Raw genomic sequence first — 57,538 nt, 5'->3', positions numbered from 1 at the left:
ATCTGGGCCAGGACGACCGCGCCGACGCCGACCAGGACGGCCCGGGTGCCCAGGACGCCCTGCCAGGTCAGGGACGGCGCGTGCAGGAAGCGCACGCTGAACAGGTAGAAGATCTCCATCACCACGAGCGTGTTCACCACGATCGTGCGGGCCTCCTCGATCGGCAGGCCGCGCCGGATCGCCCACTCGAACATGCCGAAGACGGCGACGACGAACAGCACCGATACGAACACGATCCGCCACACCAGAAACCTGGACAGGACGGGCTCGTCGAGCCGCCGAGGCGGACGGCGCATCACGTCCGGTTCCGGCGGCTCGAAGGCGAGCGTCAGCCCCAGGGTCGCGGCCGTGACCATGTTGACCCACAGGATCTGGACCGGCGTTATCGGCAGCGTCAGGCCGAGCATCATGGCGGCGATGATGGCAAGCGCCTCGCCGCCGTTGGTCGGCAAGGTCCAGGCAAGCACCTTCTTGAGGTTGTCGTAGACCGTCCGCCCCTCGTGCACGGCGGCGGCGATGGAGGCGAAGTTGTCGTCCGCCAGCACCATCTCGGCCGCTTCCTTCGAGGCCTCGGTTCCCTTTCGTCCCATGGCCACCCCGACGTCGGCCTGCTTGAGAGATGGCGCATCGTTCACGCCGTCGCCGGTCATCACCACCACCTCGCGATCGGCCTGCAACGCCTGCACGATGCGCAGCTTGTGCTCAGGGCTGGTGCGCGCGAACACGCTCACGTCGCGAACCGCGGACCGGAACTCGCCTTCGCTCATCCGGTCGAGGTCGGCGCCTGTCACGGCCATCCCGTTGCTCCCCCGGATCCCGAGCGCCCCCGCGATGGCCGCGGCCGTGGCGGCATGGTCGCCGGTGATCATCTTGACCCTGATGCCTGCCGCCTGGCATTCCCGCACGGCCGCAAGCGCCTCGTCGCGCGGCGGATCGATGAGGCCGAGCAGGCCCAGCATGGTCAGTCCGCCCTCCACATCGGCGAAGGTCAGCGGCTCCGACGGCACCCGCGGCAGTCGTCTTGCCGCAATGCCGAGCACCCGCTGCCCCTGGCGGGCCGCAGCGTCGGCCTGCGCCATCCACCGATCGACATCCAGGGGCAGTTCCCCCGACGAGGACTGCTCCCCGCCACACATGGCGATCACCCGCTCGGGGGCGCCCTTTACGTAGATGACGGCACCGCCCTCGGGCAGGCGATGCAGCGAGGCCATGAAGCGGTGCTGGGCGTCGAACGGGATCTCGTCGAGGCGGCCGAGCCGGTGCCTGAGCTCCTGTGGGTCCATGCCGGCCTTCATGGCAAGGGAGACCAAGGCTCCTTCCATCGGGTCGCCGTCCACGGCCCATCCCGCCTCCGTGCGGCGCAGGCCTGCGTCGTTGCATAGGCATGAGCCCCGTACCGCCTCAAGCAGGACAGGCTGGTCGTCGACCGATACCCGAATCCCGTCCAGCCGGAACTCGCCTTCGGGAGAGTACCCGCTGCCGGTCACCCCGAAGTGCCCCTCCGCAGCAATGACGGCCTGCACCATCATCTCGTTGCGGGTGAGGGTTCCGGTTTTGTCAGAGCAGATCACGGACACGGAGCCCAGCGTCTCCACGGCCGGCAGGCGCCGGATGATGGCGTTGCGCACCGCCATGCGCTGGACGCCGATCGCCAGCGTGATCGTCATCACGGCGGGCAGCCCCTCGGGGATGGCCGCGACGGCCAGGCCGACGACGGCCATGAAGGCCTCGCCCCACGGGGTTCCGTGGACGGCGACTGCGATCCCGAAGACAACCGCCGATACGGCCAGGATCACGCCCGTGAGCATCCGCGCGAACTGGTTCATCTGCCGGACGAGCGGCGTGGTGAGCGTCTCCACGTCGTGCAGCAGGGTCGTGATCCGGCCGATCTCCGTGCCGGCCCCGGTGCCGGTGACGATCCCCATCCCCTGCCCGGCCACGACCAGGCTGCCCGAGAAGGCCATGCAGCTCCGGTCGCCGAGCGCCGCATCCGGCGCGACCGGACCTGTTCCCTTCTCCACCGGGACCGACTCGCCCGTGAGGATGGCCTCGTCGATGCGCAGGCTGCGTGCCCGCAGGAACCGCAGGTCCGCCGGCACCCGGTCCCCGGCCTCGAGAAGCACGATGTCGCCGGGGACGAGCTCCTCGGCCTTGACGGTCTGACGCTCACCGTCCCGCATCACCGAGGCCTGGGCCGAGATCATGGCGCGGATTGCCTCCAGGGCGCGCTCGGCGCGACCTTCCTGGATGAAGCCGATCACCGCGTTGGCCAGGACGACCAGGAGGATCACGGCCGTGTCGACCCAGTGACCCAGGAGTGCTGTCACAGCGGCGGCTGCGAGCAGGACGTGGATCAGGACATTGTTGAACTGCACGAGCAAGCGAGCAACGGCGCTTCGCCGCTCCCCCTCCGGCATCCGGTTGTATCCATGAAGCTCCAGTCGCCGCCGGACCTCGGCAGGGTCCAGTCCCTCGGAGCGAGAGGCGAAGGCGGCCAGCGTGGCCTCGGCGGTCTCCGCATGCCACGGGATCGATCCAAGCTGCCTCCGCCCGTCAGCGTGGTTGAGCCTGTTGACCTGATCCATGAACGCCTCGCTCCGATCACATGTTCACCGGATCAACCCGCAACCGGACCGAAGCCGTTGGGCCGGCTCAAGCAATGGGTAAGCATGAGCACAACCCGCGTCAGGATTGCGAGCTGCTGCTCCTGATCTCAGTACGCCATGAACAAGGGCACGGGGCTCTGCTTAAGCAGGGATTGGGTGACGCCGCCGAACATCAGTTCTCGCAGCCGTGAATGCACGTAGCCGCCCATCACGATCATGTCGGCGCGGGTCAGGGTGGCGTGACTGCGCAGCGTCTCGGCGACGTCGCCTTCCAAAGCCGGCAGCGTCTGGACAACGGCGTTGACGCCGTGCCGGGTCAGGTGCGGCGCGATGCCGGCGCCCAGAACCGTATCGGGCAGGTCCTTCTCTCCGGTCACCGAGACAACCTCCACGGTCTCGGCGGCACGCAGGAATGGCAGGGCGTCGGCCGCCGCGCGGGCTGCACGGCCGCTGCCGTCCCAGGCCACGATGATGCGCCCGGCGCGGAACCCTTCCTGCGTTGGCGGGACGATGAGGAGCGGGCGGCCGCTGTCCATCAACAGGGTGTCGATCAGACCCCGATCGAGGGCGAGGGATTCGGATTCAGCGTCAACGATGGTGAGGTCATGCAGACGGGCCTGCGTTCTGAACGCGGCCAGTAACGCCGGATAGCTGAGATGCGGTGTCTCGACCGAGCAGACCACTCCCGCCATGGCGGCATCGGCCTGCACACCGCAGGCGGCCGCCTGGGCAAGCGCGTGAAGGCGCTGGTTCTCCTCCTCGACGAGGCCGGCCACGACCTTGCTGATCCCGGCACTCGACATGTCCAGCTTGACGGATGCGGCCTGAACGGTGACGTGCGCTTCTGCCTGCTGCGCCAGCGAGAGGCCGTAGCCCAGGGCGGAGGAGGTCTCGTCCGGACCGAATTCCTTCGTCAGGCCGATCAATACGCTCTTGATATTCTGGATCATGTACGATTCCCTCCCGACTGCGGTTCTGATCAGGTCCTTTCAGAGATGTCATAAGCACAGTCAGGAAGATCGCATTGATCTGGCGCAAAGTCACAGGAGGGGATTGCCTCCCAAACCGAAGCACGAGGATCCCAGCGTGCTTTCATGGTTGCTCCACCTCGACATGGACGGTGGGATTTCGTTCGCCCGAGTGCTCGGTGCCGCTCACGACAGGTATACGAAGCCGTTGGCGGATTTAATTCGATCGCCGTTGCAATACTCCGGCTTCGGGTTACCGAGTGCCGGTTCATCGAGAATTTGGCCGATCACGGGCGATGCGTGAACGATCAGCATGAGGTAGGTTGATTTAGCCTCGGCAGAAGAACGAAGGTCCGGAAAGGGTCACGAGCTGTAGATCCGGCCGTCCTATTGAAGGTCGGGTCTGAACACGAAAGCGGACTTTAGCAGTCGATATCGAACCCCGGAGACTCACTCACGCGGCATCTTAGTACGCCCACTCGAGAGCTAACCGAAGCTTGACGCTACCGAGCGTTCGCAGAATAAGACCTCGCCTCTGGCCAGTTCCTGTGGAACAGCCATTCAGGAGTGTAGCTCAATCGGCTAGAGCACCGGTCTCCAAAACCGGGGGCTGGGGGTTCGAGTCCCTCCACTCCTGCCAGCGCGTCGTTACCCTAATCACTTCCCACCATCTGTGGCTATGGGCTCAACAACGTTTGCTGCCTGCAAGGACGTGGTTCAAAGACATCTGGCCGGCACCTCATCGCAGCTCTCACGTCCAGGGCGTCATTGCTTTCGCGTGATCAATGCGCGCCCACTGGTGACATCGGTGATCATCCGGATGATGTGCTCGGCGTTCGCCTCAGGAAGATGCGCGGTGATGGTCACGCCTGCTCCGGTGAAGCTCTCGTTGCGGATCTGAACACCTGAAGCACTGGAAAGCCGTGCCTTCACCAGCGCAAGATCAGAGAACACGACGAAGATGCTTGCTTCCTGAACCGGTATGATCTCAACGCGGGGAGCAGCGCGCAGACAGGCCGCTGCGGTCCCGCCATAGGCCCGAGCCAGACCGCCGCTGCCCAGTAGCACGCCGCCAAACCAACGCGTCACGACCACCGCGACATGGTCGAGTTCGAGCCGATCGATGGCTTGGAGAATCGGCTTGCCGGCAGTGCCGCTGGGTTCGCCGTCATCACTGAACCGGTAGGTCTGACCAGACCGCCAGGCCCAGCAGTTGTGGTTGGCATTCAGATCAGAATGGGCCGAGACGAACTCCTTGGCCTCCTGCTCGTTCGCAAGCGGGCCGGCCACGGCGATGAACCGGCTCTTCTTGATCACCTGCTCGAGCGATGTGGTTTGGTCCAGCGTAAACATGAGCCCCGCCTTACACCCATCGTGCTGGCGAGGTAAGCCGCATCTCAGATCGACACGTCGGGCTCGATCCAGACCTGACGGGGCTCTTCGATGGGTGTTGTCGCATTAACTGCCGCCAAGCGCATTGTTGCCGATTTGGTCGCTAGACAAGCTCAAGCAGCAATGTTGGCCGCAGATTTCCATTCCGCCATGGCGGTGAGGCGGTGAGGCGGTGAGGCGTGTGGCGGGGGCGGAGCGGCTGGAGCGAGGTGGAACGAAGCTATTGCGGACAGCAGAGAACACGCTGACGAACCGCTGCAGGTACCTGGGCGATCGAAAGCCTTGCATCACCCGCTCACGTAGCCGGAACGGCAAATGCGAGTTCTCCGCCCGATTGTTGAGACCCTTGTGCGAGCGGTGTTCGACTTCTGGCATGACCTGACGCCGAGCCGCGGCGTAGGAGCCGAGCTTGTCAGTGATCATCCGCCGGGGTGGACAGCCTTGCTTCCTCAACAGACGCTTCAGCAAGCGTTTGGCCGCTTTGGTATCACGCCGCGTCTGGACGACTTCGTCGAGCACATAGCCGTCCTGATCAACCGCCCGCCAGAGCCAATGTTTCTGGCCAGAGATCGTGACCGCGACCTCGTCGAGATGCCAGATATCGCGTCGGCTCGGCGTCTTGCGCCTGAGGCGGCGCGCATACTCTGGTCCAAACTTTAGCGCCCAGCGGCGGACCGTCTCGTAGGAGACGATGATGCCGCGCTCGAGCAGCATCTCCTCGATCAGCCGAAGGCTCAATGGGAACCTGAAATAGAGCCAGACCACATGGGCGATGATCTCGGGTGGAAAGCGATGGCGTTTGTAGCTGACGGACTCGATCATGCTGGCCTATCTACACCACTCGATCTCAGGTTCGGGTTAACGTGACAACGCCGGCGAAACACGGGATCGTCGGCCTCACCAAGGTGGTCGCGCTCGAGACGGCGGAACAGAACATCACCTGCAACGCCATCTGCCCCGGCTATGTCTCCACCCGGCTGGTCGAGGCGCAGATCGATGATCAGGCCAAGTCACATGGCATCCCGCGCGAGCAGGTCATCCGGAACGTGCTGTTGGCGCAGCAACCCAACAAGCGCTTCGCGACCGTCGAGGAGATCGGCGCTTTCGCCACTTTCCTGGCCAGCGATGCGGCCGCATCCATTACAGGCCCCGCTCTGCCGGTCGACGGTGGCTGGACCGCCCACTGAGGAGGACGCCATGCTCAAACACGTCACACCCGATACCTTCAGAACGGACAAGAGCTCCGACGAAGCGGTGATCAGCGAACTCGAGCGGACGGGAACCGCGCCTGAAGCAATCACCGAACAACGGCTCCCGGACATCGTGCCGGCCCGCCGGCGCCGGATCCCAAAGGAACTCGGCCAGATTGTGCTTGTTCTGCAGGGCGGCGGCGCGCTCGGGGCCTATCAGGTTGGAGCCTATCAGGCCCTGCAAGAGGCCGGTGTCGAGCCCGACTGGGTCATCGGCACCTCCATTGGCGCCATCAACGCCAGCCTGATCGCCGGCAACGCTCCGGAGGACCGGCTGGAGCGGCTCCGGGAGTTCTGGAGCCGCATGCAGCACGAACCGTGGATGGAACTTCTGGGCGCTTGGTCTCCTATGGGAATGTTGGCAACGAACCTGACAACGATCGCCCATGGCATTCCGGCCTTCTTCAGGCCGAACCCTCTTGCTTTTCTCGGCCTCCAGGTGCCTCTCGGATCAGAGGCCGCCGGCTACTACGACACCTCGCCTCTCGCGCGGACCTTGTCCGAGCTCGTCGACTTCGACCGGATCAACGGACGGGAGACGCGCCTGACGGTGGGAGCGGCCAATGTGCGCACCAGTGAGATGCGCTACTTCGACAACCGCGACATGGATCTCGACGTGCGCCATGTCATGGCGTCCGGTGCCCTGCCCCCGGCCTTTCCGGCGGTGCGCATCGACGGCGATCTCTACTGGGACGGCGGCATCCTGTCGAACACGCCGGTCGAGGCGGTGTTCGACGACAACCCGCGGAAAAACTCGGTGATCTTTGCGGTCCACATCTGGAACCCGCAGGGACCCGAGCCGGACACGATCTGGCAGGTGATGAGCCGGCAGAAGGACATCCAGTATTCCAGCCGTGCGGTGAGCCATATCGCCCGGCAGAAGCAGATCCATCGGCTGCGCCATGTGATTGCCGAGCTTGTGCGCCGGCTGCCGGAGAAGGAACAGAAAAGTGAGGCTGTGCGGGAACTGGCGGCTTATGGCTGCCTGACCCGCATGCACGTGGTCCGGTTGCTGGCGCCGCCCTTCGAGGGCGACGACCACACCAAGGACATCGACTTCAGCCCGCGGGGCATCCGCCGCCGCTGGGAGGCGGGCTATGCCGACACGAGCCGGGTTATGGAGCTGGCGCCCTGGTCGGGCGACTTCGATCCGGTGGAGGGCTTCATCCTGCACGAGGCCCGGCCCGGTGTGATGATGACAGCCGCCTGAACGCAGGCACAAATAGCTCATGGTCGGAAGCCGGATCGGTCCCGACCGTCCCGTATGAAGGCACGTGGCCATGAAGGCTGAGCCTCCCCTGTGGAACCCGTGGCTGTGGCCAGTCGTTGCGACCGCCTGCGCGGGCGAGGCTGCCCTGCATGCTCTCAGGCAGGTGTTCATCAGCGCGAGCCCACCCGGACCCATTGGCCCCGAGCCGGCCTGGACAACGCCACACAGCATCCGCCTGGACTTGCCCACCGTCCGGGTCCGGGAGTTCTCGCACGGTCCGGGAGGCTTGCCCACGCTGGTCGTGACGCCCTTTGCGCTGCATGGCGCCACTCTGGCCGACCTCGCGCCCGGGCACAGCCTGGTCGAACGTTTGCTGGCCGAGAGGCTGACAGGCATATGTGTCGTGGAGAGCAAATCGGCGACGGCATCGATGCGCTTCCTCTCGATCGACAGCTATCTGGCCGATCTGGCGGTGGTCGTGCAGGACCTCGGGGGACAGGTGAACCTGATCGGGCTGTGTCAGGGGGGATGGCTGTCACTGATGCTCGCAGCACGGTTCCCCGAGATGATCTGCAGTCTCGTGCTGGCGGGCTCGCCCATCGACCTCGACGCCGCGCCATCGCGTCTTGTTGCTGGCACGCGCGCCACAGCGCCGGCAATCTTCGAGGGTCTGGTTCATTCTGGCGACGGGCTGATCCTTGGGTCCCGTATGCTGGACTTGTGGGGCTCCGCCCCACCCGATCTTTCGACAACTCAACAGGTTCTGCAGGTTAGGGAGGACATCTGCGACGACCTGGTCGAGCGCTACCGGCAGTGGCATCAATGGACCATCAATCTTCCGGGACCTTTCTACCTTCAGGTCGTGGAGCAGCTGTTCCGGCGTAACGAACTGGCGCGAGGCGAGTTCCGGGCACTTGGCCGGGTGGTTGATCTCTCCGCTATCAAAGCGCCGCTGTTTCTCCTGGCCGGACGGGATGACGACGTTACGCCTCCGCCCCAGCTGCTTTCGGTTCATGACCGGGTTGGCACTCCCCCGCGGCAGATCCGGACGGCCGTCGCCCCATGCGGCCACCTCTCGTTGTTCCTGGGCGCCCGGACGTTGCGGCACGAATGGCGCCAAATCGCAGGGCATATGCGGACGCTCAGTTCATAGCTGGTGGGGAACCCAGGCTTTCATAATCCCAGCGATCGAGACGAAAGCCAGACGGCCTTTCAGTGCGAGGCGGCTCCTGCTCATCATAAGCCTGAAAAAGTCGGGTCCGATCAAGCTGCCGCAGGAGAATGATCATGAACATGGAAGTCCCCCCTCCCGTCGCGGCCATGGGGGAATGCCGGTCGGCAAAGTGACTCTTGTCACGGGATCGCCAGCGGAATTGGTTTCGGCACTGCTCACGCCTTCGCCTCTGCGGGAACCTCGGTCGTCAACGGCTTCGGCAAGCCCAACGGAATCCGTCGCAAACTTTTCGTTTCAGAGTTTCAGCTACGGTGACCATAGTCACAGGAGCGGAGACAGGGATGTTCAAAGGCAGGCATTTTGACCGGTCGGTGATCCTGCTCTGCGTCCGGTGGTATCTGGCTTACAACTTCAGCCTCCGAAATCTAGAGGAGATGATGGCCGAGCGGGGGATCTCCGTCGATCACGCGACCATTCACAGATGGATTGTGCGCTACTCGCCCGAATTGCTGAAGCGCTTCAATGCACGCAAGCGAGCCGTCACTGCCAAGTGGCACGTTGACGAAACTTACGTCAAAATCCGAGGTGAGTGGAAATACCTCTATCGAGCCATCGACAGCAATGGCGACACGGTCGAGTTCTGGTTCAGCGAACGACGGAACCTCATTGCTGCCAAACGGTTTCTGCGCAAGGCGCTCAAGCGGCACGGCCGACCCGAGCGGATCGTCATCGACGGCAGCCAGACCAATCGGGAAGCCATCCTGTCGTGTGATGCCGAGAGCCGGCTGCAGGACAGATCGGGGTGCAAGCTGCAGCCGATCAGGATCCGGCAGAGTGCCTACCTGAATAATCGCACCGAACAGGATTATCGCGCCATCAAACGCCGTGTGCGCCCCATGCTCGGCTTCAAATCCATTGCCTGCGCCCGCGTGATTCTGGGTGGCATCGAGCTGATCCATATGATGCGCAAACAGCAGGCGAAATATGCCTGCAATCAGCGGCTGTCACTCGCCGAGCAATTCGAGCGGCTCGCTGCATGAGCGCGTAACGAAGACCTGCCATTGTCGCGTCCCTACTCCGGATATGCGACGGAACCGCTTGGTACCGGCTCTGATCGGGAACTCAGGAAAATGCCGGAAAAGGCCTTGGGCCTATGGTAGCGGAGGTCCGATACCGCCTTTCCCCCATGACGCGAATCCCTTGATTTCCTTCAGATCGAACTGAAGCCCCACGATCCCGTTCTCTATACGTTCTATTTTCGTCGCTTCCTGTGGGGCTCCATGGTCGAACGGCTGAGCGATTTTCCATGGGTGATCGTCCGGATTGATTGTCCCCTTTGTCCTCACCGCAAGGGGCATTATCGGCTGGCTCGGCTTGCCGAGAAGTTCGGAGCGGACATCCAGCTATGTGATCTGATCGACCAGATCGCCTTCGACTGCCTAGAAAGTCCCTCCCGTGGGAGCGACCTCCAGGCGAGTATGATCCCAGGTGCAAGGCTCGGTTCACAGATCTGGATGCGATCAGCCGTCCTCCCCCGGACCTCCCGCCGATGATGCGGAGGTTCAAGGTTATCCCAGGCGGGAGGCGCTGAGGGAACAGCGGGAACCCAAGCCCTGTACCTTTGTTGGCCAAACACAACCTACGCCAGCAGAGAGGCCAAGCCGATGATCTGCCAGTTCTGCCAGCAGGACGTACAAGACCCCTGTCACGATGTACAGGAGATGCGCCAACGAGCCATGAGCCACGTGGACCGCTGCGAGGTGGCCCTGAAGGGTGACCTCAGTGATGAGATCAATCCAAGTGATGGCCAGAGTGCTGGGAGCATCTGAGCAGGGGGCATTCAGATGGCGAAGAACCCGTGGCTGAGCCTCTGGCTGAGTGCAGCAAACACCTGGGCCGGTGCCGCCCGTGGCCTTTGGACGGCGGAAATGCACCGTCAGCAGAGGGCGATGCTGAACGAGATGACGAAACCCGCAGCGCGCCCTACCGGTAAGTCTCGGTTAGCGAAGAAAGCATCGACTGGCTCGCGGAAGAAGTCTAAAGGCTGATGCAGGACTGTTGCATTCTCACTCCCTCCCAGGCTCAGCCCCTGCCCTGTCCAATCTCACCTGGGTGGAGGCAATGATCCGTTATGAAAATACCCCCACGGTCGTGGTGGTGCTGGTCCCCCTCAGGAGCGGTTTGCTAATGATCCGACGCGCTCTATCCGGCGAGGGGTACGGCAAGCTTGCTCTCCCTGGTGGCTACCAGATGCTTGGTCAGACGTGGCAGGAAGCTGGTGCGCAGGAGGTACTGGAGGAGACGGGCGTTTTGATCGTCCCTGACGCGCTCCGGGTCGTAGAAGTGGAAACCACGCCAGATCGGCGGCAGAATCTGCTCTTCTGCAAGAGCCCTCCTGTCGAGCACGAGGGTTCATTCACCCACGATGCCGAGGTCTCGGAAGTGCTGGTCATCCACGAGCCTGTTGAGACTGCCTTCCCGCTGCATACACGAATGGTGGAAGCATTCTTTCAGCAAGTGCTGTGAGCATCCGGTAGGCGCTCAGGCTCTATCGCTTCAAAGTTGTATGCGCTTGCCGCATAGCAGCAGCTATAAAAAAGGGCAGCCGCGCTGCCCTTTTGTGCTTGCCGTTTGAACAGGCAGATCCTATTTTTGCAGTGCGATATGACGATTGGCGTCGTCCTATCGCTGCCCTTCTTGGGCGTTTCCTCCCTAAACTTCGGGCCGCTCGCAAGAGTGGCCTTTTTTCTTGGGTGTTCTGCTTTTGCAACATAGGTTAAGAATTTGCAAGTAGATCGCGCGGCTTTAACTGGCCTACTGCGACTAAAGTATACCCTCCCCTCATTCGCATGCTCGAGCGCCAAGCATCCACCTTCACGGCTGACAGCGGTCGGTTCAACTTCTAAAGCTGAGAATGACTTCAGGTCGGGTGACCTTCGGTGTCGTCGATCTCAGGCGACTGCTCGACGGGGATTTGCTGATCCGGCACCTTGGCACTCTCCGTTGGATCGTGTTTTTCGTCCTTGTGCGCCGGGTTGCCGGTCCCATCCTCCTGCACACCGCTGCGGCGACTGCTGTTAACACTCATGTTTTCCAAGCCTGTGTCTTGGTTGGGCTGCTTGTTTCCTGTCATGGCCACTTCCTCGGGACATCACATCCTGCGGGAGAACGGTGGTCGCGGTGCTCGGTTGCCGAACTTATCCTGTCACCGCATGTCTGATCCGAGCCGCAGCTTCCATGGGTTCGATGCCATCGGTGTACCAGTCCAAGAGCGCCAGATAGAGGCCATTCCGCAGAAGGGGGTGGTGCTCGGAGGGAAGGTGTTCCTCGACAGCCGTAAGGTATCGCGAGAAGGGCTTTAGCATCGAACCGACCTCCGCTGATGTTCCTCACTCTGGGACAGTGCTCTCCCAGGTAGAGCACCAATGGAGCAGCATTTTGGCTTTCACCCTCTGCCCAAACTTCCGCCTTCTACTCCTGCAACTCCACTCAACTCCGTCTGTCCTTCTTCTTGGGTAGGGCACGGATCGGAACCTCCCCTGCCCTTGAGCGATGACTTGGATTCCGTGCTCTACCGGCTGCGGGACCAGCCATGCCCGCCGATCCTGAAACGACCTTACAGGAGTTGCGTCACCGGATAGCCACCGAGGGTCTGTCCAAGCTCACTGGCGAGGAATTGCGCTCGTACAAGCGGGAGGATCGGCGTGGCCCCAAGCTCATGCAGCCGCCTCTTCCTAGAAATGTACTCAGCTTGTCGGGGGAGGCACGGCGTCTGTTTCGTCGGAAGAGTGACCCAGAGTGGCCGTGGGGGCGGTGATCGTACCTGGAAGTCCAGCGCAAAATTGTTTTAGCCGATCATCGTTCGGGGATCTGAAGGTACTCGGAATGAGCCAAACGGCGGCTGCGCTTCGAGAAGGTGGTGGCGCATTGGAACGACACTTTAGCTTCGAAGGAGCCCTATCGTGGCGCGTCCTCTCACAATGGTTGATCTGTTAGGCTCGGCTTTGTGAACGGCATCGCCACTGGCGAGTTTACCCTCCATAGGTCGGAGGGGTGCACCCATGGCCGTGAAGTACGTTTTGATCCTCATCCTCAGCAGCGCAAACCCTACGGAACAACATACCGCCCAGGCTTGGGATAGGCTGTTTCCAAGCTATGATGATTGCCTGGAACAGGCGTCGAACCTCGACATGCAGAACGCAGTTCTGAAGGACTGTAAGATTGTTGAGGTTCCGGGCGAGGGACTACGAAAGGAGGACGTTGTGCTCACGCCTGAAGCAAGTGTGCTTGAGGAACCTGACCAAACCGGCACCTCGACACAGCCGCCTAAAGAATGACAAGGCCACCGGAACACCGGGGCAACTCGATGGGCCTATGGCTCTTCTGATGCAGAGAGCACCCCTTAGGATTACTATCCTTATGCACTGCTTACTCTGCGCTATTCCCCGCCCATCCTTGATGTTCCGAAGAACAAGGTTTTGTTCTGCGTACAGGGATAGACCGGTAAATGTCTGGCGACGCTACTAAAGATCGCAAAGAGTTTGTCACCATTCTGATCTGCAACAACCGGTTGCTTTCTACAGGACTCGAAGCTCTCCTAGCCAATACCCGCTTCGCCATATCCGAGGGCGGGTTTGATCAGCCATCACCTCGGCAACCCCGCCTTCATACGCAACCTGATCTGTTCATCGTCGATGCCAGCAACTCTTCGGAGAACACGCTTGAGATCATCAAGCGATTGAAGATGCAGCAGCCCAATGCTCGGGTGGTCATGGTTGCTAGTCACTTCGATGTTAGCTTCGTTCGACTCGGGTTCGGCGCGGGGGTTGATGGCTTCTGTCTATCCACGATTGATCGTGAGGTTCTGATCAAATCACTTGAGTTGATCATGATGGGCGAAAAGCTGTTGCCGGGGGCGTTGCTTCGTCCGATGCTCAGCCAGATTACTTCGGGCGCTAAGCCGGATCAAGACAGCCCTATGGCAGAGCCATTGCCGGTTGATCCGGGGATGCACAAGCTTTCAAACCGAGAGGCCGAGATACTGCGCTGCCTGATGCGGGGTGAGCCCAACAAGGTCATCGCGAAGAAGCTTGATGTTACTGAGGCAACGATCAAGGTTCACGTCAAAGCCATCCTGCGCAAGATAGGCGCTGCTAATCGTACCCAAGCTGCAATGTGGGCTGCGGAGCGTTTCACAACGCGGGACGGCAAACCTTGATGCGGAGCGCAAATGGCTCCCTATTCAGCCTCTAGCTCAATGGTGTTCGTTGCCCGAGCTTTCGTCCGCGAGCCGCTTGATCTCGAATACCGCAGCACTGATGAACGCGGAGAACACGAGGAACATTGTCACGGTTCCGAGCATCCCCTCCTCGATGGCAGGGTTCGCCCCAATCAGCGCAATTAGCGCTAGGGCCGGGATGCCAAGCGTGATCGCGGCAAGAAGGTAAATTGGATTGGCTGGCTCCTTAGACGAGCGAGCCTTATGAACCTGACGCACCGGGGCTTCCTGGGTCAAAGCCTTGATTGTGGTAGAGGCATCCAGCAGACCCAGATCCGATACGTTCATCGCTTGCTGCTTCATGGCGATCCTCCGGTGATTTGTGCTTTACAGAAGTGTGTCGGGCAATCTGAGGCTTCGCAAGTACCTCAACGAACCAGAGCCGAACCAAAGGGGGTATTCCCCCGAGCCTTGAGCCCCTTTGGCTTCAGCCATTGTCCACAGCCCCAGATTGCGTCAGGATCTGTGATCCGGAAAAGCTCTTCCATACTGATCCCCATAGAGATGACGTACTGGAGCATCTTCGCCCAATCGGCTTGGAAGGTGTCCTGATCAGCCCATTTACGACAGCGCCTATGCGGAGGTGGTGCTCAGAGAGCGGACGCCTCCTCTCAGAAGCAGAGGTGATCCATCCTGTAGAGATTACCGGTAATACTCGGACCAGCACCGCCCTGCCGCAACAGTTCGGAGCGGTCTTCAGCCACCGCAGCCTCGTCATAGCCTTCGACGACCAGCACCCAGTCGGCCACTGCATCTTGACCGCCCCGAAGGGCCGTTTCGCGGGTTGGTGCCCTGCTCCGATCCCGATCCGCAATCAGGAGATGCGCGGCACAGAGGCCCTGTTGGTGCGCAAGAGACTGCGCCTCGCTCGTCAATACACCGCGCAGATGTGCCTCGCGTCCGAGTTCAGGAGAGAACCGGATGGTCTGAAGACAACGGCCTGCACCCGATCCGCTCGATGCAGCAACTCGGCATAGGCTCCGGTTCATGTTCCGCAGCGCAGGCATAACTTGCTGGGTCCAGTTCGTGGGATGGTTTAGGTGCTCCAGGTATGTTTGGGAGGTAAAAACATCGGGGGCTGTGACGGTGTACAAGACCAGAAACTGAGGCCCAGAGCCTACAACGGAGTACCGGCGACCCTGGAGGAAACCAGGGATCGCGAGGCGCTCCCTCATGTGCTCATGGGAGTGCCAGTCGAGGTACACGGCCTCGCGGCCCTCCTCAACATCATGCCATGCGATCAGCGCTCCGGACCCCGCCCAGCCCATTAGCACCTCCCTGGAAAGTCATCTCCACACCGTCCGTCTGATCAGTGCCCTACTCCAAGCCCTGCTTGCGACGCTTGAACCATGCCCGACAAAGGGGCGCTTCTTGACGCCTCACTGATCACGGTCATTCCGGTTCCAGACGTGCACGAGCATCTTCCAGTCACTCCCGGCCTTCTGGACCAGAGCCGTGCCTTTGCCCTGGAACTCCTGGGGTGATTGCCCCTTGGTTCGCCCGATTGTGGTGAAGATCACGTGTGCCCTGTCGTTGCCAAGCGGCTGGGCATCGACGACGGTGACCTGTTTGAGTTCGGCTCGCTGCGCCTCGCCTTTCCAGAACTCCGCGATGCTGCCCTGTCCTTTCGCCATAGGTGCTTGAGGCGGGAGGATAGAGGCATCCTCTGCATAGAGTTTCAGAACCGCGTTGAGGTCACCCTTGGCGTAAGCCTCCACGAAGTGATCAGCAATCTTCTGGAACTCGGCTTTATCCTGGGCGGATGCAGGCAGCACAAACAAACAGAACGCAACAATCAGCGAATTCATACGCATTGTCGCCTCCCGATGCAGGAAGCAAGCATTATGCCTCAAACAGCATTAGTCGGGAAAGTGTTCAGCCAACTATTCTGAGCTTTTGAAAGGCAAAGCTTAACAGCTAAGCTTTCTTGTATGTCGTGGCCGACTGGACACCTCACCCGGCTCACAAAGATAGGAAGCCGACGGATGTACTCCATGAAGTGCTCGCAATCCTCAGTATCACCGCGCAGCGTCGGAGCCAGCCGTTCACGTGCGTCTGCTTCCGGCGCCGGATGCTCACGCCGCCGATCTTCTCGAGGCGGACGGATATCTCTTCGGCACGCCAGAGAACCTGGCGGCCATAGCCAGCCTGATGAAGGATTTCTTCGACCGCACCTACTATCCGGCTCTGGATCGCATCAGTGGGCGCCCCTACGCAACGCTGATCTGCGCCGGCAGCGACGGTCACAATGCAGCTCGTCAGGTTGAACGGATTGCGACTGGATGGCGGCTCAAAGCCATGGCTGATCCGCTGATCGTCTGCACTCACGCGCAGACGCCAGAGGCGATCATTGCCCCAAAGGCTGTCGGCCCAGACGATCTGAACCGCTGTGAGGAGCTTGGGGCCGCTCTCGCAACAGGGATGAGTATGGGGGTGTTCTAAGAGGCCCGGAGTAGGTGCCAATCGGAGCAAACAGGCCCTGTTGTGAGGAGCCGTCCTTGGGGTAGACGAAAGAGTAGACGATAGGCTGACCCTCAATGTGTGGCGTTGGAGCTGCCCTCGATCGCGCCGCCCTTCTCCAGGACGATCTGCCCTAAGGCGGAGAGCGCGTGCGCCATCAGATTGGACCGGTCGCTTTCAGGCGCGAGCAGGATCAGGTCTGCGAGGCTCTCGACGATCATGGATGCCATCTCGACCAAGTCAGTTTCGCCGCGCTCGAAGCGCTCCTGCACCAGTTGATTGATCTCGCAGTGCAAACAGTCGGACATCTCATCCCCCCTCTATGGCAGCGGGTTGCATCCGGCCTGCGCACGGCACCCCTTAGCAAGGTTTCTGGGAACAACCTAACAGGGTCAGGTGCGCACGAGCGGCCGTGACAAGCAGAGGGCAGCGTACGCCAGGCCTAACGGAAGTGGCACAATCATCTGCCGCGCCGCGGTTGCAGCGACCGCGCCAGCTCGCGAATGACGTCATCCTCGATGCCGAGTGCATCGCCTGCTGATTTGTCTGAGCGAGTGCTCACCAATCAGGCAACGCCGGCGAACTCGAAGAAGTCACGGATTGTGACAAGCGGATTGCCGCTGTCCAGCAGAACGCCATCGGCCGGATCCCAGCCGCGCTGATGCAGGTAGGAGTCCCGGTCGAACAACAGCAGGCCGATGATGGTCTCGCAGACGATGCGGCTGCCCACCTCCCCCAGCGAGTTGCCGTTGGCGCGGACGGTCCTGGAAGCAGTATAGGCCAAAGGAGAGCTTCGACGCGGAAGATAAAGGGAGTAAGCTGGAGTTAACGGCCTCTCATGGTCTGGTCCGCTAGACCGCGCTGATGGTGAGACCCTGACGCCCGCCAATCGGGAGACTGCCCAGTTGCGCCGACTTCACCTGTTCGGCTGAAGGTTATCATCATGGGCTTGGTTGGAGGCTGAAAGCCATGCGTCATCCCCGTCATGACCAAGCGGCGGAGTACCGCCGGCAGGCGCAGGAGATCCGGACGATTGTCCAGACGCTCTCGATCGACGAAGCCCGCGAGCAGCTCCGGGAGGCAGCCGAGCGCCTTGAAACGCTGGCGGAGGAAGAGGAGCGCAGGGCTCACGCCAACAGCTCTGGTCAGAAGCCTCAGCCAGAGGCATAGGTCCTGTTGGTGGGACAGGGTAGCCTTGAATTGGATGGCACCGGATTACCCAAGCCCCTCATCCTCCTCCGGGCCTTGCGCGTTGCACACAACGATACCCGACGGAACACTGAGGCGTATCGGCTGTTGGGACCCAAGCAGGGTCTAAAGTGTCACCCCTGACGCATTGGGTCACGGCTGAGACATAACGGTCATACGTCGAAGGGCCTGTTCTGAGGACAACAGCACCCTGACTGGCCACCAGTTGCCGTGCCCCATTGCACGACATCTGTACGGTCAGAGGACGGCCTTGGGCCAATGCGCCAGAGCCCATGCCTATGAAGACGAGAGCCGCACATACGAACTTCATGTGTTCCATGGTCATCCCTTGAATGGGCACGCTGAGGCAATCCTTGTCCGGATCCCCCCTCAAGCCGTGAGTGACGGCACCGCCGAGAGGATGTTCACCTCGCCTACTACAGACTTGGGCCAATGGGACATAAGTCGGCGCTTGCACTTGAGCAGATGCACAGTCAGTACACGGCCCGTCTTATTCCCCGCGCTCGTTGGAGATCCCGGCGACCATTGATCGAGCCGGTCGAGATCACCTGCTGACGGTACGGCTGCGCAGAGACCACGCGGGCACGGGGTCGGTACCGGACGACGTTCTGCCGGTACATAGGCGCTCGGTACACGATGCGCCGGCTCCGGTAGGCAGGAGCCTGGCGATAGACGACCCGCGTCCGATAGACAGGCCGTGGAGAGTAAACAACACGGGTGCGATAGACCGGGGCCGGATAGTACGCCTGCTCGACCGGGTATTCGTAGACTTGATCTTGAGAGGCAACATCGCCGTAGTAAGGGGAGCCGTAATAGCCGGTTCCATAGGAGGCGCCTGCATACGGGTAGGTCGAGCCATAGCGATAATGGTAAGGATAGCCATAGCCGTAATAGGGAGCGGCAGCCGCGGAGGTGATCAGGCCTCCAATGAGGGCTCCCCCGATCAGGCCAGCCGCAACAGCCCCGCCACCGCCCCAGCCCCTGTGACGCCAGCCGCCGCCGTGCCATCCACCGCGATAAACCCCGCCACCTCGCCAATGAGGCTGGGCCTGAGCCTCATGCACTGCTGCAATTCCGAATGACAGGACGGCAGCGCCGATCAAGAGAGCGGACTTCTTCATAGCGCATTTCCTTGGATCAAGTTTTCGGTTTTCAGAATTCAAGAATACTACCACGTCGATTGAGCAGGCGATAAATAAATGTCTGTTTCGCTCCGCCGAGGGTGTAGAATGAGCCAATCGATTTTCTTCGGAGCGGGAGGCGGCGATGGCTGGCTTTACCGCCAGGGCACTTGGACTGTCCGTCTGGCTGCTGGTTCTCCTCAGCGTCGCTCCGGCTTCTGCGGATCCCTTCTTCGTGAAGGTCTACGGGAGAACCTACAAGGTCGATCCCCGCTATCCGCCTAACGACCTCAAAGGCCCAACGCCTCAGGAGGCCATGGAGGCCCTGCCCGCCGACCTCGCTCAAGGTCCCAGCTTCAAGCCGTCGCACGAGCAGGTTCTGGCCGAGGTGGAGGAACGGGTCTGGATCGTGCGTAACCAACTCGTTGGCCAACTGGAAAAGACAGCCGCCTCCCGACAGTGGCGGAACACAGGAAGCGACACAAAGACCGTCGATCAGGAGATCACGGGATCCCTCGGGAGCGGAGCAGCGCAGACCCATGTGCCTGGGCTACAGCAACTCTACGACCGTCACAGGGCCCTGGACCTTCTCGTGCGGGAGCTACGGCGGTCCATGGACCTGCCCATGAGGCCGCCTGATGCGGGTTTCTCCCGGCCGAAGCTGGCACCTGAGATCGAGGCCAGCTACCGTGATCAGGCCTTCGATCCGCTTGAGGCCTACTACGGCTTCAGGCGCGTCAAGGCAGCCTTTCGCTCCGGTGATGTCGCACTCCTTGCTCGGGTCACCCATTACCCCCTGATTGTGACAGGCAGGGTCAGGCGGACGATCCGCAACCGCGACCAGCTTGTGGCGGCCAAGAACACGATCCTCGATCCGCACATCCGGGAGGTGGTCGCGAACTCCACCTTCGAGACAATCTTCGTCCGGGACAAGGGGATGATGCTTGGTGGAGGAGAAGTGTGGATCACCCACGACAAGGCGGGCTTCGGGCTGGGAGCCATCACCATTGAATAACGGCTATCGCAAGCTTGTGGTGATCCCGCTCCGCAGCCCTGCACGGCCTAATGGTGAGTGCCTGCAGGTCGAGGGGTGATGATGACGCCGGCATTCACGTCTCATCTCTGCCGTGATGGTGCCCCAGCATGTCATTCCGGACAATGGGTGCGAGAGGACGTGCGTATGATCACAAGCAAGCCGTTCACAATGATCGCCATCGTAGCCGCGGTGGTGGCCGCGGGGATGGCCAACCCAGCGAGCGCAGCCCAGTGCGGCAGCACGGCAGCAGGCTTCGAAGCCTGGAAGCAGCAGTTTGCCGATGAAGCAAGAGGAAGAGGCGTCAGCGCCGCGGCTGTGGCAGCTCTCATGGGAACCACTTACGCGACAGCGACCATCGCGGCCGACCGTGGTCAGAGGAGCTTCCGCCTGTCGCTGGATCAGTTCATCGCCAAGCGAGGCGGTCCAACGATCGTTGCGCGCGGGCGTGAGCTCAAGCGGTCTCAGGCGGCGCTCTTCGGATCGCTTGAGCAACGCTATGGCGTCCCGCCGGGGCCGCTCCTGGCAATCTGGGGCATGGAAACGGCCTTTGGGCGGCAGCGGGGCAACCAGAACACCCTTTCGGCTGTGGCAACGCTCGCCTACGACTGCCGGCGGTCAGCCTTCTTCACCGAACAGCTCTACGCCACCCTGACCCTGATCGATCGTGGGGTTCTCTCGGCGGGCACACGCGGCTCCATGCATGGCGAGATCGGCCAAACCCAGTTCCTGCCCAAGAGCATCCTGAACTACGGCACCGGCGGTGACCTCAACATCGCCGCGAACGCCCTCGCCTCGACGGCCAACTTCCTCGAGGCCCATGGCTGGCGCGCCGGGGCAGGCTACCAACCCGGTGAAGCCAACTTCAGTGCGATCCAGGCCTGGAATGCCGCTTCCGTCTACCAGCGCGCCATCGCGCTGATCGGCCAACAGATTGACGGGCGCGTGAGCGCTTCAGCGCAGCGCTAACGGCACAACAAGCAGGGAAAGCCGTTGGAGATGCTCGCCGGAGAACGGGAAACAAGTCTATTCAAGGCGTCACGGTGGCCAGAACCTCACCCATGGTGATTTCAGGCTCACCATCGATGACATCTGTCAGGCTCGCCCGGATCCAGGCCAATGCCTTGTCGTTGGCTGCAATGGCAGCCTCGCGGTTCTCAAACAAACTGATTGATCCACCCACCCCATCGCCGGCATCGAACACGCAGTAGCCCTGAAACCCTGGCGTTTGCTTCAGCATCTGGCCGAGGCCACTCTGCGCGCGACGGGCAGCCTCAGCCACCGAACTCATGCGGTTGAACTTGCGGATGACGACGTACATGGCGACCTCCAGACCTGCGGGGATCGGCAACTCTAACCCCGATAGTTGGTCTTCGTATGGTGGCCGTGGCGGTAAACGTCCTTGCGTTGCTACGTCCAAGGAACAATGACTGCGTCAGGACGAGTTCCGTCCGCTCGAGCCGTTTGTGCAGCGCCACTAATACTGGGGGAGCGCGCAGGCTAGAAGGAAAGAGATGGAACGAAGGCGGTCCAAGCTCTGCACAACCCGGTCTATGACTTCACCGACGAGGGCTGCTCTATGGGGTACGCTTCCATGCCGCCATAATCCGACAGCGTTTGCCGCCGGTATGATCGCCACAGGACCACCGCATCGGACCCCACGAGACATCACCTGAAGGGCTGCTTCGAGGCAAACTGGGAAATCACTGCCGTTCGGGAGTGTCCGCTGTTCCTGCTGTTCGCCGACATTCGGCTTACTTCCAGGACGTCCCAGTGGGACATATCAGATCACCTAGCGTTACCTATTTGTCCCCTCCGGCGTTCCGAAGCAGCGTATCGAGCACTTCACCAGTCTTTGACGAGAAAGCGGGGCAAAGCATGCCCCAGATCCCCAAACGCCTCCCCAGCGTCCTCGACCTTGCTCGGTGGCTCGCTGGACCAGCCCGCACCACACTCGCTCCAGCTGACATCGTCACAGAGTACTGCGAACGGCTGCTGACCGCAGGCGTGCCACTCTGGCGCGTTCGGGTTGGGCAACGCCTGGCCAATCCTCTCATCGGCGTCTGGGGTGTCAAATGGGTGCGAGGAGCCGGGGCCGAGGCGTACACCGTGCCCCACAGAATCCTCGCGACACGCTCCTACACCGGCAGCCCCTTCGAGCATGTCAACACGACAAGAGCCAGCTTCCGCCGCTCCCTTCGGCACCTGGATCCAGCCCTCGACCATCACGTGCTCTTGGAGGTGGCCGCTGAGGGCGGCACAGACTACCTAGCCATTCCCATCATATACGGTGATGGATCGGTTCAGGGAGCCTCCTTCACGACCGACGGCCAGCGGGACTTCAGCCCGGAGGAGGTGGGCCTCATCGAGGAGCTGGGCTCCTTCCTGGCCGCGGCACTGGAACCTGCCGCGATGCGGCGTTCCAGTGAGAGCCTTCTGCAAACGTATCTTGGCGAGGGGCCTGCTAAACGCGTCGTGGCAGGGGCGATTCGACGAGGCGACTGCTTCGAAATCGAAGCCGCCGTGCTGCTGACGGACCTGCGCGGGTACACAACTCTGTCGCAGCGATTGCCACCCGATCAAGTGCTGGAGCACCTCGACCGCTATCTGGAGGTGGTTGTCGGGGCCGTGCGGACAGAGGGCGGTGACGTGCTGAAGTTCATCGGCGATGGCATCCTGTCGATCTTTTCTGTTGAAGAGAGCGGACGAGCAGAGGCCACCCGGCAGGCTTGCCGGGCCTTGGACGCCGCCTTGGCGAGAGCCGATGAGGAGGGTGATCTGCAGTTTGTCGCCTGCCTGCACATCGGCCCTGTCACCTACGGCAACATCGGCAGCCCCGACCGCCTCGACTTCACCGTGGTTGGGCCGACGGTCAATCTGGTCAGTCGGCTCGAAGCGTTTGCCAAGAGTACCGGCAATGTGGCGGTGTGCTCTCAGGAAGTCGCCGCACTGCTCCCATCAGCAGCAACGCATGCTCTGGGTGCGTTTGCTCTGAAAGGTGTTCCAGACGAGCAGATGATCTTCTCGCTAAACGGTTCCGGCGAACACCCATAGCCCCTTCACCTGTCCCGGTCCTCGGGTGCAGGATACAAGGTCGAAACGGACTATTCGTCCAGATCAGGGGCAAACAATGAAATCCCCTGCCTTTCAGGAATGTCCGCTGTTCGCCGCTAAGGCGGACGTCCGGTCTACTTCCGAGTAGTGCCACATCCAGACCTTCGCTCGATCGCTAAGCCCGAACTGATCTTGCGATCTGCCATAGTACGAGCGTTACCCAGCTCTCATCCTAGATTTCCATGACATCGTCCCAACGGTAGGATTAGGCTTCGATGGCATAGACACCAAATGTCAAGCTTGTCTCGGAGGCTGAAATGCAGCTGAACATAGGCCTTATCTGGATAGGCGCGCTCCTCGTGCTTGGTGGAGTGCTGTTCACGGCGGCAAAGGCACTAGGGCGAGGTCGGTTGAGTGGTGCGAGATCGGCTCGTCAGGGCTATGCCGGCGACACTCTGGAGCCCAAGGGGGAAAGTGCGCGTTTTCCTCTCAGGGCAATTTGGCCCGGACTCGTGCTGCTTGCCCTCGGAGCACTTCTGCTGTTGGCTGGCGCGATGGCTTGGACGCCCGAGACTTGATCACCAGCACAGGGGCGACAATCCCCGCTGAAGGGCGTATAGTTTAACTCGGTAAGGGTTGCGGCACCGTGACCAACCGTTCTGCGTACGACGTGAACCCGCGACCACCTTGAGCCCTGCTCAGGAGGAGCGACTATGGCGAACTTTCATGTGCTGACAGGTACCGAAGTAACTCCGGCCTATGTTCCAGTTCGAAAGATCGGGCTGGCGGACCTCAAGGAGGCAATTGTTAAAGGCGTTGACGATTTTATGTCAATGCCAACACATCTCGCCTTTCTGGGTTTGATCTATCCGCTTTTCGGCGTCGTTCTTAGCGCTCTAACATTCACGAGCAACGCACTGCCTTTGCTCTTTCCTCTCGTATCAGGCTTTGCGCTGGTCGGCCCTGTCGCGGCCATCGGCTTGTATGAATTGAGCCGCCGCCGAGAGCTTGGGATGGACACATCAGTACGGCATGTCTTCGACGTGGTGCGCTCTCCCGCACTGCCCGCGATCCTTGCGCTGGGCGTTGCGCTGATGGTCATCCTCGTCCTATGGCTCTTTGCCGCGAAGGCTCTCTATGAGTCGCTGTATGGCGCAATGGCTCCTGAGTCGTACACGGGCTTCATCTACGACGTCCTAACCACCCAACGGGGATGGACGATGATCGTCTTGGGCCATGCTATCGGGCTTGTGTTCGCCTTCGTGGCTTTCAGTGTTAGTGTCGTCTCATTCCCGCTGCTCCTCGACCGTGATGTTGGAGTAATCTGTGCTGTCCAGACCTCCATTAGAGCGGTGCTGGCCAATCCTGGCCCGATGGCGCTCTGGGCAGCAATAATTGCCGGCCTCCTGATGATCGGCTCGGCTCCGCTCTTAGTTGGGCTCGCGGTAGTGATGCCGATCCTCGGCCATGCGAGCTGGCATCTGTATCGTCGCACCGTGGAACCGGCTGACGGTACGAAAGATCCGTCTAAGATCTGAGTGCCTCAATCTTGACGCACTACCTGGGTCCGTGGCGGGCGGTGCTTTTCATGGGGCGGTCGCAAAAAAGGCTAGGCGCGTGAAAAGCGTATAGTTCGACTCAAAAATCATGATGCCAAGGAAGACGAACACCACGGCCGGTGGGAGCAGAATGGCGTAGAGCAGGGATAGCCGCTCCCAAGCCATGTGCATGAAGACAGCGATAATGAGTCCCGCTTTCAGGAGCATGAAGAGCAAGATCAGACTCCATCGCAAATAGCCCTGGAACTGGAGGTAGTCGACCAGGTACGAGAACGTGCTCAGCACGAACAGCCATCCCCAGACCACAAGGTAGAGCCTGATCGGAGGTTGATGTATTTGATCGTGAGCGACTCGCGCAGAATGGTCGTTAGCCTGAGCCATGGTTGCCTCACCACAAATAGAAGAATGCGAAGATGAAAACCCACACTAGATCGACGAAGTGCCAGTAGAGGCCCGTGATCTCCACAGTCTCGTAATTGCCGCTGCGGCTTGTGAAGAAGCCTCGCCGTCCAGTATCGAAATCACCACGCCAAACCTTGCGGGCAACGATGAGCAGGAAGATTACGCCGAACGTGACATGCGTGCCATGAAACCCTGTGATCATGAAGAATGTCGAGCCGAACTGGGGCGCCCCCCAGGGATTCTCCCACGGTCTGACGCCTTCCTCAATCAGCTTTGTCCATTCGAATGCCTGCATGCCTACAAAGGCAGCGCCGAGCAGAGCGGTTACGAGCATCAGGATCGCAGTCTTCCTGCGGTCGCGCCGATAGGCAAAATTGACCGCCATTGCCATGGTGCCGCTTGAGGTTATCAGCACGAACGTCATAATGGCGATGAGAATGAGCGGGATGTTTCGCCCGAATAGATGCAGGGCGAAGACCTCGCTGGGGTTGGGCCATTCCACCGTCGTCGACATGCGAACTGTCATGTAGGACAGGAGAAAGCAGCTGAAGATAAATGTGTCGCTCAGAAGGAAGATCCACATCATGGCCTTCCCCCAGGAGACTTGTTTGAAGGCTCTCTGGTCTGATGCCCAGTCGGTCACGATGGAACGCCACCGTGTGGGTCGGCTATCCGCCACGGTTGCATCCGCTATCTCGGATCGCGCCATTATTGTCCTCCTAGCTTAGCAACAGGAGACCGAATAGGACGAGCCATATTAGTAACAGGAAATCCCAATAGAGGCTGCAGAGATCGAGACCGAGGCTGAGGCGCGCGAGGTTGCGTCCCTGCCATGCGCGTGCAACGTTCCGCCCTAGCGCCACGAGGCCACCGAGCACATGTACACCATGCAGGGCGGTAATGAGGTAGAAGAACGAGCTTGCCGGATTTGACGTTAGGAAGTAGCCGGCGTCGCTGAGCTGCCGCCAAGCATAAAGCTGTCCGGAGACAAAGACGAGGGCCGCTCCGCCTGCCATGAGCAGAGCCGTTCGCACGCCGGCGATGTCATCCTGATCCGCCCGTGCACGCGCCAATTGAAGGGCAGCGCTGCTCAGCATCAGTACGCCGGTGTTGACCCACAGCAGTGTCGGTTTTGGCACTGGGCGCCAGTCGGCCAACTGCATCCGCATGAAATATGCGCTAATGAACAGGGCGAAGAGCGAGCCGATGGCAGCAAGGAAAACCCCGAGCCCGACCTTGGCCATAGGGGCGGAGGATACGCCGGTGCCGGGGAACTCCCCAGCGGCTCCTTGCTCGAGCCACGGCTTTGAGGTCAGCCTCTGAGTCGAGAGCCACCACACGGCGATCACGGCCAGGCCTGAGAAGAAAAGGATCGTGATGCCCATGGCGGTTCCCTCCTCAGGCTGGACTGGTTTCAGGTGGCCGGTTCTGGGGCAGGAAGTCCTCCTTTGCGCCGGGGACGTTATAGTCGTAGGCCCACCGATAGACGACCGGGAGTTCCTTGCCCCAGTTCCCATGCGGCGGCGGAGTTTCGGGGGTTTGCCATTCGAGCGTGGTCGCCCGCCAGGGATTGCCGCCCGATTCCCGTCCGTACCGCAGGCTCCAGATCAGATTGAACAGGAACACGAGTTGCACCGCTCCGACAATCAGTGCTGCGACCGTGATGAAGACGTTCAGACTCTGTGCCGACTCCGGCACGAAACTAGTCGAACCCATTTCGTGGTAGCGCCGCGGCACCCCGAGAAGTCCAAGATAGTGCATCGGGAAGAAGATTGCGTAGGCGCCTAGGAACGTGATCCAGAAATGGAGCTGGCCGAGACCCTCATTCAGCATGCGCCCGGTTACCTTTGGGTACCAATGATATAACGCCCCAAAGATGACGAAGATCGGCGCGACGCCCATCACCATATGGAAATGCGCGACGACGAACATCGTATCGGAGAGCGGCACGTCCACGACTACGTTGCCGAGAAAGAGGCCCGTGAGCCCGCCATTGACGAACGTGACGATGAAGGCCAATGCGAACAGCATGGGGATTGTCAGGTGGATGTCGCCGCGCCATAGGGTCAACACCCAATTGTAGACCTTGATGGCTGTCGGGATCGCAATGATAAGGGTGGTCGTGGCGAAGAAAAAGCCAAACCAGGGGTTCATACCGCTTACATACATGTGGTGCGCCCACACGACGAAGCTTAGCACACCGATTGCTACGATGGCCCAGACCATCATGCGATAGCCGAAGATGTTGCGGCGCGCATGGGTGCTGATAAGATCAGACACGATCCCGAAGGCCGGCAATGCCACAATGTACACCTCTGGGTGCCCGAAGAACCAGAACAGGTGCTGGAACAGGATCGGGCTTCCGCCCCCATATTGCAGCTGCTCGCCCATGGATACGAGGGATGGCATGAAAAAGCTCGTGCCGAGTACCCTGTCGAACAGCATCATGACGGCGCCGACGAAGAGCGCTGGAAATGCCAGGAGGGCCAAAACCGTCGCCGTGAAGATGCCCCAAACCGTAAGCGGCATGCGCATCAGCGTCATACCGCGGGCACGACCCTGGAGCACCGTGACGACGTAATTCAACCCGCCCATAGTGAAGCCGATGATGAAGATGATGAGTGACGTCAGCATCAGTATAATGCCCATCTCGTATCCGGGCGTGCCCTGGAGAATGGCCTGCGGCGGGTAGAGCGTCCAGCCGGCCCCAGTCGGACCGCCTGGAACGAAGAAACTCGACACGAGGACGAGAACTGCCAAGAGGTAAATCCAGTAGCTCAGCATATTGAGATACGGGAACGCCATGTCGCGCGCGCCGAGCATGAGCGGGATAAGATAGTTGCCGAAGCCGCCTAGAAAGAGCGCTGTGAGCAGGTACACCACCATGATCATGCCGTGCATGGTGATATATTGCAGATACTGGCTCGGGTCGATGAAGGAGAGAGTCCCCGGGAATGCGAGCTGCCACCGCATCAGCCAGGACAGCACAAGAGCGACGAGACCTATCGCCATGGCGGTCAGGGAGTACTGGATGGCGATGACTTTGGCGTCCTGTGAAAAGACGTATCTCGTAATCCAGCTATGGGGATGGTAAAGCTCTACCTCGGCGACTTCCGCTGGTGGGACTGGTTCGGGGCCAATGACGGCGTCGACCATGGGGTATCCTCCCTTCCCTGCTCTCCTACTTCTCGGCAGGCATGAAATTCGCCTTCATGATTTTGGTCATTCCGGAGAGCTCTGCGAAGGTCCGCTGCTCTCCAAGCCAAGTCTGGTAAGCGGCCTCGTCGGCCACTACGACCGCGCCGCGCATCTGGGGATGCCCAACTCCGCACAATTCGGCGCACAGAATGTCAAAAGTTCCGGTCCTGGTTGGGGTGAGCCAGAAGTACGTTACCGAGCCCGGAACCATATCCATCTTCCCGCGGAATTCTGGCACGTAGAAATTATGCAGGACGTCGGTCGAACGCAGCAGGATCTTGACTGGCTTGTCGATCTGCAGGTGCAAATCGCCAGTTTCGATCACCACATCATCTTGGCCAAGCGGGTCACGCGGATTGAGCCCGAGCGGGTTCTCGGCGCTGATATTGCGAACGTCTGACGTGCCGAGTCGACCGTCCTTACCGGGGAGGCGGAAGCTCCACGACCACTGCCGCGCGACTATCTCCACGTCGGTTGCTTCGTCCGGCACCGTCACGAATTGGTGCCAGACAAACAGGCCTGGCGCCAGCATGGCGGCGACACCGATTGCCGTTGCGATGGTAAGCGTCCATTCGAGGCGCTTGTTTTCGGGTTCGTAATGGGGTTGTTCCGGGCCACCGTGTCGGAACCGATAGACACAATATGCCATGAACAGAACGACTGCGACGAAAGCCGTCCCTGTAATCCAGAACGTGATGATAAGCGTGTTGTCGATATAGCCCCAGTTCGATGCGATGGGCGTCCACCACCAAGGGCTCAAGGTGTGAAACAGCGTTGAGCCGACGGCGATCAAGACTAATGCGAGCGCAATTGGCATCAGGTCCACCTCCGGCTGAAGCCGCGGTTATGCATCGAGAGGCCGTTCTGTTGGATCCCGAAGCACCACGGATGCTGCGCTCCATGAGCCTGCGGACGGTGTTCTCCGATCGTTTCGTCCCGATTCCTAAAGAGCGTGTCGACCTGACGCGAAAAGATAGAGCGGGGTCTGTTCAACCCAGCCGCGCGGGAATGAACGACCTCGGTTCTTCTACCAACGGCGATTACCTCAACCGTCATGCTCGAGACCCCACATCACCAGACCCGGTGACGTCCATGGCCTTCATGAGCTCCCCGTCCGCTCGATCGACCGGACCAGAGCGCAGCTCGCATAGTTATGATCAACCTAAATGGACAAGGTGTCAAACAGTTGATGTTTCCAGGTACCCGCAACGGCCGAGCGGGCGCGAGACGCTGAGACCAGGCTATTGGACCGCTGCAGTCTTTTTACCTGTGGCGTTGAACTGCTTGAGATAGGCGGTGAGGTCGTTGATGCGCTGCTCGTCCTTCAGCCCCGCATAGACCATCTTGGTGCCGGGGATCTTGGCCCTTGGGTTCTGGATGTATTCCTTGAAGACCGCCTCATCCCAGGTGATGCCGGAATTCTTGTTGGCCGGGGAGTAGTTGTACCCTTCGACTGTCCCGGCCGGGCGCCCAAAGAGCCCGTTCAGCACCGGGCCCACGGCGTTCTTGGCGTTCTCGCCCACCTGATGGCAGGCACGGCATTGGGCAAACACCTTCTCGCCGGCAGCCGCATCCTGGGCGCGGCTTTCAGTCGTGACTGCGAACACGCCGAGAGCAAGAAACCCAAGTGCACACGCGTATTTACCCATCTCCACCTCCGTGTGTCGATTGCACGGTCAACGCGTTTCGAGGACGTTAACACACCACAGGGTGTGGCCAATCGTAGATCCTCGACGGCGCCGGAGAACCGACTGAACTCGCGGAGGTCGGACAGACTTTGCGAAGTTAGACCAGCTTACAGGAAGGCGCACCGGCGCTTAGTCGGAAAGCATCATCAAAGGCACCAAGCGATCACCGAGAGCATGGTATCGCCAAACGATACAAAGGTACCGGTTCGGAATGCGAGGAGCGCCCCGGCTGCAAGCAGAAACAGCGCTGCACTGGCAAGCAGGATCACATTTAGCGGGGCCGACTGGCCTACGCCACGTCTGTTCTCGACACCATGCTCCGCTCTCGGTGGCATTCTCGAAACCATACCGCTCAGGAAGATAATATAATTGATCGCGGGGCTGGGGGCAAACTCGATCCAAAAGCTCCGAGGGTCGAACCGATCGCTCCATGCCCACCTGCCTGATCGGGATGGAGGCGTGTGTAGGGGCTCACCATCTCAGCCGCCAGTTGTTGGCCCTCGGGCATCGTCATGTCTGGATGGCGCCCGTTTGGCAACGTGATTGTTGATGACGTTTCGGCCTAGCGGGGCGGGTGCAAGTCATGTCTCCGGCCTTTGAACGCGGTTCTTCATGACCGCCGGCCCTGATGTTTTACGCTGGAGCTGGTCCCTCTCAAATTATCGCGCTTGGCTGACCACCCGGTACCGCTGTTTGGGAATGTGGTGACGGCGAGCGGCATGAGCCTTGAAGGGCACGGCAGAAATCCGGGGTCAGAAGGGCGCAGCCCGCCTATGCTATCCGCCTTCGACTGCCAAATCGCGTATCCGTGCAACAAGGCCTACTGGCGGATCTTCGCCGATCATCCGCGGATCTGCTCTGATAGGCAAATTCGCGGATGGATGCCGCTTCTTCGTAGCTACGACAACTACGCGATGTCGGTGAGGCCCGTTATGGAATACGTGGTGCGTGAGGAACAGGTTTCGCATTTGCCGATGAGGACAGCTATGGGATGAGCCCTCAGATACAAGGCTACAAGCATATATGCGATCATCTACTCTGCTGCTGCTTTGCTACAACTTTAGCATAGGTCTCATCATCTACTCTGCTGCTATGGATGCGGACGAAAAATGTGCTTAGCTACGATCTAACCTTGAAATATACTTCCGGACGTATCAGGTGACTCTGTCAGTTTCCAGAGGAGTTGCCGTGCCCCGTTTCTATTTCGATATCCATCATGGGACGGGCCTCGTGCCTGACGATGATGGCTCCGAGTTCGCCAGCGTGGATGCTGCGATCCAGGGGGCCATCACCTCAGCCGGTGAGATCGGGCGCAATCTGCTGGCGAAAGGCCAGACCAGCGGTATCGTGGTCAGGGTCAGGGACCAGCACGACCAGCGGGTCTGCACCATAACGGCGTCGATGACGGTCGAGCGACACACCGCGTAAGATCCGGTCCTGCTGAGACAAACCACCATCATCGGCGTTGTATGTGGGGGGCAGCGAGGTGTCACCATGAACCACGCTTCGACCGCGGATCATTGCGCAAACCGCCTGCTGGCCGCCCTGGAGCCTGACGACCTGGCGGCGCTCCAACCGCACCTGGAGATCGTCGGCCTGACTCGGGGGCAGGTGCTCTACGACGCTGGCGACCCCTTGCACTGGATTTGCTTCGCTTAAGTGGAGAGCGGTTTTGTAGCTACCCGGCCAGCCTTTCGAACTGAACCGGACTGACATAATCGAGTGTCGAATGGCGTCGGACGGGGTTGTAGAAGCCGTCGATGTAACGCCCAAGCGCATCCTTGGCCTCGGCTCTGGTCTGGAAGACGGTGCGCCAGACCAGCTCAGATTTCAAGGTCTTGAAGAAGGTCTCAACGACGGCATTGTCGAAGCAATTGCCTTTACCTGACATTGAGATCTGGATACCGTGTTTCCTCAACTCCGCCTGATAGGCAGTCGAGCAATATTGACTGCCGCGATCCGCATGATGGATCAAGCCCGCTGATGGCCGCCGGATCGCCAGGGCCTTGCTCAGCGCCTCCAGCGCCAGTTCCTTGTGGAGGCTGTCACTGACCGCCCAGCCAACCACCCGCCGCGCGAAGAGATCGAGAATGACAGCCAGGTACAACCAGCCCTCGTTCGTCCACAGATAGGAGATATCTGCGGCCCACTTCTCGTTTGGACGCTCGGCCGAGAAGTCCTGCTCGAGCAGGTTAGGCGCGATCGGAAAGGCGTGATGGCTGTCGGTGGTGCGTTTGAACCGGCGCTCCTGCCGGGCTTTCAGGCCATTCTCGCGCATCAGCCGGGCGGTGCGGCGTCGACCCACCGTCAGGCCCTCCTCGTCCTGCAACTCGCGGGTCATGCGTGGGCTGCCGTAGGTCCCATTGGAGCGGGCAAAGGCCGAGCGGATGTGGGCCAAGAGAACCAAGTCCTCCCTTTGACGCGGACTGGCCGGACGAGATCTCCAGGCAAAGTAGCCACTCGGGCTGACACTCAGGACCTGGCACAGGCGTGTGACGGGGAAGTTCTCTTTCGCCACATCGATGAACTGAAACTTCATCGACTTCCCTCCTTGGCGAAAAAAGCCGTAGCCTTCTTCAGGATGTCCCGCTCTTGGCGCAGGATCTCGTTCTCGCGCCGCAGCCGCTTGAGCTCGGCCGCCATGTCCTCCTGGCGGTCCGCGGGCGGAGCGTCGATCTCGCGCTCGCGCCGGCGGTCGATCCAGTGCCGCAGGGTCGACAGGCCGACGCCGAGATCCACGGCAACCGCCCGTCGGCTGCGGCCGCTGGTCAAGGCGAGCCGCACCGCCTCATCCTGAAACTCTTTCGTAAAGCGTGTCTGGGGCATGGAGATCCTCCTGCTTCATCAGAGGCTCTCCATCTTTTCGGAGCAAGTCCAGCAGTGCCATGGCCCGCTATTATATCGACATCCATGACGGCGAGCAGCTCGTCCGCGATGACGAGGGTTTCGAGTTCGACAGTGCAAGCAATGCCATGCGGGCGGCAGCTCGGTCGGCGACTGAGATTGGAACGAGCAAGCTGGCGAAGGGTGCTACCAGCGATGTCGTCATCGAGGTGAGGGACCAGCAAGACCAGCGGATCGTCACCGTGACAGCTTCGATGACAATCGAGTGGCATGACCCACTGCCTTAAGCCCCTCATCCCTGGAGCGCCTTATCATTGCAAGATAGAAATGTCGCTTCGGTCCAGGGATGGCCAAACGTGGACGGGGCAGGACGTCAACGGATTGCCGGAGGCTCAACACACAGAACACGTCCAACCTTGATGCGAAGGCCGCCGTTATCCGGCTGCCGAGATTGCAACAAATGCAGCCATTGCGAGCATGCCGATCGCCTGCACGAAAAAGAACGCGAACCGGATCGAGACGGCAAGATCGGAGGGGGTCAAGGCGAGGTGAACCGTCGTCTGACAGATGCGCCCGACCAAGATAGCTCCGGCGAGCCAATCGAGGAGGTGGCTGTCCGCACCGGCGGCCGTGGCGCAAAGGACAATCGCGGCGAAGACCGGCAGGTTCTCGACGCAGTTCATGTGAGCCCTCATGGCACGCTGGTACCAGTCACTGCCCTGGGGCCGGTCAGCCTGCCATTCGGAAATGCTCACCCGTCCTGTAAGAATTCTCGACCATCGGTAGACACCAACCGTTCCGAAGAGCACCAGCAGCGTCCAGACCGCAAAGCCGAGGAGCGCCCATTGCGGGACCGTCATTGAACCCCTCCGCACTCGAGTAGGCTGTGTCATACCTCCTCGCGAGTTTGCCGCTTGGCCGCCACACCCGCAAGCTGCCCCCATCGCCAGCGTCGCTCGCTCACGCCAAGGAGGTCTCGCATCCAGACAGCTAGAACAGCCTTATCGGGCAACAGGCGTGCGAGGCCGCACTTACAAAACCGGCGCTCTGACTAAAGTGAGAGATGTACCGTACAGATTCCTAATGACCCGCCGCTACTACTTCTTGGCACAGCTTGGCCATAATAACCTTGGCTGTTGAGGAGTGGCAGGCAAGGGAACGGTATAGAAGTCGTAGGTTGCTTGACCAAGTATTCAGGCAAACTTGATGATCGCGAATATTGTGTTAATGTGAAGTTCGTACTTCGGCTGAACCTGCACACCAAGAGGTGTTGCTATGACCACCAAATTAGCTTTTCAACAGGCTTTTCAGACAACTGCCGCTCTCTCGTTGGTGTCGGTGATTGCGTGCGCTGTGGCAGGCGACGTGACAAAGGATTTGGTTTCGGTAGAGCGCACATTCGATGGAAAGGATTTGCCGGCGCGTGTCTCCGCAATCGCCGAGCACATCCGATCACTCGATCCGGTGCTCGCTGATGCTGGTCCTGCGGTACAACTCGCCCAATGGCGGAATTACTAGAGACCCTATCACTGAGGCAGATGTGCTTTGACAACTTCCAAGGGCGAGGTCTTTGAGGCTGTCGCGCCGCGGTTGAGGTTGCTTGTCTTGCAGCCGACGCAGTTTTGTAACATCGACTGCTCTTACTGCTATCTCTCCAACCGCACGTCGACAGCAAGGATGAGCCTTGAGACGCTGGATCTGATTTGCCAGCGCCTCTTCGAGAGCCCGCTCTTGGGTGCATCATTGGATCTGGCTTGGCATGGCGGGGAGCCTCTCGCCGTTCCACTCTCCTGGTACGAGCAGGCAGTTGCGCTCGTGGAACAGAGGCGCCCGGCCCATGTCCGGGTGAAGCACTGCTTCCAAACCAACGGATTGCTCATGAACGACGCGTGGGTCGAGTTCTTTGCCCGAACAGGAGCACGTGTCGGGCTCAGCATCGACGGACCAGCAGATCTCCATAACTCTAACCGGCGCACCCGCCGCGGCGGTGGAACACATAAAGAAGTAATGCGCGCCGTCAGCCTGCTCCAGGAGCATGGGCACGACTTCCATGTAATCACTGTGCTGACAGAGCCTGCGCTTGATGAAGCTGAGAAGCTTTTCGAATTTTATGTCCTAAATAAAATTAAGGAAGTTGGATTTAACATAGAGGAAGTCGAAGGGATCAACCGAGTCTCCTCGCTTGCTGCCACACATGTCGAGACTCGGTTCAGGAACTTCGTTCAGCGTTTCCTGAACCTCGTCTGGAGCAATCCCGGGATGATCCGGGTCCGCGAGTTCGAGGATGGCATTGCTTTCATTCTCTCACGGAATCCTGTTCGGGATCCTCAAAACGTTCCGTTTAACATCGTCAGTATCAGCCATGATGGAGTGATATCGACGTTTTCACCGGAACTTCTCGGCGCACACCACATGCGCTTTACTCATTTTGGATTTGGGCATGTTTCTACACACAGGCTCGAAGACGTAGAGCGGGAGCCGCTATTCCAAACGGTCAGTCAGGAAATCGAAAGGGGAGTGCATGCGTGCGAGTGTACCTGTCCTTACTTCCGCTGGTGTGGCGGTGGAGCGCCAGCGAACAAGTTGTTTGAAACCGGTGGCTTCGACACTACCGAGACGATGCACTGTCGACTGACTCGCAAGATCCTTCTCGATGAACTGCTCGCACTGATCGAGACGCACCTTACTCCACCAGATGCTGTCACCACAGCAGAGCCGGTACATGGCAACTTCAGATGGAGTTGAGAGATGGGCGATATAAATTACCTTTATTTGGCAATCGGTCTGATTGTACTGATGGTTTTCTCTTTCAAGCGCTTCAATAAGCCGTCCTTCCCAAACCGAGAAACATTGCCCAGTGATCTTGAGCCGCTCCGCTACCTTTTTCTAAGGGGGGCATACAACCGCGCCCTTTTCACATACATCGCCGGCTTCAGCGTCGTCTACTTTTTGCTTGTTCTGATAGGTCCAAAAGTGGCAGGCCTTTTCGGCATCGAGAGTGTTCCGGCTGAAAGCTGGCCTCTTCTGACGGCTCTCCTTCTCGTGGGCGTCATCCCAAATGCGAAGTGGCTGGAGGAAATTGAGGAATGGTTGCGGCGGCAAGTGCATGAATGGTTCCTGGTTCCAGGCGGAGCAGAGCGAACCATCAATTTACTCGAAGATGCCAAATATGACCCTCCTCTAGCTCAACTTGAAGCAGTTAAGGAGAACAAAAGACAAAAGATCAGGGAGCACCTACGGCTACCGCCGACCTCCCCGCTGCATCAATGGGCTCGCGCCGTCGTCCTAATGGCGTCGCTCGAAGGAAAAGGTACTGGTCCTGCCATCATCAAAGCGGAAGCCCTTCAGCCTTTCAGCAAGGACTTTGACCTGATCGTCGAAAGGTTCAAGTTCCTCCGACAGGAAGTAGAGCCAGCAGAAATCCACACCCTCGACGAAGAAGCGGAGGATAATCTGAACAGACGGATCAAGGGATTTCTTAAACGGCTTTACGCTTATATCAGCTGGGGTGTCCGTAACCAAGCCGACACTGAGGAAGAGGTAAAGAAAACGCTTGAGGAGTTGGGTTTCAGAATTCCAGAGGTGGGCGAGCGTCGCGTCTTCGATCTGGTAGTCCCGGCGGTCTTCACTGTCTTTTGCATCTCGACGGTGTGCTTGGCCGCAGTCGACACGATCCCAAGCCAGCTGGATTGGAGAATCATCAACACTATGGGCGATGCTTTGGTCGAGAACATGAAGTTCGGCGTCACTGCTGCCATCATGTACGGCGCTGCGATAATAATCGCGCTGAAGGCACGAAGCTCGATGATTGAAAGGCGGCTCTGGAAACCCCGCGCACCTAGATGTCTTGTCCGCATCGCCTTGTGGAGTGGGCTTGCAACTTGGCTTGTCATTGTTCTGAACACGGCAGTGTTGCACCCTGGTACGAACGAGGCCATTCGCCGTATCATTGCAGTTCCTTTTTCTTCTGACATGGTCTTGGGTTCATTCCTAAACTCTGATCTGGGTTATGTGCTCGCGAAGATGAGAACGGCTCTGCCTTGGCTTATACCGGGCTGCGTCGTCAGTTTGGTGCTTGCTGCACGGTTGGGTGGCGATGTCCGGCGGGCGCGATGGAAGGACCGGAGCCTTGATGGAATCTACCTTGGAATTCTGCTCGGCGTCGCAACCACACTTGCTACGTTCCTTCAAGGTTCCCTAGAAGGCGAACCCAGCGTAAAGAGTATGTTAGCCTCAGGTCTGTCAGGGATCGCATGTGGTGCCGTGATAGGCCTTCTGGTCCCGGGCGCCTTCAGAGTGGATGTGATAAGGCCTTTCGATGATGAGCAGATCAAACGTCTGCGTGATTTGAAAAACGAAGCCACTTCGAAGCTCGGCCCAAGAGCCGATGATTGGCTTTACACCCCACACGACGCACTTAGAGGTATCACGCCGGCGGAAGCTCTTCAGCATCAGAATCTCGCTACCGGTGTATCACGACTTCTCAATGAGCTGCACAGCAGCTTGGCTGATGGGGGACAGTCGGATATTAGTGGACGCATAATGCCGACTATCATTGAGGGCGGCCGCCGAGCAGGGGTTGTTGGGCCTTGAGGCGCAGGTTGGGCTTGTTAAAAAGACCCTATCAATCTGTAATAGTTCCGCAGCCACGGATTAGAAGCGAGGGTGTTTGCCGATTTTCCTTGGAGGAGTTTTGACCTTTGCGGTTACCGAGGAAATCGCTAGATGCAAGTCCGTGAACCTAGCGACACAGAGGATTAAGTTACTCTGGAAGCCCTGCCTTGATCAGACCCTCAAGATATTTTTCAAATCCCGCCGACGGCGAGTAGAGCGACCTGACCTGCGCAACTCTGTAGCCGGGATCGTGACCTAGCAACTGCTGCGCCGCGCCTCGTGCATGCGACCGAGATGGGCTAGGCTTGCGTTGAGAGGTCGGTAACTTGCACTCCATGTATCCTGCTCGCTGATCGCTCGCTGAGCCCAGACCACACTCTCTTCGTAGCGTCCGTCCATGCAAAGCGCGAGGGCCAAACCGACAGCAGAGCCACCATCGTACGAACAAACGGGTTCAGTCGCATCGCAGAGTGAAAATGGGGGATTGCCTCTTGCTGACATCCTGCCCAGCAACGGACCCAGCCACTCATCGGGTGTTGTTACGGTAACTTGGGGTCAGGGTATCCTATGGTAGGCCCAGCAGCATGAACCCGCCGGCTATCAGCTACAAGCGTCACCGCTTTCCACCTCAGATCATCTCTCATGCTGTCTGGGTGTACTTCCGCTTCCTACTGAGCTTGCGCTTGGCCGAGGCAATGCTGCTCGAGCGCGGTATCGTCGTATCCTAAGAGACTTTGCGGCGCTGGGCGATGAAGTTCGGGCCATCTTACGCCCGCCGTCTCAGGCGCAAGACGCCAAGCCCTCGTGACATCTGTTGGGGTCGTCTAATCGCGGGTCGTTTTGCAAGTAGTTTTTCACGAGCTCACCGGCTCGATCCTGGGATCAGGGTCGAGGGGTTACTCAGGGGAACTCAGTCTAAGTGGATCGTAGGCGCGCCACATGAGCATCTGCCGGGTGCAGGGTCGTCTTCGCGGTCGACAGCTGTCGCCGCATGATGGAGCTTCGCGGGAGGAGCCTTCCTATGTGAACGCCGCACTCGGCTGGATCAGCGGTGCATCCCAACAGGCGGAATGGCTCGGCCCACGTCCCGGCGGGGTCGTCTCAGCGCGCTCAGAGCCTGAACACGATCCTCAATCCATCAAGTGGCTGCGCCAACAGTCCAGTCGAAGAAGGTGCCGGTCTTGAGCATCGCGTGCATGATCACGGCGAGTTTCCTCGCCACAGCAACGGCTGCCCGCTTGAAGCTGACCCGCTCCCGCAGCCTGAGGCCCCATCGCCGCAGCCCACTCTCGGCCGAGCTGCGGTTCACCTCAGTCTTTTCTGCTGTCAGGAACCTGTTCGTTCCGCTTCGCTCGCAGCAGTCTGCCCTTGCCACCCACCTTCACCGCCTTCAGGCTATCTCGGCATGGAAAGCGCGGCTGGCGTACTCGCCTGAAACCAACAAAACAAGGCTTGTTGCGGTCTCATTGGGTTAACGTGACATCACCGTGGCGCGACAGGTTCGCGACCTGCGCCATCCCGATGCCCGGTGGATCCGGACCCCGGTCGGTGTGCTGTTCGTGGTGTCAGCCTCGGGCGTCGGCCATGGCCTCGATCTCCTGTAGAGAGGGGTTCTCGGCATAGATCGTCCGGGCATCCTCCAGCAGGCTGCGGGCGTCGGCGTCAGTAGGCGCACGCCTCTCGAAGGTCAGGACAGAGCCGGTTGCCTCCTGCCCCACCGTCCAGCGCGGGCCGAAGCGGTACACGGCGTAGAACATTACCTTGGCCTTGAGAAGCGGCACGCCGCTGCAACGCATGGCGTCATGGAACATGCGGTGGGTCACATCCCAGGAGCGGCTACGCAGATCACAGAAGCGGTCGTGGATTATGGAGGCATTGCGATAACGTCCCTCGAAGGGGCCGCCGATCAGGCTCCAGAAGGCCCGAGGGATGGAAGCGCCGTCAATCACCACCCCAGCCTCTACCGGCCAGCGCTCACCGATCTCGGAGACGTAGGTTAGAGGTTTGAGGAGCTTCACAATCCGACCCTCGTCCAGCAGCGCCACTTCCGGCGGCAGTCCCTCATAGGCCCCGAAGTCCGCGGCAGCCTCAGTCAGGGCCGGGGCGGACAGGGTTCGGGCATCCAGGGCGGCTATGGCGCGCACGGCTTGGTCCAGTCGCTCGGGCTCGTCACCGCTTGGCCGCACTTCCGCGATCTCCTGGCCGCGCCGGCCCAAACCGGCGGCGAAGTCGATGCGCTCTGCCCATGATGGCTGATCGATCAACGGGTTCCGATTGCCCTGTTTCTCAAAAATTGCGGCATTCCGGTGCCGCTCGTAGTCGTCCACAGGGTGGCGCCGGTGCCAGTCCAGCAGGGTAGCGAGGTCGCTTTTGCTGTACTCCTTGGCGCTGTCGTCTATCTCACCGGGGTAACGGAGCAGGAAGTAAAGGGTCGCTCGCGCCACGGCTCCCTTCCCCGCGAAAGGTTCGAAGCCCTGCGCTTCCGACTTGCCGCACTCGCTGCGGATTGCCTCCTGGAACTCAGGAAAGTCAAAGTAGGGCGTGTTGCTGCGGAAGCTGTTGCAGCGCGACTCGCAGGCGAAAAGGTGGTGCAGGTCTCCGCGCATCGGCTCCCGCTTGGCGAACCAAGATTGCGGCACGACGTGCTCGCAGTTGTACGGCAGGCTGGCCTCAAGTAGGTCCAGTGCGCTCTCCAGCGCAGTGGCACCCTCCCGCTTCAGCGTCTCGCGCAGCCGCTCCCGCTCCGTGTCCAGGCGGAAGTCCGCCTCGATTAGCTCGCGGGGATCGAAACCCTTGTTTGAATAGATACTCCGGATACTGGGCGGCGAGTCCGGCCGGAGGTCCACCCAGGGATAGACGTGGAGGGCTGGCTTGTAGCGCAACTCGGTCTTGTGACTCCGCCGCAGGAGGGCGTGCAAGGCCTTGAACAGCACCGCCGGTTCGGCGCTGCCGTCCAGGTCACGATAGTAGAGATCCCGGGCGCGGTCGTCCGCTTGGGCATCGTAGTAGGGCCGGTTCTGAGCGTCCTCCAGCTCGGCGAGTGCGCGGACCAGCTCGGGCGAGCCCGCGCCGGCCGCGGGAGGGCCCTCGGCCGGCGCGCGCGCCCTATCCGTAGCCGGCTCCTCCGGACCCGCTATGGCGGCGGGCGGACTCTCCGGCGCGCCCAGCTCTACCGTGATATGAAGGGGTATAGTGAAGCTGGTGCCACCCGGCCGGGCGGCGGCTCTGGCCTGGGCTGGGGTGGCGATGCTCACGAGCTTGCTCCGTCCGTTGGATTGGTCGGCGGCGTGCGCCGCCATCTGGGCGGCTTCCAGTGGGCTAGGCGGCTCACGGTTCAGGAGGTCATCGCGCAACCGGGCAGCGTCACGGTCGAGTGAGCGGGCCTCAATGTGGCGGACAATGCGGCTGACCCGCACCCCCTCGTTGGCGATCCAATCAATTTCGTCGCTGTCGCGACCGTCCCAAGGGCGGCCGTCTTTGGCTATGTACTGGCCGTTCTCCATTCGCGGGACGCCGGAGTGGTGCAGGGCCACAACTTCCCACTGGTCGTTGTAGACTGGAGACCCCGACGACCCCTGCTCGGTGTCGGTGATGTAGTGGAGGTGGCTCTCCAGGATGTCGACGAGCTCGTTGGCGCGCGAGACGAACTGTTTATACTGGCCTTTTGGGTGCTGGATGATGTTCACGTGCTCGCCGATCAGGATCTTGCCTTCCTCAGCAATCAACCGTGACCAGCCATATTGTTTTAGAGGGGCGGGCGTGTCCTGTCGCGAGCCCTCGGCGACCGCAACCAGCGTGAAATCGAGCTCCACGTCGGTCATGAAGAAGGTCTGCGGCTCCAGCGCGAATGGCACGAGCGGCAGTGGGCGGCCAGCGCGGTCGTTCTGATAGTCGAACTCAACCTCGCTGAACTGCGCTGATCCAGGCGCGGGCAGGACGTGATTGTTGGTCAGCAACAGACGCGGTGACACCATGAAGCCGGTGCCAAACCCGACACCGCGGCTGGGGGCGGAGCGAATGCTGACCCGACCCACGAAACGGGACACTGCCAGAGCCAATTCCAGGAAGGCGATTCCCTGGAAGTCGCTATGACCGATGGTGCGCTCCAGCCCAATGACGCGTAGCACCTGAGCTTCTGGAAGCGGTGGCCCGGCCTTGAGGACCCGGGACGGCGCCGTTGCGGCAGCGGTAAGCCGCTTGAGCCGGGCTTCGATGCGTTGGGGCGTCTCCACGTCCGCCACGGACTTGCCCTCGCGCCCCACCCGCTGCGCCTCACGCGCGCGCCAGCGTCGTGCCGCCTCGGCAGCGACGCGAAGATCCCCATCAAAGATCATCGGGCTCCCCTTGACTTAGGACATCATCTCACAGTCGGAACAGAGCTCGCCAGCGGGCGACTTCAAGAGTTGAATCGCGGCCGAAGCGACCTAAGGCTGCCGGTTCGGTCCGCGATCCATTTAGACCCTATGGCATCACTCTTGCGAAACTCATCCACTTGGCGAGAGAGTCAATTTCGCCATTGTCCGGCATTCTAAGAGGGCTTTGGCTCGGCGCAAATCCTCGGGAGAGGGCGGAGTCTGGGTCAGCGAGCAGCACGCCGATGAAGGTCGATGCGACAAGCCAGCTTCCGAGTTCACCCAGCCGGTTTCCGCCGCCGGCCTCTGCCTCGGCCAAGAGGTAGAACCACAATGGAGTGCGCTGGTGCATCTTCGACTGAGTGTTTCTCAGGAAATCCCGCAATGACGGCTTTGAGTTGAAAATCGTCGAGACGTCGGTGATCGGACCCGTTTCTACGGCGCCGTGCTGCTGGAGATATTGATGGACGGCTTGCCCTGTCGCGAGCCGCAGATTGTAGCCCCGTCGGAGATTACGACGCGCAAGGTGCTTGAACAGCGTCTTCAATTGCACGTCCGCTTCGTCATTGCCCTCTTTTACCATCTTTCCGAGGGGGGGCGCGAGATCCGTATCGATCTTGCGTGCAACCCGTGCAGGCTGCCCGTCAGATGAATCATGCGGCGCAACCCCAATGAATCGGGTCCAGTCAATCACCCAGTTTTTGGGCAGTTTTTTATCGCCAGCTATGTTCCCGCCGCCGCCGGTGAACCCAAACAGAAGGTTGAGTGAAGCATTCGGCAAGATTCCGCCACCAGGTCGGCCGAAATTCTTGTTGTAGTCATAAAATGCACGAACCATCGAGTGCCCGAACCGGTAAGCCGCCACAGAAAATTCGAGCGGCAGCGCGTTGCCGAGCCTGGTGTTCTGACGCCGTGCATCGAATTCCGCTCTGAACCTGAAAAAGTGCGATGCGCGATCCCGAACCACTCTGTCGACTACGGTAGGGTCACAAACGCCCTTTAGATATCCCTCTACAATGAGCCACTGATAATGCAGCCGCGTCAGCATTTGAGCTGAGGCAAAATCCGGCAGCCATCCTGTCTTGTGGCTGGCGAGGAAATCAACAGCCTTGTTATGGAAACGGAGGAAACTGAGATGGAACTGCGCGACCACGAGGTTCTCGTCGTTGCGAGTGTCGCCTATCAGTGCCCTTTGGCCGAGTTCAGACGAAAATCTCTCAAACTCCTCTTGGCTCATTGATGCTTGGGCAAGTCTGAGGGCGGCATCGCGTACCGAGGCTTGGACCTGGACATAGCGCGGCAGATCGCGATGCTCATCGAGACTGTCAGGAAGTGGTCCAGGATCGACGGCAGTTCCAACCCGCATTTTGTTCACATGCGTTGGATGCCGCATGCCTGAAATGACGGTAACGACGTCGGCTGTAACGCCCGGACCGATAGGTGACCCGCCATAAACGCTGTCGAGATCAAATCGTGGGGTCCGCGCATTTCGGAACTGGCTTTCGACTGTTGAGGATGACACCGGAGGATGCGCATTGACTACACTTGTGATGATGCTCTCCCGATCTGTTCGAGCAGTTAGCTCGTGGTCGAGGAACTGGCCCCAATAGGTTAGTACAGGAGGCATAGTGGAATCTGCGGCCGATGTCTCATCGGTAGCATCTTCAGGATCGACTGCGTCAACCATGAGGTTGCCGAGTTCATCGAGCTCACCGAGGGTTTCAGCAGTCTCTGGCAGATAATGCTCGGGGGCGTCTAGCGGCGGGACAAGATATCCGAAGTCCGCCTGCTCATCGACGGCAATATCGGTCCCAGCTGGCGGAGCCGCAACACGGATGCGCATGTTGCTTGAAACCCGCGGAGTGGCTCCATCTCTACCTTCTTGGGGCTCGAATTTTTCTCTTCCACTGTGCGTCTGAAACAAGACAGTCATGGGGAGCTTCTCCAAAATGGACGATCTAGAGCGAGTTGTACTACTGCTTCCCGAAAGAACCTTACCTTCGTGCGTGTGAGTTTATGTTAGGCCACTTGAAACAAGTCTTTGCGCGATGTGACATCCCTTCGACACGGGGAGAGTTTCACAAGTATATTTTACTGTTCACGGTCCAGGAGGCTACCGCGTGAAAAATGACCAAAATCCGGAACCGCACAACGCAGAGTCCGCTCGCGTTCCCTGGATGCTATGTGATCACCGGTACGCTGTTCCTAGCTAAGAAGAGCGACTAAAGGCATGAGTTGACTAACATGTCTTTGGACCGACGCTTGCGATCGGCTTGGGCACACCATTTGGGTTTCATGAACTACTGTGCACAAAGCAACACGATACGGCTAACTGACAACAAACCTATCACGCTAAAGCTTGTCCTGCAATCCTCTTTGAGGATATGCAAAGTACTGAACACATTCAGGCTTCCATACAATCGTCTACTGGGCAGACATTTAAGTGCGATGGAGCACAACTGTGAACGATGGGTCTACTCGTGTGAACTGCTACTCCTGCCTTTCGCGAAAAACCAGCGGAAGGTACTTACGCGGCTCACCCTGTGTGCTGTTGCTGGAAAGTATCATTCCCAGCAACTGTGCAACCCGATTTTGGGTAGGCAACTACGGCGCAGTGACAATCCCCATACCTCGGTCGGTAGGATCTACATTAGCAGCGAAGACGTTACTCCGTGCAGTTGCAAGCAGCTTGGACGAGATACCAAGTGCATTGGCCGGGGTATCAGACTGTCTCATAAAGTCCCACCACAAGGCGGCGACACCCGCCACGTGAGGGGTCGCCATGCTCGTGCCGTTCATGGAGATCAGACCGCCACCTTTGCGTGCCGATATGATGTCGACGCCAGGAGCGCTGATCTGCGGAAACGTATTTGAGAAGGAAGCCACGTCTAGTGCGTTGCCCGCCCTTCCTAATGCTCCAACCGAAATAATGCCTTCAGCAGCTGCAGGGATCGAAACGGCGACTTCATACGGCTTTTGGGCTGTGCGCTCGCTTTCGTTCCCCGACGCGGCTACGACCACTGTACCCTGACCGAATGCCGCCCTCGCCCGGATCATCTGCATTAGAGCATCGAACATGCGAAGATTGGCACGATACCCTTCAAGCGCAATCGATGTAGCAGCCGGTACTGGCAAGCCGTCTGAAACCATCTGATCAACGAATCCTGGAAAGTCAAAGCCAAGTGACATCGACACGACATCAGCCTGATTTTCTATAGCCCATGTGATGCCTTGAAACAGCATGTCGGAGTCCCCGCCGCCGTTCGTTCCCAGCACCTTACCGATAAGCGCCTTCTTGACTCCTCGAGCGACACCAATGCGGGTCCCGTTTACGTCGCGCCCAAAAACGGTGCCCGCGCAGTGGGTCCCATGTCCGTGACCGTCGCCGTCACCCTCGCCGGTAAAATCCTTCTGGACGAGAGTGATGCCCTGGAAAGCCGGATGATTGGGATCAATACCTGTATCGAGTACGGACACCACCACGCCGTCGCCAGTGAACGCAGAAACGTCTGCGCGGACGGCGCTGATTCCCCATGCATCACCTGCAGTGGCACTGACATCGTCATTACTGGTGGGTTCTATCAGTTTGATGGGCATAACTGGAGCGATCCCTTTAACCTCGGGATCGCGGGCTGTGTCCAGCACTTCCATCTTGTTCAAGGTCCGGACTTCAACTTGGGGGATTGCCTGTGCGGCGATGAGCGCCTCAAGACCGGTTGAGCTAGGCCCTACAGCGAATGGCTCCCTAGTCCTGGATTGGTTGAAACCACGCAAAACAGTATATTGCTTAGCCATGGGTGTCTCCTCCGATGAGCGCCTAGTCGAAGCGCAGAAACACTATAAAAGAAATAGACGATTGCCCTCTGTGCCAAACGGCACACCTACATGGCTGAGGCGTTACGCAAACTTCAGTGGTCCGCAATCGTGTACTGAGCCGCAGCCGAAATACTTATTGAACACTATGGGGTCAGCAACGTGAGTGCTTCAAACATCTCTAGCTAGTAGGTCGCAGTGATGTCTGCCTGCCTCACGGGCTGGCGCCAATTAGAATCCTTCAAGAAAGCGAACTTATCGGCGTTGGCCAGACCATGCCGATCTGCAGGCGTGGTTGCTTAAATTCTACTTGGTTTGAGTGGCATGCAGCGTAGGTCATGCCAACCTAAGCCCATCGCTTCTCGTCGTCACGGACGAACCCAATGGATAATCTATCCGGACTTCGCCCATCCCGTAGCCTTGATTGGCGGTGAGGAACATATTCTAAACGGGCGGGCTCATCATCCAGGAACATCGCTTCGCTGGCCGGTCTCTCCAGAGCGATAAGCCAGCGATCGGGCATCAACTGCGAGCCCTGAGAAGCAGTATGGAACCGCATCCGGTCGTCTTCGCTCCAGCCCTGATCCAAGAAAGCCGGCTCGGGGGATGGCTTCGCTGGATCCGACTGGGCGCACGCCGCAACGGGGCAGGTCCGTGCCGTCAGTATAGATGCGGCTCTCAACAAAACAATATTGCACATACTCCCTCCCGAAAGGTATGGGCCAGGAGAAACGTTTATCTAACGTGCGAAGGACAATCCTGATACACTGAGCTTGAGAATGCTTGATCACTGCTGTATTGTCACCAATGAACCAACGTCTTTCAACTGAGTAGCCCCTAATAGTAGGGGAGCATTACTGACCTTCTGCATCGTCTGCATAAACGAGCCAGTTTGATGGTAGAGTTATGGTAGAAGGCCAAGCAACGTCTTCAGTGGTCAGCTCTTCAGCAGGACCACGTCGCCTCGCCGCGATTCTCGTCGCTGATGTTGTCGGCTCGACGGCCATGATGGAGCGGGACGAGGTGGGCACACTCGCTGCCATGCAGAAAATCATGACGGAAGTTGCAGAACCCACCGTGAGAAAACACCACGGGCGTTTTATCAAGACCACAGGTGATGGCGCGATCATTGAATTCGTGAGCCCTGTTGAGGCTGTCATCTGCGCTTTCGAAGCTCAACGCCAGTTGGAGGACCGCGCCAACTCGGAGGTCGACGACAGGCGAATCTTGCTTCGAATCGGGATCAATCTGGGAGACATCATTTGCGGACCTGATGGGGATTTGTACGGCGACGGCGTCAACGTGGCGGTCCGTCTGCAGGAGATTGCCGCACCGGGCAGCATATGTATCTCGTCCAAAGTTTTTGATGAGTTACACGGCAGACTAAGCCTCCGTTTTGAGGATCGCGGTGAGCAGGCCTTGAAGAACATCGCTCGCCCCATACAAGTCTACACCTCAAGAGGCGCACATCCCACCGCGCATACTGCGCCTCATGAAAGCCGCCCTTTCCCACTCCTGAATTTACCCAAGAAGCCCTCAATCGCCGTTCTGCCATTCCGAAACCTGAGCGACGATCGTGAGGCCGACTATCTAGCGGACGGCATTGTCGAGGACATCGTGACAGCGCTCGGACGAATGAAATGGCTTTTCGTGAGTGCTCGGGACTCCACCTTTATCTACAAGGGAACATCGGTCAGCCCAAGGCGCATAGGAGCCGATCTCGGGGTACGCTATCTTCTTGATGGCAGCGTGAGACGCTCGGGCAGCCGTCTGCGCATTACGGGGTGCCTACTTGAAGCGGAAACCGAGACTCAAATTTGGGCTGGCCGGTATGACGGCGATGTGCAGGAAGTCTTCGAACTCCAAGACACCATCACAGACAATGTTGCCGCTGCAATTGAGCCCCATCTTCGTCGAGCCGAGATAGAAAGGGTCAAACGCACGCATCCTGAGAAACTTAGCTCCTATGATCAGTTCCTCCGGGCACTCGGAAAGTTCTATGAGGGTACTCGGGACAGCGTCGAGGAGGCGCTGCACCTACTCGAGCCGATCACGATCAACGATCGCGGCTATGCGCAGCCGAACGCTTTGAAGGCTTGGTGCTACGTCTACTACATTGCACAGGGCTGGAGCCAAGATGTCACCAAGCACAGTCAGGAGGGGATTGCAGCCGCCCGGCTCGCAGTTGAGCGGGAACGGGATGATCCGACTGTTCTTTGGATGTCCGCGCAGGCGATCGGATATCTCGCCCATAACCTGGACATGGCCCTGTTCCTTCTTGACCGCGCACTCGTCCTGAACCCAAGTTGCGCCCCCGCCTATACCATGAGCGGATGGGTCCGCTGCTGGGCAGGCCTTCAGCAGGAGGCGATACTTCATTTCCATGCTGCGATGCGGCTGAGCCCCTTCGACCGAACAATGGTCGCGATGCTCTCCGGCTTGGCCGTCGCGCTGTGTATGGACGGACAGTACGACGAGAGCATCAGGTGGGCTCAGCGAGCCATTAGCGAACAGGATACCTGGACTGCAAGCTACCGGCCTTTGATCGCAAGTCTTGCACATCTTGATCGCATTGATGAGGCTCATCGAGCAATAGAGCAGTTGTTAGCGTATGAACCGGACTACCATGTAGGAAAAGTCAGGAAACTATACCGGCCATCACCAGGAGCCATCCGGTACTTGGAAGGTTTGATCAAGGCAGGTCTTCCGGATTAAAGCCGTTCTGTGCAAATTGGCTCAAGCGCGCTGACAAAGCCCATCAAGATCTGTCACAAATTGGAGCGCTAAGAAACATTCAGTCATCTTGCATGGGCATCTTTATCGCAGAGCGCGTTGAAGAATGTCTTCGCGTCAGCACAAAGCGACCGTGTGAATAATGCTACTACCGACTGAATTAGAGAGCATCATGCTGTTCAGATGAGGATTGTTCTTTCGGCATCGTCACATTCCCCGGCGTTCGACAGCATCAGGACGAGATGAGCCTCGATTTCAGACGGCAAGTGCCGCACAGGTGATGTCCGCCCATGCCTCGAAGGCTGCCTTTCGAGCACTGCGATAGGTGGTGGCAGTCAACTGATGACGCCGCAGGTGAAACAGATCGCTGATCGGATCATGAGTCGAGAGAAAACGTTGCGCCTGCCCGGCCGACTTGAAGCGCTTCATCTGGCGCTCCTGTCGGCGGGTGGGTTGGTGTGAGTTGTCCGCCCGGTTGTTTAAACCTTTGTGCTGCCGATGCTCGATGCCGGGGCCCATGTCCCTGCGAGCCGTACCGTAGGACCCGAGTTTGCCTGTGACCATCACCCGCGGAGCCATGGCGCTCTTCTTCAACAGCTTGCGCAGCAGGCGCTTGGCGGCTTTGCGGTCTCGACGGCTCTGGACCAGGATATCCAGGACAAAGCCGTCCTGATCCACGGCCCGCCAGAGCCAATGCTTCTTCCCCGCAAGGTGATCACCACCTCATCGAGATGCCACCGATCGCCCGGCCGAGGAAGGCGCCGGCGGACGCGATTGGCAAACTCCCGTCCGAACGTCTCAGCCCAGCGCCGAACCGTTTCGTGGCTGACCTCAATCCCACGCGCGGCCAGCATCTCCTCGGCCATGCGCAGGCTCAGGGGAAAGCGGAAATAGAGCCAGACTGCAAGACTGATCACCTCGGCGGGAAAGCGGTGGCGGGCGTACAATGCAGGACGGGGCTTCTTCATGGCCCCTCATAGAGCAACACCCAAGCCCATTCCGTTAATGTGACGATGCTGTTGAGATGCCATTGCAGTGGAGGCAACGCAACAGCTTCACGACCGCAAAGAGATTCATTTTTAGGGTAAAGGAGCTTGACACGTTGATGCATTCAAGCTGGACAAATTCACCGCTGGGTGTAACCTTCTCAAGATTCGAAAGGGTATAGACTAGGTATTTGGACGATAAGCCGTCACGGAGCAGCTCGGGACTGTAGAATACCCTGACTGGAGATCAGCTATGACCGTATTGGAACATGTTCCGGATGGAGAGGCTGAGCAAATCGACCACATCGTGGAGCTAACAGGCGAGCAGCTGAAGAGACGTTATACGAACGGACCGCGCTTTCTGCGAGGCGTCCATCCAAAGGACCATGGCTGCGTGAGGGCTAGATTTGCGGTTCATGAGTGTTTGGCTGATGACTATCAAGTAGGCGTGTTCGCAGAGCCAGGGCGGCAGTTCGACGCTTGGATCCGCTTCTCCAACGCCGCACCACTCGTCTCCCCGGACTCGGCACTTTCCGAGGCCGGCGCCGTTGGTCACGGCAGCCGCGGCATGGCCGTGAAGCTCATGGGAGTAAGCGGCTCCCGCTTGTTGCCAGAGGATGGAGAACTCACCCAGGACTTCTTGATGATCAATCAGCCTGTCTTTGCGTTCGCCAACGTCGAGGATTACGAAGCGCTCAGCCGGATCATCCTGGAAGACAACGAGAACCCAAAACGCTTTTTTGCTGAGAGAATTCGCAGGACCCCGGAAGGCAAACCTGTAATGTCTGATCCCACCACGCAGAGAGCTGTTCGGACTGCTGGCATTATTGAGCGCATCACGAACTCCAAACCGTCAGCCTATCAGCCTCCGCCACTTAGCCCTCTCGATAACTCCTATTTTGGCGCGGCGCCATTCCTCTTTGGCGAGGGCAGGGTCATGAGGTTCTCCGCAAAGCCGGTCTCTCCTATGCTGGGCGATGTCGTGGAGTTCGTGAAGAATCCCAACTATTTGCGAGAAGCATTGCGTAAACGCCTGACCGAAGGGGAAGAAATCGAGTTCGAGTTTCAGGTTCAGGTTCGGAGCACGGAAAGTCTCGCCGGCGCAATCGAAACAGAGATAGAGGATGCCTGCGTGGACTGGGACGAGGAGAAACATCCCTTCGTGACAGTCGCGAGAATCTTTATTCCCCCGCAAGATTGCACCACGCCTGAGCGGAAGGAGCTATGCGAAAGACTTAGCTTCTCGCCATGGCATGGGCTTCTTGAACATCGTCCCCTTGGTGGCATCAATCGTCTCAGGCGCGCAGTGTACGAGGCCTCAGTGCGCGCTCGAGCTGTCTCGCCAGAGTATTGCGCGCCGGAGTACTAGACGTACGTCGTTACAATGCGTTTGAACTAAGCTCAGCTTAACCTTGCTCGGGCTTAGTTCAGGCATACGGCGAAATCGGGAGAGCGTCTCATGAAGCAACGGTCGTTGAGTGCAGTGGCTGGACTGACGGCCGTGGGCGTGATTGCGCTTCCCCTGGCATCTCTCTTGAGCCGTGAAGCAACGTCGATCATCTACCTCGATCAGGGCTGGAGCGCGGAGCGCCGCAGTGAATTCTACTATACGCCCCAGGGTTCCCGATTAATACCCTATTCGTGGATGCTTGCACTGGAAGAACCGGATAGCGAACGGCTCTTTCTTGATCCGTCCCATCTTGAGCGGCTCGGGTACATCACTGAGGGAACAGCAAGTGCACTAAACCCGGACGGGCTCCCAATAGGATTCGTCAAGGAGCCGTCGCATGCATCCGAGAGGCCCTGGCTAGGTCTGACCTGTGCAGCCTGCCATACAGGAGAGGTGACGCTGAAAGGCAAGCGCATTCGTGTTGATGGCGGCCCCAGCCTCGCGGACTTCCAGGCGTTCACCACACGGCTCGGCCAAGCTCTCGATGCAACCTTGGCGGATCTTGGAAAGATCGAGCGCTTTGCAGGGCGCCTCAAAGAGACCGATCTGCGAACACTGCGACCGGAACTCGAGGCATTCGCGGCCGGATATCGCAAGCTCCTCGCCGGCAACTGGACTCCAGAGCCTTATGGTCATGCCCGTCTGGACGCCTTTGGTCACATCCTGAATGCAGTCGCTGCTGATGCGCTCGGCGAGTCTGCAAATACACGCATCCCGAATGCGCCGGTCAGCTACCCATTCCTCTGGACGACACCCCAGCAGCGCTACGTGCAGTGGAACGGCATCGCCGTAAGCCCGATCGGCCGAAACACTGGCGAAGTGTTGGGCGTGTTTGGGCAGGTGGCTTTAACCGGACTCGAGAGGGAGCGGTTCCGCTCGAGTGTGCTTACGGCAAACCTGCACGCACTTGAGAAATGGATTGCCGAATTGAAAGCGCCGGTGTGGCCGGAGAGTCAGTTTGGCCGGATTAACACGGGGAAACATGCACGGGGACGCGAGCTGTTCATCGAGCACTGCCAAAATTGCCATGGTGGCGTTCCGTATCGCTTTACGGCTGCCGAGGACAACATTGTCGGGCGTCGTCTCATCGACGTGCGGATGGTCGATCAAAAGAAAATCGGCACCGATCCCACGATGCTGCAGAACTTCTATGGACGGCGTGCGCGCACGGGAAGCCTTGCGCCCAATCTCGGTGGCGTAGACGAGCAACACGCCGGGAGTGTGCTCGGATTAGTTATCCAAGGGGTTGTCAAGCGAGACCTTGATGAGCGTGGGCTGAGCGTGGCTAAACAAGCCGAATACGCTGGCTTCCGTTTCAAGTCAGATGGCACACCTGAAGACCCGTGGCAGGGACCGCCGGCTTACAAGGCAGGCCCTCTCGCCGGAATTTGGGCTACGGCACCTTACCTTCACAATGGATCAGTGCCAACACTCTACGACCTCCTGAGTCCGGAAGAAGAGCGGCCAGCAGTATTCTGGGTTGGCAGTCGCGAACTCGATCCTTTGAAGGTAGGATTCGTATCAAGTGCGACCGAACTGTCTGAAGCTGATCGGGCACGCTTATTCCGGTTCGACACGACTCGACCTGGCAACTCGAACAAAGGCCACGTCTTTCCAGATCCCTCGCAGGCACGCCTAGACCACGAGGATCGCCTAGCACTGATCGAGTTTATCAAAACTATAGAGGATCCCACTGCACCAGCGCCATACCGCGTGCTTGACGCACCTACCCAAGGGACACGACCGTGAGCTCACGACCGGCCCTTCGCGAGAGGAGCTGGTTCGCATAACACAGACCAGTGCAACGACATGCAGGTCGGCGAGAGTTCAAGGTAAGCGCTCGTAGTCGCGAACCAGACGGCAAAAGCGGGTGGCCCACGCGAAGAGCCGTTCGGCAACCCATCTGCGCGGCGACAGCACGAAGCTGCGCCTGGCCTCAGGCAACTTGACCACCTTCAACTCGATCCCATGCTCACGGGCCGCCGCTGCTTTCTCGCCCGTGTAGCTCTAATGAACATCGACCAGATCCATGCTCTCGCTGGTGGTGACTTGGAGCCCTTCTCGCGCTTGGCGCCATCGTAACCAGCTCGCGCGGCCCTCTCGGGTGTGGAGCGGTAAGGTGGGATCTGTCGCTACAATTTGTTTCAGAGTTTCAGCTACTGCTCTTTCAGGTCAGTGACGGAGGGCGGTGTGTTCGAGGGCAGGCATTTTGATCCATCGGTGATCCTCCTCTGCGTGCGGTGGTATTTGGCTTACAATCTCAGCCTCCGGAATTTGGAAGAGATGATGGCCGAGCGGGGTATCTCCGTTGATCACGCCACCGTTCGCAGGTGGGTTACTCGCTACTCGCCTGAATTGCTGGAACGGTTCAACGGCCCAGGCGGGCAGTCAACCCGAAATGGCATGTCGACGAAATCTACGTCAGAGTCTGAGGCCGGTGGATGCAGTTGTACCGTGCGATCGACAGCAACGGCGACACAGTCGAGTTCTGGTTCAGCGAGCGACGTTGTCTGGCTGCTGCGAAGCGGTTTTTGCGCAAGGCTCTCAAGCGACACGGCCGGCCCAAGAGGATCGTGATCGATGGTAGTCAAACCAGCCGGGAAGCCGTCCTATCCTGTGATACGACAGACCGGCTCCAGGATCGGTCAAGGCGCAAACTGAAACCGATCCGAATCCGGCAAAGTGCCTACCTCAACAACCGCATTGAACAGGACCACCGTGCAATCAAGCGGCGGGTTCGACCGATGCTTGGCTTCAGGTCAATTGCCTCGGCCCGGGTGATCTTGGGCGGGATCGAGATGATCCACATGATGCGAAAACAGCAGGGCAAGTATACCTGCAATCGGCAGCCGTCAGTCGCTGAGCAGTTTCACATGCTCGCTGCTTGAGGGCGCTACAAAATATCTGCCCCTTTTCGTCCCTGCCCCAGATTTGCGACGGAATCGCAACGCAATCAGATCGGTCCGCCCATCACCGTCAGCCGCCTACACTACAATCTCAGGCATCACGCTCACTGCGAGTTGCTCATCGAAGGCTTGATAAAGGCCGGAGTGCCCGAGTTATCGGCCGCGGTCTCACGCAAGTTGTCGCACTTCTTTACCACTAACCGATGAGGCTCTTATGCACCTCGCCGGCAATGCCCCTATTAACGCTGCCGACTTGACTTATCGACAAATATCCTAATTAATAGATTTACTAGATAGTGCCACTACTGTGTAGTCTTTCTCAGTATTCAGCCCGCTTTCATGGGCAGTCCTTGGGTACTAGCTCACAGTATTCCATCTGCGAGCGCGTGTACGGTTGACCTCCTTCTGACGACGGAGCGTAGAATGGCGACCGCAATCTCGTATCCTGGCGTCTATATCGAAGAGGTTCCAAGCTCCGTTCGCACGATAACCGGAGTCGCGACTTCGATTACCGCATTTGTCGGATACACCGTGCGCGGTCCTACGAACGAGCCGGTGCAGATTTTCAGCTTCGCGGATTTCGAGCGCAAGTTCGGCGGGCTCGACCTGGACAGCGACCTCTCCTACGCGGTGTTGCAGTTCTTCCTGAACGGCGGAAGCCAAGCGTGGATCGTGCGGGTGGCGGCGGGCGCCACCGCTGCCGCTGTCAGCCTGCGAAACGACCCGCTGGGCGGCGGAGACGTAGTTGTGCTGACTGCGACGGCGCGGTCCTCTGGGATCTGGGGCAACAACCTCCAGCTCCAGGTCGATTACGACACGGCCAATCCGGCGAGCCTGTTCAATCTCACCGTCCTGGAAATGCAGGAGCGCAACGGCCGCCTGACCGTCACCCGCTCGGAAGCTCACCGCAACCTCTCCATGAACTCATTGTCGCCCGCCTATGCCGTGGCAGTGGTCAACGCGGCCTCGAACCTCATCCGCCTCGAGCGGCCCGGGGGCCTGGCGTTCGGGCCCGCCGCGACGGCGATCAGCGGCGTGATCGTGGAGGACGACCTCGACCACCTCGGCGACAATGCCCGGCGACTGGCGATCGCCCTCGACGGCGGGCGGCCCATGGAGTTCGACTTCATGGCCGAAGGCGATGCCCTGGCCGGCGCAAATTTCAATGACCGGATGGAAGACCTGGCCGCACGCATCCAGGCGGCGGTCCGGGCGCTGGACCCCGGAGACGACACCTTCGCCGACTTCGCCTGCGTCGCCAACGTGAACGCCGCCGAGGCCGTGCTGGAGGCCACCTCGGGCACGCCCGCGGCCGACATGGAGCGCTCGGGCGTCGCCTTCTCCTCCGCGAGCCGACGCAACGCCGCTGGGATCCTGCATCTCGGCGCTGCCAATGGCGGGCGCGAGACCAGCGGCGCGGCGGCGCTTCGCCCTGCTCCCACGGGAACGGCCTGGCAGCGGCAGGACCCGCCCCTGGACTTCACCACCCTCGACAGTCCGGGTTCGCTCGACGTTGATCTCCTCGACGCGGCCGGCACGGTCCTCTTCAACGAGGTCATCGCGCTCTGGCCCAACGACGCGGAAAGGCCGGCCGATCTCGCCCATCTCCGAACCCAGCTGCAGGCCGCCTTCGCCGGCTCCGCCCGGCCGGAATTCGCCGGCGCGCGGGTGCTGCTCAACGACGACCGGATCACCGTCGCAGCGGGCGGCGGCAACCCGAGCCTTCGCATCGAGTTCAACTCCGGACCCACCGCTGCCGGGAACGACCTCACCGCCAACGCGCAATTGAACGTCGCCGCCTACCAGCTCGGTATCGGTCCCGTGGTGGAGGCGCAGAGCGATCCGGTGCCCGGCGCTGACGGCGATCCGCCTACCGCCATCGACCTGCAGGGCTCCCGCGCCGACAAGACCGGCCTGTTCGCGCTGGAAAACGTGGATCTCTTCAACATCCTGACCATTCCCAACCAGTCCGATCCGGCGCTTCAGGGGGCGGCGATCGTCTATGCCGAGGAGCGCCGCGCCTTCGTCATTCTCGACCTGCCCCCGCTGGTCGATACCGTCGAGGAGGCGACAGCCTGGCTCATCGCCAACGGAGCGCTGCGCCACCGCAACGCCGCCGCCTATTTCCCCCGTGTGCGCATGGCGGATCCGTTGCAGGACAACCGTCTCCGCTCATTCGCGAATTCAGGCGCCGTGGCGGGCGCCTATGCCCGCACGGACGGCGCGCGGGGGGTCTGGAAAGCTCCTGCGGGCACGGATGTTTCGATCCGCGGAGCGCAGGGCCTCGATTATGTGCTGACCGACGGCGAGAACGGTGTCCTGAACCCGCTGGGGCTGAACGCGATCCGCTCCTTCCCCGCGTTCGGGCCCGTCGCCTGGGGAGCCCGGACCCTGGTGGGTTCGGACGCGCTCGCATCGGAATGGAAGTATGTGCCTGTCCGAAGACTCGCGCTTTTCCTGGAGGAAACTCTCTACCGCAACACCCACTGGGTGGTGTTCGAGCCGAACGACGAATCCCTGTGGGCGCAGATACGGCTGAACATCGGCGCCTTCATGCACAACCTGTTCCGGCAGGGTGCCTTCCAGGGACGCACCCCGCGCGAGGCTTATCTCGTGCAGTGCGACAGCACCACGACGACCCAAGACGACATCAACCTCGGCATCGTGAACATCGTCGTGGGCTTCGCGCCGCTGAAGCCCGCCGAATTCGTGATCATCAAGCTGCAGCAGCTGGCCGGTCAGGCTGGGGCGGGCGCATGAGGAAAAGGAGGATGGCGTCATGGCCCAGTTCAGCGTCAATCCGCAGCGCTTCGATCCCTACAAGAACTTCAAGTTCCGCGTGAAGTGGGACGGCCGCTACGTGGCCGGCGCGTCGAAGGTTGGCGCGCTGAAGCGATCGACGGAACTCGTGGAGCACCGCGAGGGCGGCGATCCCTCCACCAGCCGCAAGTCGCCCGGCCGCACGAAGTTCGAAGCGATCAGCATCGAACGCGGCGTCACGCACGATCTCGAATTCGAGATGTGGGCCAACAAGGTCTGGAACTTCGGCGCGGGGCTCGGCGCAGAGACCTCGCTGAAGGATTTCCGCAAGGACATCATCATCGAGCTCTACAACGAGGCCGGCCAGCTCGCGAAAGCCTGGAAGGTATTCCGCTGCTGGGTGTCGGAATTCCAGGCCCTGCCGGAACTCGACGCGAACGCCAACGCCGTGGCGATCGAATCCTTCAAGCTCGAAAACGAGGGCTGGGAACGCGACCTGAACGTGGCCGAGCCCGCGGAGCCGAGCTTCACCGAACCGGTCTGAGATGGAACACGCCCTTCCCCCACTGGCGAGGCTGGAGGCGCGCGAGCAAGGCGCTCACCTTCATCCGGTCGACCGGGCGCTGATCCTGCTGCGCCTGGCCGAGCGCGCCATGCCGGAAAGGTCGGCCACGGAAGCTTTGCCGCTGCTGCCGCTGGCCGAGCGCGACCGGCGCCTTCTCATCCACAGGCGAGCCACCTTCGGCGACCGGATGCCCTGCCTCGCGGAATGCCCGTCATGCGGTGCGACACAGGAATTCGAGCTCTCGGCCGCGGAGATCCTGACAGGTCTGGACGAGCCGCGGCCCGAGGAAATCCTCGAGACGGACGGCTGGCTCGTTCGCGTGCGCGCCCTCAGGAGCGCCGACCTGGCGGCAGCTGCGCGGGAAAAGACTCCCGAACGGGCGGCGGCCGTCCTCGTCGCCCAGGCAATTGCGGAGGCCCGTGGCCCGGACGGCGAGACCTCGAACAGGTTGCCGGATCACGTCTGGCCGCTCATCGAGGCTCGCGTCGCCGAGCGGGAGGCGGCAGCGGAAATCTCGCTCGGTCTCGCCTGCCCTGCCTGCGGCGCGGGCTGGACGGCCGGCTTCGATATCGGCGCGCATTTCTGGACTGAGGTCGAGGCCGACGCCCGACGCCTTCTCAGCGAAGTGGCGGCGCTGGCCGAGCGCTTCGGCTGGTCGGAAGAGGCGCTGCTGACGATGCCCGCAAGCCGGCGGCGGGCCTATCTCGAACTCGCGAGGGTGACGTGAGCGTCCTCGCCCGCCTTGCGCTGCGCGCCATCGGGGTCGCAGGCCCGGTACGGCCCCGCATTGGCGGGCTGTTCGAGCGTGGGGCGCCCGGTGCCGCCATGGACGAAGGCGTGGACGCCGTCGCATCCGCGCTTCCGGCAACCCCCGTAACGCCTTCCGTGGTGGTTGCCGTGGCGCAGGGCGAGT

At 59.9% G+C, this 57,538-nt stretch carries 49 protein-coding genes, 1 tRNA gene and 6 pseudogenes (1 of these 56 cut by a window edge); 29 read left to right on the top strand and 27 right to left on the bottom strand.

All coding sequences use genetic code 11. The features are described from left to right. The 3 genes from MA07_RS08650 to MA07_RS31175 form a co-directional block, all read right to left on the bottom strand. Nucleotides 1–2,585, bottom strand: partial view of a cation-transporting P-type ATPase gene (locus tag MA07_RS08650; protein ID WP_052002968.1) — the 5' portion only. It extends 172 nt beyond the left edge of the window; 2,585 of the gene's 2,757 nt are visible here — the first part of the coding sequence; it begins with the start codon at nt 2,583–2,585; its stop codon lies off the left edge, out of view. Between the two features lie 128 nt (nt 2,586–2,713). Beyond that, on the bottom strand, nt 2,714–3,556 hold the full coding sequence (locus tag MA07_RS08645) for a universal stress protein (RefSeq protein WP_036349396.1): 843 nt from the start codon (nt 3,554–3,556) through the stop codon (nt 2,714–2,716). A gap of 204 nt (nt 3,557–3,760) precedes the next feature. Further along, on the bottom strand, nt 3,761–3,889 hold the full coding sequence (locus MA07_RS31175; protein ID WP_280114231.1) for a hypothetical protein: 129 nt from the start codon (nt 3,887–3,889) through the stop codon (nt 3,761–3,763). A 248-nt stretch (nt 3,890–4,137) separates the two neighbouring features. Here MA07_RS31175 and MA07_RS08635 point away from each other — a divergent pair. Continuing rightward, nucleotides 4,138–4,214 (top strand) — tRNA-Trp (locus MA07_RS08635). A 125-nt stretch (nt 4,215–4,339) separates the two neighbouring features. Here the strand turns inward: MA07_RS08635 and MA07_RS08630 are convergent. Together MA07_RS08630 and MA07_RS08625 are read right to left on the bottom strand one after the other, a co-directional pair. Beyond that, nucleotides 4,340–4,927: a YigZ family protein gene (locus MA07_RS08630; RefSeq protein ID WP_036349391.1), complete on the bottom strand. Its 588-nt coding sequence runs from the start codon at nt 4,925–4,927 to the stop codon at nt 4,340–4,342. A gap of 152 nt (nt 4,928–5,079) precedes the next feature. Next, nucleotides 5,080–5,788, bottom strand: a pseudogene (locus tag MA07_RS08625) (IS6 family transposase). A gap of 8 nt (nt 5,789–5,796) precedes the next feature. On the opposite strand from MA07_RS08625, the gene MA07_RS08620 reads away from it, so the two are divergent. From MA07_RS08620 to MA07_RS08600, 5 genes are all read left to right on the top strand, one after another. After that, entirely contained in the window at nt 5,797–6,153 is a 357-nt protein-coding gene (locus MA07_RS08620) for an SDR family oxidoreductase (RefSeq protein WP_280114232.1), read from the top strand. A 10-nt stretch (nt 6,154–6,163) separates the two neighbouring features. After that, nucleotides 6,164–7,426 carry a patatin-like phospholipase family protein gene (locus MA07_RS08615; RefSeq protein ID WP_152568786.1) on the top strand — a complete coding sequence of 421 codons (1,263 nt, stop codon included), beginning with the start codon at nt 6,164–6,166 and terminating at the stop codon, nt 7,424–7,426. 70 nt (nt 7,427–7,496) lie between these two features. Further along, nucleotides 7,497–8,579 carry an alpha/beta fold hydrolase gene (locus tag MA07_RS08610; protein WP_036349387.1) on the top strand — a complete coding sequence of 361 codons (1,083 nt, stop codon included), beginning with the start codon at nt 7,497–7,499 and terminating at the stop codon, nt 8,577–8,579. A gap of 362 nt (nt 8,580–8,941) precedes the next feature. Beyond that, complete coding sequence (locus MA07_RS08605; RefSeq protein WP_036349384.1) at nt 8,942–9,640, top strand: IS6 family transposase; 699 nt, start codon at nt 8,942–8,944, stop codon at nt 9,638–9,640. Nucleotides 9,641–10,721: 1,081 nt separating this feature from the next. After that, on the top strand, nt 10,722–11,126 hold the full coding sequence (locus MA07_RS08600; protein ID WP_052002967.1) for an NUDIX domain-containing protein: 405 nt from the start codon (nt 10,722–10,724) through the stop codon (nt 11,124–11,126). A 394-nt stretch (nt 11,127–11,520) separates the two neighbouring features. Here the strand turns inward: MA07_RS08600 and MA07_RS08595 are convergent, their stop codons facing one another. Continuing rightward, complete coding sequence (locus tag MA07_RS08595; RefSeq protein WP_036349381.1) at nt 11,521–11,733, bottom strand: hypothetical protein; 213 nt, start codon at nt 11,731–11,733, stop codon at nt 11,521–11,523. A gap of 928 nt (nt 11,734–12,661) precedes the next feature. On the opposite strand from MA07_RS08595, the gene MA07_RS08590 reads away from it, so the two are divergent. Together MA07_RS08590 and MA07_RS08585 are read left to right on the top strand one after the other, a co-directional pair. Beyond that, on the top strand, nt 12,662–12,937 hold the full coding sequence (locus MA07_RS08590) for a hypothetical protein (protein WP_036349376.1): 276 nt from the start codon (nt 12,662–12,664) through the stop codon (nt 12,935–12,937). 170 nt (nt 12,938–13,107) lie between these two features. Further along, on the top strand, nt 13,108–13,818 hold the full coding sequence (locus MA07_RS08585) for a response regulator transcription factor (protein WP_052002966.1): 711 nt from the start codon (nt 13,108–13,110) through the stop codon (nt 13,816–13,818). A gap of 36 nt (nt 13,819–13,854) precedes the next feature. Here MA07_RS08585 and MA07_RS08580 read toward each other — a convergent pair whose 3' ends face one another. The 3 genes from MA07_RS08580 to MA07_RS08570 all read right to left on the bottom strand — a co-directional run bounded on the left by MA07_RS08580 (nt 13,855) and on the right by MA07_RS08570 (nt 15,692). Then, nucleotides 13,855–14,181: a hypothetical protein gene (locus MA07_RS08580; protein WP_036349374.1), complete on the bottom strand. Its 327-nt coding sequence runs from the start codon at nt 14,179–14,181 to the stop codon at nt 13,855–13,857. Nucleotides 14,182–14,489: 308 nt separating this feature from the next. Further along, the gene (locus MA07_RS30050) at nt 14,490–14,627 is read right to left on the bottom strand and encodes a hypothetical protein (RefSeq protein ID WP_160195406.1); all 138 of its coding nucleotides are present in this window, start codon (nt 14,625–14,627) and stop codon (nt 14,490–14,492) included. Between the two features lie 630 nt (nt 14,628–15,257). Further along, nucleotides 15,258–15,692, bottom strand: a complete 435-nt coding sequence (locus MA07_RS08570) for a nuclear transport factor 2 family protein (protein WP_036349371.1) — start codon at nt 15,690–15,692, stop codon at nt 15,258–15,260. Between the two features lie 235 nt (nt 15,693–15,927). Here MA07_RS08570 and MA07_RS08565 point away from each other — a divergent pair, with 235 nt between their 5' ends. Beyond that, nucleotides 15,928–16,320: an NAD(P)H-dependent oxidoreductase gene (locus MA07_RS08565; protein ID WP_052002964.1), complete on the top strand. Its 393-nt coding sequence runs from the start codon at nt 15,928–15,930 to the stop codon at nt 16,318–16,320. 92 nt (nt 16,321–16,412) lie between these two features. Here the strand turns inward: MA07_RS08565 and MA07_RS08560 are convergent, their stop codons facing one another. Together MA07_RS08560 and MA07_RS08555 are read right to left on the bottom strand one after the other, a co-directional pair. After that, the gene (locus MA07_RS08560) at nt 16,413–16,646 is read right to left on the bottom strand and encodes a hypothetical protein (protein WP_152568785.1); all 234 of its coding nucleotides are present in this window, start codon (nt 16,644–16,646) and stop codon (nt 16,413–16,415) included. Between the two features lie 257 nt (nt 16,647–16,903). Beyond that, on the bottom strand, nt 16,904–17,122 hold the full coding sequence (locus tag MA07_RS08555; RefSeq protein WP_036349366.1) for a hypothetical protein: 219 nt from the start codon (nt 17,120–17,122) through the stop codon (nt 16,904–16,906). A 185-nt stretch (nt 17,123–17,307) separates the two neighbouring features. On the opposite strand from MA07_RS08555, the gene MA07_RS08550 reads away from it, so the two are divergent. Beyond that, complete coding sequence (locus MA07_RS08550) at nt 17,308–17,508, top strand: hypothetical protein (protein WP_036349364.1); 201 nt, start codon at nt 17,308–17,310, stop codon at nt 17,506–17,508. A gap of 512 nt (nt 17,509–18,020) precedes the next feature. On the opposite strand, the gene MA07_RS30435 is transcribed toward MA07_RS08550, so the two are convergent. Next, nucleotides 18,021–18,668 carry a hypothetical protein gene (locus tag MA07_RS30435; protein WP_052002963.1) on the bottom strand — a complete coding sequence of 216 codons (648 nt, stop codon included), beginning with the start codon at nt 18,666–18,668 and terminating at the stop codon, nt 18,021–18,023. A 145-nt stretch (nt 18,669–18,813) separates the two neighbouring features. On the opposite strand from MA07_RS30435, the gene MA07_RS08535 reads away from it, so the two are divergent. Continuing rightward, the gene (locus MA07_RS08535) at nt 18,814–19,683 is read left to right on the top strand and encodes a hypothetical protein (RefSeq protein WP_036349363.1); all 870 of its coding nucleotides are present in this window, start codon (nt 18,814–18,816) and stop codon (nt 19,681–19,683) included. A gap of 165 nt (nt 19,684–19,848) precedes the next feature. Next, nucleotides 19,849–20,670: a lytic murein transglycosylase gene (locus MA07_RS08530; protein ID WP_036349360.1), complete on the top strand. Its 822-nt coding sequence runs from the start codon at nt 19,849–19,851 to the stop codon at nt 20,668–20,670. Between the two features lie 61 nt (nt 20,671–20,731). Here the strand turns inward: MA07_RS08530 and MA07_RS08525 are convergent, their stop codons facing one another. Then, nucleotides 20,732–21,022 (bottom strand): hypothetical protein, encoded by a 291-nt coding sequence (locus MA07_RS08525; protein ID WP_036349357.1) that lies wholly within the window; start codon nt 21,020–21,022, stop codon nt 20,732–20,734. Nucleotides 21,023–21,579: 557 nt separating this feature from the next. Between MA07_RS08525 and MA07_RS08520 the strand changes: the two genes are divergently transcribed. Further along, nucleotides 21,580–22,755 (top strand): adenylate/guanylate cyclase domain-containing protein, encoded by a 1,176-nt coding sequence (locus MA07_RS08520; RefSeq protein ID WP_036349355.1) that lies wholly within the window; start codon nt 21,580–21,582, stop codon nt 22,753–22,755. Between the two features lie 713 nt (nt 22,756–23,468). Further along, a complete protein-coding gene (locus tag MA07_RS08510) occupies nt 23,469–24,293 on the top strand; it encodes a DUF2189 domain-containing protein (protein WP_036349351.1) in 825 nt (274 codons plus the stop codon). 48 nt (nt 24,294–24,341) lie between these two features. Here MA07_RS08510 and MA07_RS08505 read toward each other — a convergent pair whose 3' ends face one another. The 6 genes from MA07_RS08505 to MA07_RS08480 form a co-directional block, all read right to left on the bottom strand. After that, complete coding sequence (locus MA07_RS08505) at nt 24,342–24,695, bottom strand: cytochrome C oxidase subunit IV family protein (RefSeq protein WP_036349348.1); 354 nt, start codon at nt 24,693–24,695, stop codon at nt 24,342–24,344. 7 nt (nt 24,696–24,702) lie between these two features. Continuing rightward, entirely contained in the window at nt 24,703–25,425 is a 723-nt protein-coding gene (locus MA07_RS08500; RefSeq protein WP_036349338.1) for a heme-copper oxidase subunit III family protein, read from the bottom strand. Between the two features lie 10 nt (nt 25,426–25,435). Further along, a complete protein-coding gene (locus MA07_RS08495; protein ID WP_052002962.1) occupies nt 25,436–26,101 on the bottom strand; it encodes a cytochrome c oxidase subunit 3 in 666 nt (221 codons plus the stop codon). 13 nt (nt 26,102–26,114) lie between these two features. After that, nucleotides 26,115–27,872: a cytochrome c oxidase subunit I gene (gene ctaD, locus MA07_RS08490; RefSeq protein WP_036349334.1), complete on the bottom strand. Its 1,758-nt coding sequence runs from the start codon at nt 27,870–27,872 to the stop codon at nt 26,115–26,117. A 25-nt stretch (nt 27,873–27,897) separates the two neighbouring features. Then, the gene (locus tag MA07_RS08485; protein ID WP_036349331.1) at nt 27,898–28,731 is read right to left on the bottom strand and encodes a cytochrome c oxidase subunit II; all 834 of its coding nucleotides are present in this window, start codon (nt 28,729–28,731) and stop codon (nt 27,898–27,900) included. 424 nt (nt 28,732–29,155) lie between these two features. Next, a complete protein-coding gene (locus MA07_RS08480) occupies nt 29,156–29,563 on the bottom strand; it encodes a cytochrome c family protein (RefSeq protein WP_036349319.1) in 408 nt (135 codons plus the stop codon). Between the two features lie 1,227 nt (nt 29,564–30,790). Between MA07_RS08480 and MA07_RS08470 the strand changes: the two genes are divergently transcribed. Together MA07_RS08470 and MA07_RS30040 are read left to right on the top strand one after the other, a co-directional pair. Continuing rightward, the gene (locus MA07_RS08470) at nt 30,791–31,030 is read left to right on the top strand and encodes a hypothetical protein (RefSeq protein WP_036349307.1); all 240 of its coding nucleotides are present in this window, start codon (nt 30,791–30,793) and stop codon (nt 31,028–31,030) included. Between the two features lie 66 nt (nt 31,031–31,096). Then, nucleotides 31,097–31,261 (top strand): hypothetical protein, encoded by a 165-nt coding sequence (locus tag MA07_RS30040; RefSeq protein WP_160195405.1) that lies wholly within the window; start codon nt 31,097–31,099, stop codon nt 31,259–31,261. A 19-nt stretch (nt 31,262–31,280) separates the two neighbouring features. Here the strand turns inward: MA07_RS30040 and MA07_RS08465 are convergent. Further along, a protein-coding gene (locus MA07_RS08465; protein WP_244445196.1) for an IS3 family transposase occupies nt 31,281–32,428 on the bottom strand; the annotation gives its coding sequence in 2 pieces (ribosomal slippage) (nt 31,281–32,167 and nt 32,167–32,428; 1,149 coding nt in all). A gap of 59 nt (nt 32,429–32,487) precedes the next feature. Here MA07_RS08465 and MA07_RS08455 point away from each other — a divergent pair. Further along, nucleotides 32,488–32,733 carry a hypothetical protein gene (locus tag MA07_RS08455; protein ID WP_052002961.1) on the top strand — a complete coding sequence of 82 codons (246 nt, stop codon included), beginning with the start codon at nt 32,488–32,490 and terminating at the stop codon, nt 32,731–32,733. A gap of 147 nt (nt 32,734–32,880) precedes the next feature. Here the strand turns inward: MA07_RS08455 and MA07_RS08450 are convergent, their stop codons facing one another. Next, nucleotides 32,881–33,306, bottom strand: coding sequence for an MAPEG family protein (locus tag MA07_RS08450; protein WP_036349300.1), 426 nt, complete (start codon nt 33,304–33,306; stop codon nt 32,881–32,883). A gap of 415 nt (nt 33,307–33,721) precedes the next feature. Here MA07_RS08450 and MA07_RS29550 point away from each other — a divergent pair, with 415 nt between their 5' ends. The 4 genes and pseudogenes from MA07_RS29550 to MA07_RS08435 all read left to right on the top strand — a co-directional run. Then, nucleotides 33,722–33,964, top strand: coding sequence for a hypothetical protein (locus tag MA07_RS29550; protein WP_152568783.1), 243 nt, complete (start codon nt 33,722–33,724; stop codon nt 33,962–33,964). 87 nt (nt 33,965–34,051) lie between these two features. Then, a complete protein-coding gene (gene grrM / locus MA07_RS08445) occupies nt 34,052–35,191 on the top strand; it encodes a cyclophane-forming radical SAM/SPASM peptide maturase GrrM/OscB (protein WP_160195404.1) in 1,140 nt (379 codons plus the stop codon). A gap of 3 nt (nt 35,192–35,194) precedes the next feature. Continuing rightward, complete coding sequence (locus tag MA07_RS08440) at nt 35,195–37,039, top strand: hypothetical protein (RefSeq protein WP_036349297.1); 1,845 nt, start codon at nt 35,195–35,197, stop codon at nt 37,037–37,039. Nucleotides 37,040–37,644: 605 nt separating this feature from the next. Beyond that, nucleotides 37,645–37,878 (top strand): annotated as a pseudogene (locus MA07_RS08435) (IS6 family transposase); the annotation flags it as partial. Between the two features lie 320 nt (nt 37,879–38,198). Here the strand turns inward: MA07_RS08435 and MA07_RS29545 are convergent. The 4 genes and pseudogenes from MA07_RS29545 to MA07_RS08415 all read right to left on the bottom strand — a co-directional run. Further along, nucleotides 38,199–38,342: pseudogene (locus MA07_RS29545) on the bottom strand (IS110 family transposase); the annotation flags it as partial. 283 nt (nt 38,343–38,625) lie between these two features. After that, entirely contained in the window at nt 38,626–41,394 is a 2,769-nt protein-coding gene (locus MA07_RS27630) for an endonuclease (RefSeq protein ID WP_052002959.1), read from the bottom strand. Nucleotides 41,395–41,521: 127 nt separating this feature from the next. Continuing rightward, nucleotides 41,522–43,345, bottom strand: a complete 1,824-nt coding sequence (locus tag MA07_RS08420; RefSeq protein WP_036349289.1) for a heme peroxidase family protein — start codon at nt 43,343–43,345, stop codon at nt 41,522–41,524. A 671-nt stretch (nt 43,346–44,016) separates the two neighbouring features. Next, nucleotides 44,017–45,207: a S8 family serine peptidase gene (locus MA07_RS08415; RefSeq protein WP_036349287.1), complete on the bottom strand. Its 1,191-nt coding sequence runs from the start codon at nt 45,205–45,207 to the stop codon at nt 44,017–44,019. Between the two features lie 924 nt (nt 45,208–46,131). Here MA07_RS08415 and MA07_RS08410 point away from each other — a divergent pair. Beyond that, entirely contained in the window at nt 46,132–47,940 is a 1,809-nt protein-coding gene (locus tag MA07_RS08410; RefSeq protein ID WP_081928854.1) for an adenylate/guanylate cyclase domain-containing protein, read from the top strand. A gap of 273 nt (nt 47,941–48,213) precedes the next feature. Here the strand turns inward: MA07_RS08410 and MA07_RS08405 are convergent. Further along, nucleotides 48,214–48,926, bottom strand: a pseudogene (locus tag MA07_RS08405) (IS6 family transposase). A 271-nt stretch (nt 48,927–49,197) separates the two neighbouring features. Between MA07_RS08405 and MA07_RS08400 the strand changes: the two are divergent. Beyond that, nucleotides 49,198–50,313: a catalase family protein gene (locus MA07_RS08400; protein WP_036349284.1), complete on the top strand. Its 1,116-nt coding sequence runs from the start codon at nt 49,198–49,200 to the stop codon at nt 50,311–50,313. Between the two features lie 90 nt (nt 50,314–50,403). Then, nucleotides 50,404–52,143: a di-heme-cytochrome C peroxidase gene (locus tag MA07_RS08395; RefSeq protein WP_036349281.1), complete on the top strand. Its 1,740-nt coding sequence runs from the start codon at nt 50,404–50,406 to the stop codon at nt 52,141–52,143. An 81-nt stretch (nt 52,144–52,224) separates the two neighbouring features. On the opposite strand, the pseudogene MA07_RS30795 reads toward MA07_RS08395, so the two are convergent. Beyond that, nucleotides 52,225–52,467 (bottom strand): annotated as a pseudogene (locus MA07_RS30795) (IS5/IS1182 family transposase); the annotation flags it as partial. Nucleotides 52,468–52,584: 117 nt separating this feature from the next. Between MA07_RS30795 and MA07_RS08390 the strand changes: the two are divergent. From MA07_RS08390 to MA07_RS08370, 5 genes and pseudogenes are all read left to right on the top strand, one after another. Continuing rightward, nucleotides 52,585–53,282 (top strand): annotated as a pseudogene (locus tag MA07_RS08390) (IS6 family transposase). A 441-nt stretch (nt 53,283–53,723) separates the two neighbouring features. Beyond that, complete coding sequence (locus tag MA07_RS30035) at nt 53,724–56,060, top strand: phage tail sheath C-terminal domain-containing protein (RefSeq protein ID WP_036349271.1); 2,337 nt, start codon at nt 53,724–53,726, stop codon at nt 56,058–56,060. Nucleotides 56,061–56,079: 19 nt separating this feature from the next. Next, the gene (locus MA07_RS08380) at nt 56,080–56,604 is read left to right on the top strand and encodes a phage tail protein (protein WP_036349268.1); all 525 of its coding nucleotides are present in this window, start codon (nt 56,080–56,082) and stop codon (nt 56,602–56,604) included. 1 nt (nt 56,605) lies between these two features. After that, on the top strand, nt 56,606–57,352 hold the full coding sequence (locus MA07_RS08375; RefSeq protein ID WP_052002957.1) for a hypothetical protein: 747 nt from the start codon (nt 56,606–56,608) through the stop codon (nt 57,350–57,352). Then, a partial coding sequence (locus MA07_RS08370) for a hypothetical protein (protein ID WP_036349264.1) occupies nt 57,349–57,538 on the top strand: 190 nt, incomplete at its 3' end. The genes MA07_RS08375 and MA07_RS08370, both read left to right, overlap by 4 nt.

The organism is Microvirga sp. BSC39 (assembly GCF_000739015.1).
GTDB lineage: Bacteria > Pseudomonadota > Alphaproteobacteria > Rhizobiales > Beijerinckiaceae > Microvirga.
The sequence above is the reverse complement of the archived record's forward strand: the minus strand, read 5'-3'. Positions and strand labels throughout refer to the sequence as shown.

Bases quoted from the DNA above. Each gene is read 5' to 3' on its own strand.
- MA07_RS08645 (WP_036349396.1), bottom strand. From the start codon at position 3,556: ATGATCCAGAATATCAAGAGCGTATTGATCGGCCTGACGAAGGAATTC.
- MA07_RS31175 (WP_280114231.1), bottom strand. From the start codon at position 3,889: ATGCTGATCGTTCACGCATCGCCCGTGATCGGCCAAATTCTCGATGAA.
- MA07_RS08630 (WP_036349391.1), bottom strand. From the start codon at position 4,927: ATGTTTACGCTGGACCAAACCACATCGCTCGAGCAGGTGATCAAGAAG.
- MA07_RS08615 (WP_152568786.1), top strand. From the start codon at position 6,164: ATGCTCAAACACGTCACACCCGATACCTTCAGAACGGACAAGAGCTCC.
- MA07_RS08610 (WP_036349387.1), top strand. From the start codon at position 7,497: ATGAAGGCTGAGCCTCCCCTGTGGAACCCGTGGCTGTGGCCAGTCGTT.
- MA07_RS08605 (WP_036349384.1), top strand. From the start codon at position 8,942: ATGTTCAAAGGCAGGCATTTTGACCGGTCGGTGATCCTGCTCTGCGTC.
- MA07_RS08600 (WP_052002967.1), top strand. From the start codon at position 10,722: ATGATCCGTTATGAAAATACCCCCACGGTCGTGGTGGTGCTGGTCCCC.
- MA07_RS08595 (WP_036349381.1), bottom strand. From the start codon at position 11,733: ATGACAGGAAACAAGCAGCCCAACCAAGACACAGGCTTGGAAAACATG.
- MA07_RS08590 (WP_036349376.1), top strand. From the start codon at position 12,662: ATGGCCGTGAAGTACGTTTTGATCCTCATCCTCAGCAGCGCAAACCCT.
- MA07_RS08585 (WP_052002966.1), top strand. From the start codon at position 13,108: ATGTCTGGCGACGCTACTAAAGATCGCAAAGAGTTTGTCACCATTCTG.
- MA07_RS08580 (WP_036349374.1), bottom strand. From the start codon at position 14,181: ATGAAGCAGCAAGCGATGAACGTATCGGATCTGGGTCTGCTGGATGCC.
- MA07_RS08570 (WP_036349371.1), bottom strand. From the start codon at position 15,692: ATGCGTATGAATTCGCTGATTGTTGCGTTCTGTTTGTTTGTGCTGCCT.
- MA07_RS08560 (WP_152568785.1), bottom strand. From the start codon at position 16,646: ATGTCCGACTGTTTGCACTGCGAGATCAATCAACTGGTGCAGGAGCGC.
- MA07_RS08550 (WP_036349364.1), top strand. From the start codon at position 17,308: ATGCGTCATCCCCGTCATGACCAAGCGGCGGAGTACCGCCGGCAGGCG.
- MA07_RS30435 (WP_052002963.1), bottom strand. From the start codon at position 18,668: ATGAAGAAGTCCGCTCTCTTGATCGGCGCTGCCGTCCTGTCATTCGGA.
- MA07_RS08535 (WP_036349363.1), top strand. From the start codon at position 18,814: ATGGCTGGCTTTACCGCCAGGGCACTTGGACTGTCCGTCTGGCTGCTG.
- MA07_RS08530 (WP_036349360.1), top strand. From the start codon at position 19,849: ATGATCACAAGCAAGCCGTTCACAATGATCGCCATCGTAGCCGCGGTG.
- MA07_RS08525 (WP_036349357.1), bottom strand. From the start codon at position 21,022: ATGTACGTCGTCATCCGCAAGTTCAACCGCATGAGTTCGGTGGCTGAG.
- MA07_RS08520 (WP_036349355.1), top strand. From the start codon at position 21,580: ATGCCCCAGATCCCCAAACGCCTCCCCAGCGTCCTCGACCTTGCTCGG.
- MA07_RS08510 (WP_036349351.1), top strand. From the start codon at position 23,469: ATGGCGAACTTTCATGTGCTGACAGGTACCGAAGTAACTCCGGCCTAT.
- MA07_RS08505 (WP_036349348.1), bottom strand. From the start codon at position 24,695: ATGGCTCAGGCTAACGACCATTCTGCGCGAGTCGCTCACGATCAAATA.
- MA07_RS08500 (WP_036349338.1), bottom strand. From the start codon at position 25,425: ATGGCGCGATCCGAGATAGCGGATGCAACCGTGGCGGATAGCCGACCC.
- MA07_RS08495 (WP_052002962.1), bottom strand. From the start codon at position 26,101: ATGGGCATCACGATCCTTTTCTTCTCAGGCCTGGCCGTGATCGCCGTG.
- ctaD (WP_036349334.1), bottom strand. From the start codon at position 27,872: ATGGTCGACGCCGTCATTGGCCCCGAACCAGTCCCACCAGCGGAAGTC.
- MA07_RS08485 (WP_036349331.1), bottom strand. From the start codon at position 28,731: ATGCCAATTGCGCTCGCATTAGTCTTGATCGCCGTCGGCTCAACGCTG.
- MA07_RS08480 (WP_036349319.1), bottom strand. From the start codon at position 29,563: ATGGGTAAATACGCGTGTGCACTTGGGTTTCTTGCTCTCGGCGTGTTC.
- MA07_RS30040 (WP_160195405.1), top strand. From the start codon at position 31,097: ATGAACCACGCTTCGACCGCGGATCATTGCGCAAACCGCCTGCTGGCC.
- MA07_RS08455 (WP_052002961.1), top strand. From the start codon at position 32,488: ATGGCCCGCTATTATATCGACATCCATGACGGCGAGCAGCTCGTCCGC.
- MA07_RS08450 (WP_036349300.1), bottom strand. From the start codon at position 33,306: ATGACGGTCCCGCAATGGGCGCTCCTCGGCTTTGCGGTCTGGACGCTG.
- MA07_RS29550 (WP_152568783.1), top strand. From the start codon at position 33,722: ATGACCACCAAATTAGCTTTTCAACAGGCTTTTCAGACAACTGCCGCT.
- MA07_RS08440 (WP_036349297.1), top strand. From the start codon at position 35,195: ATGGGCGATATAAATTACCTTTATTTGGCAATCGGTCTGATTGTACTG.
- MA07_RS27630 (WP_052002959.1), bottom strand. From the start codon at position 41,394: ATGATCTTTGATGGGGATCTTCGCGTCGCTGCCGAGGCGGCACGACGC.
- MA07_RS08420 (WP_036349289.1), bottom strand. From the start codon at position 43,345: ATGACTGTCTTGTTTCAGACGCACAGTGGAAGAGAAAAATTCGAGCCC.
- MA07_RS08415 (WP_036349287.1), bottom strand. From the start codon at position 45,207: ATGGCTAAGCAATATACTGTTTTGCGTGGTTTCAACCAATCCAGGACT.
- MA07_RS08410 (WP_081928854.1), top strand. From the start codon at position 46,132: ATGGTAGAAGGCCAAGCAACGTCTTCAGTGGTCAGCTCTTCAGCAGGA.
- MA07_RS08400 (WP_036349284.1), top strand. From the start codon at position 49,198: ATGACCGTATTGGAACATGTTCCGGATGGAGAGGCTGAGCAAATCGAC.
- MA07_RS08395 (WP_036349281.1), top strand. From the start codon at position 50,404: ATGAAGCAACGGTCGTTGAGTGCAGTGGCTGGACTGACGGCCGTGGGC.
- MA07_RS30035 (WP_036349271.1), top strand. From the start codon at position 53,724: ATGGCGACCGCAATCTCGTATCCTGGCGTCTATATCGAAGAGGTTCCA.
- MA07_RS08380 (WP_036349268.1), top strand. From the start codon at position 56,080: ATGGCCCAGTTCAGCGTCAATCCGCAGCGCTTCGATCCCTACAAGAAC.
- MA07_RS08375 (WP_052002957.1), top strand. From the start codon at position 56,606: ATGGAACACGCCCTTCCCCCACTGGCGAGGCTGGAGGCGCGCGAGCAA.